The sequence below is a fragment of the Nostoc sp. 'Peltigera membranacea cyanobiont' 213 genome (genome assembly GCF_002245975.1).
GTDB lineage: Bacteria > Cyanobacteriota > Cyanobacteriia > Cyanobacteriales > Nostocaceae > Nostoc.
Genome location: NZ_NOLI01000008.1, coordinates 1 through 57,671 on the forward strand (window position 1 = coordinate 1; position 57,671 = coordinate 57,671).

Below are 57,671 nucleotides of genomic sequence, written 5' to 3' on the forward strand. Positions count from 1 at the left end.
GGACTGGGGACTGGGGAATTGACAAATGACTTTACAGCACGATCGCCTAACACCTAAGCTTGATTTAGGATTCATCCAGAGGATTTACACAGGCGATCGCTCGATGTCTATTCCCCAAATTACTGAATTTACTATCCGCCGTCATGCTAACGCCAAATCTTTCCAACGTGGCGAGGCATACTATGAAGCTGGTGCTGTTAATGCTGTTACCCAACGCGGTCATCTGCTTCAGGCTGAAGTTGCAGGCACTGAAGCTAGACCTTATCATGTTAATCTGAGCTTCGATGACAGTGGGTTAACCTCAGCAAACTGCACCTGTGCCTACAACTTTGACGGATGGTGCAAACACATTGTCGCGACGATGCTTGTCTGTGCCCGTGAGTCGGAAAATATTGAGCAGCGCCCCACCCTAGAACAACTACTCGATCGCTTGGATCGTAGCCAAACTCAAAGGCTGCTGCAAGAGTTGGTAAAAGAATACCCACCACTAATTGAGGCGATTGACCGTCATGTAGGTTGGATGACGAATCCGATGGTTGAGCAAACAACCATAAGACTTGTGCGCCGCCTTACTATCGATCCGGCTCCCATTCGGCGGCAAGTCCGGCAAATTATTCGGGATGCTGTGCGCTTCTTTGAGGAGGGGTGTGAAGAAGATCCGATTGCCGAAGATTTACTGAGTGTGGTGCAAACTGCGGTAGATTTTAGCGAACGGGGAGAAGGTGAAAATGCGATCGCTATTTTAGAAGCGATTACCTTTACCTGTGTGGAAAATTGGGACGATATTGCAGATTATGGCGCTGAAAATGATGAAATTGTTAGCGAATTAAATCAGGCTTGGTGTGAAGCAATTCTTACTGCTGAACTCACCCCCGAAGAAAAAGTTGATATTCAAATAAATTTGGAAGCTTGGCAAGATGAGTGGAACGCTGATTTTGGCTTAGTTATGGAAGCTTTACGCCAAGGTTGGGATTATCCACCATTGCTACAAGTTCTCCAAGGTAATATTACCGAAAGGGGAGCTTGGGAAGAAGATGTGCCAGACTATGCAGATGATTTGGCACTAATTCGGCTAAAAATCCTTGAAGGTCAGGAACGTTACCAAGAATACTTGTATTTAGCAAAAGCAGAAGGGCAAACCCAGCAATATCTGACAATGTTGGGGCGTTTGGGCAGGGTGGAAGAAGCAATTGATGCTGCTCAAACCCAGATGAACTCAATGGAAGAGGCTTTTGCCCTAGCAAAAACATTAAGCGAACAGGGAGCATTACAGCAAGCACTAGATATAGCCCAGAGTGGCTTAAATTTACCAGGTAATTGTCAGTATGAATTAGGAATTTGGACAAGTGATTTAGCTGTTGAGTTGGGTAATAGTGAAGCTGCTTTATTAGCAATCAAGGCGGCTTTTCAAGTTAAGCCCTCTTTTGTTGACTACGAAAGGATGGCAGAATTGGCTGGGGAAAACTGGGAAAGTGTCAAAACAGACCTGCTGAGAATTGTCCGTACTTGTAGTGGTTGGGGAACAGAATCAGCCAAGGTGGATATATTCTTGCATGAGGGGCTAATTGATGATGCAATTGCGATCGCTAACGAACTCAGTTCAAATTATTCAGAATTGATTCATCGCGTCATGAATGCTGCTATCCCTCACAATCCTAGTTGGGTGATTGCTAATGCGCGTCGCCGTGCTGAAAAGATTATGGATGCGGGTAAAGCCGAATACTACTACTACGCAGTTGAATGGTTGAAAAAGGCACGTACCGCCTATTTGGAATCTGGGAAGAAAGCTGACTGGTTAAGTTATCGGCAAAACTTGATGCAAACCCACGCTCGTAAACGTAAATTAATGGGAATGTTCCAGCAAAGGGATATGGATTGACACTCTGCGGTCTGAATAATTGATGCTTTGAAGTCTGCAATCACCAGATTAGGGATTTCCAAGTAAAAAAATATTCCGTCGCAGAGGGACAAGGGGGACAAGGAAGACAAGGGAGACAAGGAAGAAAGAAGTCTAGTTGAGTAGACAAATTGAATAATTTATTTTTTGGAGTTCCCTTATTTCGTTTTTAAATTGAGATTTGCCCAAGATATCAACTTTAGCGGCAAAAGATGAAGTAAGATTCACATCTGAGGCAGTTTCCGTATAATCCCATAGTTACTGACAAAAAATAGTCCAGTGTGATGATTAATAAATATCCTCAGAATCTTATAACGTCCCAGTTACCACTGCTTATATTACTCAGCAGCATATCTTCTAGTCCACTGAAAGCTCAGGCTGTTGATACAACACAATTACCAACTAGTAATTTTATCCTGTCACAACAACTCCCACCACCACGAGATTTACAACCACCCATACCTTCGCCACGTCCTTCACCAGAACTACCACAGCAACTTCCCCCACCAGCAGAACTATTTCCCCCCTCTGTCCCCACTCCCACACCTGATGAACCACCACTGGGCAACTTTCCTCAAACTATTGTTGTAGAACGGTTTGAAGTTCTTGGTAGCACAGTCTTCAGTCCCAAAGAGTTAGCCAAAGCCACTGCTGAATTTACCAAACGACCGATCTCGCTGACTGAAGTGTATCAAGCGCGTTCTAAAATTACCGATCTATATGTCAGAAATGGTTACATTACGTCTGGTGCATATATCCCACCCCAAACAATCCAATCCGGTGTTGTCAAAATTCAGGTGGTTGAAGGTAAATTAGAAGATATTCAGGTAACTGGGACTCGGCGATTGAATCCAAATTATGTCCGTAGCCGCCTAGCAATAGCGACATCAGCACCTCTGAATCGCCAACGTCTACTAGAAGCACTGCAACTATTGCAACTGAATCCTTTAATTCAAAACGTGTCTGCTGAACTATCAGCAGGATCGCGGACAGGTTCGAGTCTTTTAGAAGTCAAGGTTAGTGAGGCAAAAACCTTTAGTAGCCAAATAGTTCTTGATAATGGGCGATCGCCTAGTGTTGGCAGTTTTCGCCGCCGATTACAATTGAGTGAAGCCAACTTATTGGGATTAGGGGATTCTCTAGGTGTTGCTTACACTAATACCGATGGTAGCAATTCCTTTGACGCAAGCTACACATTACCACTCAATCCCCGCAATGGGACACTTACCTTCAACTATGGCACTACCTCAAGTAATGTCATTGAACCTCCTTTCAACGTTTTAGATATCGAATCGGCTTCTCGCTATTACGAAGTAACATTCCGCCAGCCCATAGTTCAAACTCCTACCCAAGAATTTGCTCTGGGATTGACAGCCTCTCGCCGGGAAAGTGAAGCCTCTTATAGCCCTTTGGGAGAACAACTACCTTTCCCCGGTTTAGGTGCTGATGAACAGGGACGCACAAAGGTATCTGCATTCCGATTTTTTCAAGAGTGGACGAGTCGTAACAGTCGCCAAGTCATCGCCCTCCGTTCTCAATTTAGCTTGGGCATAGATGTATTGAATCCCACGATTAATCAAAATGCTCCCGATGGGCGTTTTTTTGCTTGGCAAGGACAAGCACAGTGGATACGCCTTTTAGCTCCTCAAACCTTACTGTTACTTCGTTTAAACACACAACTTGCATCTAGAACACTTTTGCCTTTAGAGCAATTTGGCTTAGGTGGGCAAGATAGCATTCGGGGCTATCGTCAAGATTACCTGCTAACGGATAACGGCACTTTTGTCTCTGCGGAAGTTCAAGTACCAATTCTGCGCTTACCTCAAATAGATAGTACCTTACAGGTTGTTCCCTTTGCAGATTTTGGTATTGGCTGGAATAGTTCGGGTAGAGAGAATCCCAACCATAATACTTTAGCTGCTGTTGGTTTGGGGTTGCGTTGGACACAGGGCGATCGCTTCACGGTTCGTCTTGACTGGGGCGTTCCTTTAATATCTGTTGACTCAAATGACAGAACATTACAAGAAAACGGTCTGTATTTCAGTTTACTCTATAATCCTTTTTAAACTTTCGGTGTTAGAAATAGTTTATTCTCCTTCTTTGATATCCGATAGGCTTCACCAATGGCGGATTCCAGCCATTAAAAAATAAAAACAAGACGGTTATTTATATAATTTGGAGTTTCCCCACTCCAAATAAAAATCCGTAAATACACTATGTATTATATTCAGTGTTTGATCTGATTCTGGGTATCCTAAAAAAGAGAAGGTTGGGTTAGATAGACGAAGGGACAAAGTTTATAACTTATCTCTGGGATTTCAATTTAAAAATATTCCAACCAATAGTCATACTTGTAGGGTGTGTTACCGCGATAGCGTAACTCACTATTTGTAGGTGATGCGTTAGGCTTAACACCATAACACACCCTGCTGAATAATTTATTTATTTTTGGAAAGTCCAAATGAGTCGAGAAAATAGCTAGAACTTCTACCGCAAAAACTGATTCAACAATTAGTCATATTATTCAATAATGTCAATCATGAATAGAAGGGCTGGTTTGCAATTCACACCAATTTTGTGATCGCAGGTGGTGACAACTTTGATTAAACAAGTTTTCCTAGAAGTTAAGACTTTCAGAACACCTTCTGAAAGTGTTATTTTTCAGACTAAAACATAAATATATGAGAAATTGAGGAACAGCCATGCTAGGAAATGAGCGGGAAAAAATACGCCATCTGTTGGTCATCAAAGACCTGCGAGGGCGGCGAACTGTCCCCTTGCGAGAGACTACTTATTCTCTGGGGCGGCATCCTGCAAACACTATTATCTTGGCTTCTCGGTCAGTATCAATGCAACATGCAATTTTATTACGAGTAACTGTTCCAGAGACTGACCAATATGGCTTCCAGATTATTGATGGCAACTATAAGGGGAAAGGAAGTACTAATGGCTTATTTATAAATGGTGCTAAATGCTTTTCTCATAATCTTAGAAATGGAGATACTATTGCCTTTGGCAGTAATCAAGCTCAGGCTAAATATTATGCTATTTCTAACATTTCAGAACAAGCATTCTCTGAATCTTTTGATGTTGAAGACTTATCTGGTTTCTTATCAGAGCAAGCCAGTCCTGCCAATCCTTTTCAAACCCTAGCTATCGATCCTGGTTTTGAAGCAGCTAGTGAGTCTGCCTTAGCTCGCCTAGCATCATTCCCTGAACTCATCCCCAATCCAATTATTGAGATGGACTTTGAGGGAATAGTGACTTATCTCAATCCAGCCGCAGCCCTCAAGTTTCCTAACCTCAGAAAAGTTGGGACGCAACACCCAATATTAGCAGGACTTCTGAATACAGTTAAGAATCTAGAAAAAAATTCTTTTGTGCGCGAAGTGGAAGTAGGTACAGAAGTTTTTGAGCAATCCGTTCTCTACCTGCCTGAAAGTGATTTAATTAGAACTTTTATTATTAGAGATATTACGGAGCAAAAACAAGCTACAGCCGAATTGCGTCAGCGCGATCGCTTGCTACAAGCTGTTGCAGAAGCTGCCAATTATTTGCTAGGGGAAATGAATTATGAAACTGGTATCGATCGCGCTCTAGCTCTACTGGGTGAAGCTGCCCAGGCAGATCGGGCTTATCTCTTTCAGAACCATCTCCATCCGGCTACAGGAGAAATAGCTGTCAGCCTCCGGTTTGAATGGACGCAATCTTTGATTGAATCTACCCACCACCATTGGCAGAATCAACCTTATCAAGCTTCTGGATTAGCCCGTTGGCACGCTGTTCTCTCTAGCGGCCAGTCGATTAGCGGACTCACCTCAGAATTTTCTGTCGCCGAACAAGAATTTCTGATCAGAGATGGCATTCAATCCCTTCTCCTAGTGCCTCTCCGCTTAGAGAACGAGTGCTGGGGGTATCTTGGCTTGGCAGATTGCAACTTTGAGCGTCATTGGTCAAAGCATGAAGAATCTACCCTGTTGACAATGGCCGCCAGTATCATTGGTGCGCGGCAGCGTCAGCAAGTAGAAGAGAAAATTCGCTATCAAGCCCTCCATGACTTGCTGACAGGGTTGCCCAATCGCTTACTATTTAGCGAACTGCTCAGTAAAACTCTGCCCAATGCCACTCGAAATGGCGAAAGTTTAGCTGTGATCTTCCTCGATCTGGATCGCTTCAAGGTCATTAATGACACCCTGGGGCACACTTTGGGAGACCAATTGTTAAAAAGCCTCGCTCAAAGATTACAAGACTTACTCAGAGGCGGAGACACTATAGCCCGTTGGGGAGGCGATGAGTTCACTATCTTACTGCCGCGAGTCCTAGATATTGAAGAAGTAACGCAGGTGGCGTACAGAATCTTACAAACCTTAGAAGATCCTTTCCATCTTCAAGGGCATGAACTTTATGTGACTGCCAGCCTCGGTATTGCGTTGCTTGATAACAACAGTCCTGATGCCGAAACCCTAATTCAGCACGCAGATGCCGCTTTATATTATGCCAAAGATAAAGGGCGGAATAACTACCAATTTTATAGTGTTTCTCTAAGTGCCAAAAATCCCGAACTTCTGACTTTAGAAAAGAGTTTGCGCTATGCCCTAGAACGTAAAGAATTTGCGCTGTTCTATCAGCCTCGGATAAACATTGCCACAGGAGAAATTACTGGTATGGAGGCTCTGTTACGCTGGCAACACCCAGAAATGGGATTGGTTGCACCCAGTGTCTTCATTCCCCTGGTCGAAGAAAGTGGATTAATTATCTCCATTGGCGAATGGGTGTTGCGGACAGCCTGTATCCAAAACAAAATCTGGCAAGATGCAGGATTACCACCCATAACGATCGCTGTTAATCTTTCTCTAAAGCAGTTTCGCCAACCCAAATTAGTGGAGATTATAGCCACAGTTTTAGAGCAAACGGGTCTAGAGCCGCGCTTTTTAGAATTAGAAATTATGGAAACCACAGCCATTGAGGATTTAAATTTTACCAGAACGGTGTTAGAGAATCTAAAACAGATGGGTGTTTACATCTCCATTGATGACTTTGGTACGGGACATTCCTCGCTTTCGCGCTTACAGCTTTTGCCACTCCACAATCTGAAAATAGATCAGTCTTTCGTTAAAGATTTTAAGCCGGATTCCAAAGTAGCTCATATTATCCAGGCCATAGTTACCTTGGGACACAGTTTGGGATTGAAGTTGACAGCCGAAGGGGTAGAAACAGAAGAGCAATTGGAGTTCTTAAAATCTATCAAATGTGAGGAGGTACAGGGCTATTTATTCTACCGGCCACTTTCTGTTCTGAAGGCTACAGAAATCCTCGAAAGTAAACGACCAACGCTCTAGAACATCGATTCAGTATTGATGATTTAGTAGATTAGGTATGTATTGGACTCAATTAAGAAGCGCTATGTAGCGCTTCTTATCTCCAACGGCGATTTAGCCGCAGTAAACTTTTTATCCCTTCACAAACTCTTTGTAGCAGAGGTCTAGGCTTTGATATAGGTTTAGGCGATCGCACTTTCCGTACAGCACCTGGATTTCTTAACTCTTGTTCTATAAGTGCCGCTTTATTTAAATCGGAAGCGGCTCTATATTCGTATCCAAGTTGAGAGCAAACTAGCCCCCGATATTTATATGCGTCAACATAGTGAGGATTGAGACGAATTGCATGGGTAAAATCTGCGATCGCATCTTCATATCTTCCTTCTGTAGCATTTTCTACTCCTAAAGTATAGAAAGTTTCTGCATCCCAACGATTGACAGATATTTTTGGGGATTTTTTAGGCGAAGATGAAGATGGATTTTCAGGAATGGGAGGCTCGGATGGACTTTCTGATTTGAGCTTGTTGTAAGCTACGTTGATTGATTTGATTTTTTCCTCAGCTTCCTGTTTTTGCTTTTGATCGACAAAGCGATCGGGATGCCAAATTTTCACCAATTGACGGTAAGCTCGCTTCACCTGTGCTTTTGATGCACCGGGTTCTAGCCCAAGAATTTCATAAGCATCATTGATATCGAGGTCATCGCGCATACTGAAAAAATCGGCAACTATATACTATGTTAACTATTCCCCTAAATTTCCTCCAATCAACCCAAACACCCCATTCTGGTTATCACTGGGATGGTAGTAGTCGCCGCTTCTTTGAAGGCTGGTATTACCGCGTCACTTTACCGGAAATTGGGCAAACCTTCGCCTTTATGTACTCCATTGAAGACCCCATTGGCGGTAAACCTTACAGTGGCGGTGCAGCCCAAGTCCTGGGCCCAGATGATGAATATTTATGCCGGACTTTTCCTGATGTGAAGAAATTTTGGGGTAGTCGGGATGTTTTAGGTTTAGGTCATTGGGGTAAAACAGATTTGCAAATTGCTCCTCTATATCTTTTACCAGCAGAGTTTGAGCATCATGTTCAAGAAGGATATCAAGCCACAGCCACCTTGAATCAGGGAATTATCCGTGACTACGCTACTAATAATTATTGCCGTTGGGAGTATGAAATTCAACCCATATATGGCTGGGGCAATAAAAATAGCATTCAGCAATCAACCGCCGGCTGGCTCTCATTCTCGCAGATTTTTGAACCCGGATGGCAGATTTTAATGGCTCACGGTTTAGCTAGTGGGAAGATTGACTGGAATGGCAAAATCTACGAATTTACCAACGCCCCAGCCTATGGCGAGAAAAATTGGGGTGGTGCTTTTCCTCAAAAATGGTTTTGGATAAATTGTAATTGCTTTGAAGGCGAACCCGACTTAGCATTAACTGCTGGCGGTGGACGGCGGGGGGTGCTGTGGTGGATGGAATCTGTAGCGATGATTGGGTTGCACTATCAAGGCAAGTTTTATGAATTTGTTCCCTGGAATTCACAAGTAGATTGGCAAATTCAGCCTTGGGGTAGATGGCAAATGAAAGCTACCAATTCTAATTATGAAATTGAATTGACAGGAACCACAGATTTACCTGGTACACCTCTGCGTGCGCCGACAGCAGAAGGTTTAAGATACTGTTGCCGAGACACCATGCAAGGAAAGTTAAATTTAGAGTTACGAGAACTAAATGGGAGAAAATCTCAAATCATTCTCAAAGCAGAAAGTTTTCTTTGTGGTTTAGAAGTAGGCGGTGGCTCTTGGGATAATGTTTGGCAGTCTCGCTAAAACTACTGCTATAATCATATATGCTTCCTAGTTGGGGTTGTAGCTCAGTTGGATAGAGCGGACGCCTCCTAAGCGTCAGGTCGTGCGTTCGAGCCGCACCAGTCCCGTCAAAAAATCCCTAAGACCTTGACTAATAGCAGGTCATAGGAATTCTTGTGATTGTTAATATATAACGCGATACGCCGTTCGCACACGGGACATTTTATGCTGTTGTCTAACTTATTTTATAGGAAATTTCATATAAAATGGACTATGACGAGGATATTATAGAAATTCCTTTACGACCTCTGGTTTGGATGGGAGACTCTCTCAAAAATATCCGCTCATTTCCTGAAGATGTGCGTGCATCAGTAGGCTATGCGCTGCAATTGGTGCAAGCAGGGGAAACACCAATGGATGCCAAACCTTTAAAAGGGGTTGGAAGCGGCGTGTATGAAATCGTCAAACGCTACGATACCGATACTTACAGGGCAGTCTATGCGGTAAAGATTGGAGAGAAAATCTATGTTCTGCACGCTTTTCAGAAGAAATCAAAGCAGGGGATTAAAACCCCACAGACTGATGTTGATCTGATTAAACAACGCTATAAGGACGCAGTGATAAGGGAGAAACAACAATGACACAGGAACCCGTTTTTGAAGAAAGCAGTGGTAACGTATTCACCGATATCGGTTTAGAGAATGCTTCGGAACTTTTTATGCGAGGCAAGATAGGGATTCAGGTACTGCGCCTCCTTTCTCAACGCAACCTGAAACAGCGCGAAATCAGCGAACTTCTTGGCATTCCCCAGCCAGAAGTATCTCATTTGATGAAAGGAGAGTTTCAACGCTTTGGCGAGGGCAAACTCCTCATTTTCCTCAAGCGGCTCGATACGGAAATCACCCTACATCTTCGCCCTCGTCATGCGTCGGGTCAATCTGCTGAAACTGTTATATCGCTATAGTACTTTACTCATGCAAAAAGTCTATTGAGTTAAGCCAGCGATCGCTACCTCCAATGATAAGGGCGATCGCGCATCAAACTAGTGGCAAGCAATAAATCGTGTTGATATCAACATACGTGCAATTATAAAAATTTTAAACACTTTAATAGTTAATTACGTAAAATTACGTAAGCAATCCAGTTTGTTTCCGATTATAAAGAAATAGCGAAAATACTAAAATCGAGCTACACATTAACTAAATAAAACTGAATTTTATTGGAAGTGTACAGAAAGTAAAAATTCTGTAGTTATAAAAAATTAGCAATAGGTTTTAAAATGAGCAATAAGTTATACAAAGTATTTGAAGATGTAGAACAAAATGCCCAGCTTCTCTCTAAATATTGGCATAATTTTTCTACCGAAATATCTGAGCATTTGCCAGATACATATCACGCCGAATTAGAAGAACTTTCTAACAAGTTAGAGATAGCTATTAATAATTTAGTAGATGAGCTTCAAAATCCTACTCTCACCCTTGCGACAACGGGAACTACTAGTAGTGGTAAAAGCACTTTAGTAAATTTATTATGTGGAGCAGAAATTGTTCCTGTCGCTGTTAGCGAAATGAGCGCCGGAGCAGTAACCATAGAATACAGCGAAACAAAATCTTTAATAATCCATGAAACTCCAGGGGCATTATGGGAGTGTGGAGAATGGACAGGTATCAGTGATGAGCGAATTTATCAACGTTTATATGATGTAATGATAAGTTACATCGATAACAGAGAGAAACAAGCTAATTTAGCTTGCCCTCAATCGACTATATCTTACCCTTTCAGACTCATCAAAGAATCGAAACTGGAATTACCCAGAGGTGTAAAGGTAAGAATTTTGGATTTGCCTGGTTTAGCGTATGTAGGGGATGAAGGTAATACAAATGTCATTAAACAGTGTCGTGAGGCATTGTGCTTAGTCACATATAACAGTGCAGAAACCGACAAAGAAAAAGTTAGAAGCTTACTGCAAGAAGTAGTTGAGCAGGTAAAAGATTTAGGTGGCTCTCCTGCACGTATGCTGTTTATTCTCAATCGTATTGACGTTTTCCGAGCAGATAGAAACTGGCCAGCAACAGAGACTCGCTTTGTTGAAGATGCAATAAGTAAAATCAAGTATGAACTCTCCGAACATTTAAAAGAGTATACAGAAGACATTGAGAACTTACAGGTTATCAGACTGAGTACATGGGCTGCTTTATTAGCCCTTCAAATAAGCAATCTTGATGAAATATATAGTGCAGAAGCTTGTAAAAAAGCGGACAAACATTTTAATGGTTTAATTGATGAAAATATATTAGAAGACCTACCGCGTAAAACAGAAAAATGGTCTAGACATGACCGAAATAGGGTTATTGATGAATTATGGAAAAAGTCTTATGCAGAACAATTTGAGCAATGTTTAAGAGAGCATATTAGTCAACATTTTCCCCGTTTAGTAATTCCCCAAGCAATAGAACGTTTTAATATTGCTGCTGGAAACGCTATTACAGAGTGGGCTATTCAAACAACAACAGCTATCCTTAACAGTTCAGAAGAACGCTATCAACAAGAATGTGAAAAAATATCTTGGATTAAGTCAACACTTAATAATTTTTTGCGAATTAGCGACGGGAATTTAAGAGAACCTTTTGAAAAAATAGATAAGAAAATTAAGGAAGTTTTAGCAGACGAGTCAGAAGATGATCTAGTACTGTATTTAGAGAATACTATAAAAAGTCTTAATAAGGTTGAACCATATAATGAATTGGGAGACAAATTATGTTCACTTTATGAATGGCGACGAGGAATTGGTAAAGGAATAAACCAGGTATTAGAATCAGTAGCCAAGTCTCTAGAAAATGGAAGAGTACTTTTAGATACTCCAAATTTGAAAAAAGCGAATGCTTTAAATGTTAATTTGTTGGGTAACTGTTTAAAAAGACTGGTTAACTTGGGCTATACATCTTCAGTTGCCAAATCTGGTAAAAAGATGGAAGCAAGAACAGAGGATGAGAAGAAGAAACTTAAGCAATTGAATGAAGAACTAAATGAATTGGCAATTCATTTAAATCTCGTCATGGAAGACGTATTAAAGCAAATTTGCAGTCAAGAGATAGATAGAATGTACCAGGCCGTCGTTGAGCTTTTCAAATGTCATTTATCGCATATAGAAAAAGGTACAAACGATATTGCACCTAATATTGCAATTAGATTTCCTGATTCCCAACTTATCAGAGTGGATAATAAACTCACATTTAATTTACGTTTTAAAGCAGGTTTTGCAATTACGTCAGGAAATTGGCAAGAGGCTGTACAAGTAGAGAAAAGTAAAAGAACTTGGTATACCTTATGGCTTGCTAAAAAAACGTATTACGAAACAGAATATAAAACTCGTTCTAGCGATAATGCAGAAATTCCCAGCATAGAACAGTTACTTGAGAATTGGCAATTTCAGGTTAAAGCAGAAGATAAAGAAATAGTCAAAAAAATCTCACGCTGGTTAATAGAACAAATTGATTGTTTAAAAAAAAATGTAGAGAAAGTCCAGAATGATGTTGTCAATCGTTATGAAGACAGACTCTATACTGCAAACAAAGAAATTACTACAGATTATGAAATGCAAAAAAATGTCTGGCAACCTATGCAACAAAAAGCTATAAGTCTTATGGAAGATTTTAAAAGTTTAGGAAAATCCTTAAAAGAGGAGCTTTAGATTAAAAGTGGCAAAGAATCATTTAGATATTTTATACAGTGAAGTATTTAATTATGTATATCCTGATATAAAAGATTTACCATTTGGTGTTCTAAAGAAAGTTTTGTTCATAATACTTGAAACCGAACACCAAAAATTTGAAAATATTTGTAATACTTTCGGTATTACCGAGTCAGGATCAAAAGATGATGATGAAGAAATTATTGATAGTTTCATAGGTAAAACAGCTAGAGCAATGTCTAATCCAATCAGCATTTTCGATGCTCACAAAAGAGAAATATTTTGGATTGTAGTGGTGGCTTGTCTACTCGTTGGAGCAATTGGGTGTATTCAGTTTATTCACAGGCGAAGAAATCAAGTAAAGGCAGGTAATATTAGAAATGTACAACAACCCGTAGCTGTACCTTTAGAACCTTTAGCACCTCCTGTACAAGCGATTACGGTGGCTTTATGTCTTGTTGTACCCGCCTATGTAGCACAGAATTTAAAAGAACAATCTCCAATAAATGTTGATGAAATAGAAAAACTCATAGATAATACATCATATTTTCTATGTGCGAAAGTTGCTGATACCGAATTAGTACAACAGCGTCTTGATTTGACAGATGAAAATATTTTAAGTGTTAGCGAACGAAGAGAAGTTTACGTCAGAATTCATATAGCTGATGGACAAGAAATGCTTGATAAGACAGTTCCATATATTTTAAAGAGAAATCTACCATCTCACGGTCAAGGAGTTGTTAAAAAATTAGCTTCTCTTGGAGATTTATCTGGTTTAGAAGCATTTAACCGTATTTAAGGAGCCTTAAAATGGATTGGAAAACAGCATCTTCTTATTATGAGGCTCGTTTAAGTGAAGCTCTAAACGTACAGAGACACGCGGTTAATTTAGCTAATTTACCTCAAGCCGAAGTTCCCTCTCAATTAAAAGCAATACTGTTACAAGAAGCAGAACCAGCCCGTCGTCAACTTGAAAGGCTGAAAAAGCGAGAGTTTCGTATTGCAGTTGTCGGTTTAGAAAAAGCGGGAAAAAGTACTTTTATTAATGCCTGGTTAGAATGCGATTTACTTCCAGCCAAAGGAGGAAGGTGTACATTTACAACAACGCAAATTTATTCAGTTGAAAATGACACCGAGCAAAAGCTTGAAGTACAAGCCAAAACAGAAGAACAATTTATCAATTTATTAAATGAGCTTGAAACAGCAAAAGCCCAAGAAGATATCAAAACTATCCGAGAAAATGAAATCACTTTGCAGCAAGTAAGAAGAGAAGGTAATCGTACTTTTCCATTTACTCGTTTAGACGATATTAGAGAATCACTCAAAAAGTATGTAGCAGATGAAAAGTATGCTCATGCTGTTTTAGAAGCGAGACTTTATACTAACAAACTTGCCCAAGCTGAAGGTATTGTATTTTATGATGTTCCTGGTTTAGATTCAGGTTTAGCAAAGCACGTTGATGAAGCCAAGGAAATGCTGTCAGATTGCGATGCAGTAATATTAGTACAGCGTTTTACTAGCCTAAGAGAGAAGGAACTAGAAATCATCAAATTCACAGAACTTGGTGACAAAAATATTACCGTTGCTGATAAACTTTTTGTATTTTTAAGTCGTATTGACTCGTTAGCTACTCCAGAAGCACTTAAAACTCATATTGAAGAAGCATCTCAAGATTGGTTTAAACGTGCCAAACTTCCACAGGAACGTATTATATATGGTTCTGCTGGAGCATATCTAGTTTTGAATGGATTAGCTGGAGAACAGACAAGGTTAGAGGTTGGTGAAGCAAGTCATATCCAAGCCCAGTTAAAAAAATTAACTGGAATTATTGATGAGGAAATTTTAAATAAGAAAGGTACTGGAATTCCAGAAATAAAAGAGAAAATATTTAATTATATTAATACTGAACGTGTATTTATCTTAAAAAAGAGATGCGAGGCTTCCATAAATACAATCTTAACTACCTCGAAAGAAATTTATCAATTAGTTAGCAAACGTTATCCTGAAAATCCTGAAGAAGCAAAAAGATTTGAAGAAGATCGCAGACGAGTTTTGTTTAGCGAATGGTGGAATTATAGATGGGAAGAGAAGAAAGCCGATCTCCAAAAGTTTTATGACTCTTCTGTTGCTAAAAATTCTCTCGATAATTTAACCGGAAATTCTGCAACCAGCCTCGCCAAATTTAAAGAGAGATATCTACAAATAGTCGCTAGTGAAATCCAAAAACTGAAAGAAGAAGCATTTAGAAAAAAAGCTATTATTTTTGCTGCCAATTCATTCCCACAGTTTGACCGCATGAAAGCTAATTTCGCTTGGCGTGAAGATTTATATGGCGACATTAGCAAGCTTTTATCTTCCATAGCCCGACAACTCGCTCTGGAATTGAAAGATGAGGCATTAAATTTAGTCGAATACATGACAAGCTTATTATGGGGCAGTAAGCAAGTAAAAGAAAGATTAATTGATAAATCGGAAGAATACTTTTTATCTAAGCTAGAAAATAGCTTAAGTGTCCTATTTTTACGTTTTGCTCGTCCAGTTGCAGAAGTATTAATTCGCGCTCCACTTAATAGCGATGCCCGCGATAAAATTGCTAAGAGCCTTGGTGTAGACATTGAAATAGTTGATAACTATTACACGGGAGAAGAAGCCGCTTTTCAAGTTCTCAAAAGATACGCAAAATATGGTTATAAATTACTCTATAATCCTGAGACAAGGCAACAAGTTTTAGGAATAAAAGGAATCGTAGCACCGATTATTAATGTTGTCACACAAATTACTATAGATGTTTCCAGCGAATTGAAATCTTCCCAAGACGATGTAACATTTGAAGTTGAAAATGATATTAATGCTTTTGAAGAATACTTGCGTGCTGCAATTTTTGAAGCAGCAGGTTTTCAATCGTACTGTATTCAAGAACTCAAGGGCTTGATTGATAGTTTTAGAGAAAAGCAAGGCACATGGATGGGGGTTGCACTTAACGAATGGTTGCAAGAAAATCCACTTTTATTGGCAGAAATACCACCAGAATTACGATCGCAAGAGTCTAACTTAGAAGTTAGCGATCGCTTACGCCAATTATCTACTGCATTAAAGAAGTAGCATAATAACACTCGCGAATCCATCCCCAATCAAATATTAAACTTCATCAGGATTGATTCCAAGTTGTCTCAAGCGTTCTTCTAAACGCTGGTTTTTTTGCTGTTCTTGTTCTAATTGGGATGTTAATAACTGCGATTTTTCTTGTTCTTGTTCTAATTGAGGTGTTAATAACTGCGATTTTTCCTCACCAGTTAGTAATAAATTTCCTTGTGCATCCCACCAACGCAACCAAGGCGCTGTAGTATTTCCATACTTTCCTTGCCAAATACCCAATTCGACACCCATCAAGGAAATCTCATAGTGTCCACGTTCGTTAGCTGTGAGTTGCTGATACCTACCATCAACTAAGTGATAAACCTCAATCGCAGCTTTGCTAAATTCGTAAATGCCATAAAAAGGTACGCGGATTGCTTGCTCGTATACCCAGAATTTACCAGTAATTGGAGTATTATCTCTTTCTTGTGAACCATCCCCAGAAGCGAATTCCAGTACAATTAGGGGAGCAACATATTCTTGCCACAACACATACGAACGCCGAAATTGACCATTTAACATAGGTGCAACATTAGGGACGTAAAACCAATCGGGTGCTTCAGCACCGCGCTCAGGTGGTTCGGTCAAACGCCAGTAGATGCCACAATCTTGACCAATACAATACTGATTATCTGGGTGAATTTGCTGTAATATACCTTGAACGCAGTCAGTTAGAAGTATGCTTTGTGGGTGTTCTTGAAAATTTTTCACAAAAGTTCCATCCGACTCTGGTAACTCAGTATGGTCGGGAAGGTGAGTAATGCCTAGTTCGGACAGTTTAGCAATAGTCATTGAACTTTGGCGCGAGTTAATTAGCTTATTTATCTTAGCACCGCTCCTAATACTGTTCGGTTAAGGCAAGAGACGCGATAAATCGCCGTCTTTACAATAATCAGTCCTTCGTCTTGACGGCGATTTATCGCGGATTTGGGATCTCAATATCGCCTCTTATAATTCTTCGGCATTACCTACCAGAACACAAGGAGCGATCGCTCTTCATGACTTTCTGATTAGTCTGCAAATAATCATGCAGCAAATTGCAACCCCGTGCCAGTAACTTTTCCAGTTGGATATCTGCCAAATTTTGGAAGATTACTGTGCCGTTACCACTACCCGCAGCCAGAGTCTTACCATCATGACTGAAACTGACGCTGGTTAACTCAGCTTCATAGCCTTTCAAAGCAATCAGCAATGTCCCTTCTCGGTTCCAAATCCTCACTTTGTCATCACTGCTGGCGGCTAAAGTCTTACCATCGGGGCTAAAACTCACACTGATGAAACTGTCGCCATCTCCCGCGAGAGTATTTAGCAAATCACCGTCCCGACTCCAAAGTTTGACGGTGCTATCAATACTAACTGAAGCAATTACTTGACTATCTGGCGACCAAGCAACTCCATTTACCCGGCGGCTATGACCAGTTAAATTGTATAGTAATTTACCCTCTATACTCCATATTTTTACGGTTCTGTCATCACTAGCTGAGGCTAGCAATTTACCATCGGGGCTAAAACTTACCCAATTTACCGCATCTTGATGTCCTTGCAAGGTGTTGAGTAGTTTACCGTCTCGACTCCAAAGCTTTACTGTTTTATCTTTACTAGCCGAGGCAATTATTTGACTATTAGGCGACCAAGCTACACCTAAAACGGTATCATTATGACCCTGTAAGGTGTTGAGCAGTTGACCTTCAACACTCCAAAGCTTCACTGTTTGATCTTTACTAGCCGAGGCGATCGCTTTACCATCGGGGCTGAAACTAACTCCCCAAACTTGACCTTGATGCCCTGTGAATGTACGGAGTAGTTTACCGTCTCGACTGAAGAGTTTTACAGTTTTGTCTCGACTTGCTGCTGCTAAGGTGCGATCGCTTGGACTGAAACTGATGCTAGTTATCCAGTCATCATTATCGGCTTTGGGCTTTCGCAGTAACACATCATCCCAATGCCAGAGTTTAATAGTTTTGTCCCGACTTGCAGAAGCTAGGGTGCGACCATCTGGGCTAAAACTGACGCTGTTAACCCAATTATTATGTCCCTTCAGGGTTCCTAATAGTACACCTTCAAAACTCCAAAGTTTGATTGTCTCGTCGGTACTTGCGGAAGCGATGGTGTTACCATCACGGCTAAAACTAACGCTGGTAACTCCAGCACTATGACCTGATAAGGTTCGCAGTAGTTTACCCTCCAGATTCCATAGTTTGATTGTCTGGTCTAAACTAGTAGAAGCGATCGCTCGACCATCGGGCGACCAAGCGACACTCAAAACCGCATCATTATGTCCCTGTAAGGTTTTGAGCAGTTTACCATCTCGACTCCACAATTTCACCGTCTTGTCAGAACTCCCGGAAGCAATGGTTTGACCATCGGTTGACCAAGCGACACTCAAAACTGCACTGTTATGTCCCTGCAAGGTTTTGAGTAATTTACCATCCCGACTCCACAGTTTTAATGTCTTGTCTGTACTCGCTGAGGCAATAATCTGTCCATCTGGGCTAAAACTGACACTATTCACTACACCCTGATGCCCTAAGAGAGTAACAAGCAGTTGACCCTCTCGACTCCAAAGCTTCACCGTTTTGTCTTGACTGGCGGAAGCGATAATTTGACCATCTGGACTGAAACTGACGCTATTAACGACATCTTCATGTCCCGACAAGGTTTTAACCAAGCTACCATCAGGATGCCAAAGTTTAATTGTAGTGTCGGCGCTGGCTGAGGCAATTAAAGAGGTGTCAGGACTAAATGTAACACTATTTACTCCCGATATATGCCCTTCTAAGCGGTTATATTCTCTCAACCCAGAAACTGCTTGATAAAGTGCCGTTTGTACTTCTTCTTTTGTATAGGAATCTACCCAGACTGTCTGTTGTAATTTTTTCCCTGCCTTTAAACCTTCTTTTAAAGCATCAATACCTTTTTGCGAGGCAAAGAGGGCTTCACTCGATGCACTAAGAGTTTTAATTTCGCTATCTACTGCTGTCACTATGGAAATACTTAATCCTAATATAGCGAGAACAGAAGCAGTCAGGGCAATTTTCAAGGAACGATTTAATTGAGCTTCACTAAGTCTTTGTCTCTTTTGACTTTCTGCAAGTTTAGCTGTTAATTCTTTTTCTTTTAGTTCCGCTCGTAATTGCTCAATTTGTAACTGACTCAATTCTTCCCGCTTGTGTAATTCTCGCAGTTCTGTTAATAAGTCTAATCCTTGTTGGGGATGAGTATCTGCCAATTTGAAGCGCTGCTTTTTTTGGCTAAGTTCGCTTTTAAGTCGCTCAATTTCAGCCTTACTTTGTTCTACTTTATAGCGCAACTGATTTAGTTGTACCTGTAAACTCGATTCCTGTTGTTGCAGGTAGCGAATCAAGTCTACTAAATAATCGTGAATCAGTTGATAGCGTTCGGGTACATCAGGGAATAGTACCACCAAACCAGAGCTAACTAAAATATCTAATACTAACTCTAATTTACCAGCATCTTCTAACTCTGCTAGCTGCGCCGCCAATTCAGCACGAGTTTTAAACGGTCGATTGTTACCTTCATCTGTTAATAAATATAAAACGAGTAATGCGGCTCGTTCATTTTCCGGCCCGCAGTCTTTAATCAGTTCCTTAAGATATCGTTCAATAAGTTTGTTGGGTCTATATGGCTGATATTCTTCTAATGTAGTAATGCGCTCATCTTGAATTTGCGCTCCCACAACTTGCAATTCAATAGGGCGGACTTCACCAAATTCTGTGGATAAATCTTCGACTAAGGCATCAATTAAAGCAGGTTCTAAATTAAACTGCGATCGCTCGGTCAATTTTCGGATAATTGCTTTGGCATATTCTGGCGAAAAGTTATTTAACTGGTAGCGAATATGCTTATCGAGAATATTATTATTAATCGCTTCCAGTGCCGAAAGATGTTTAAAATCTAATAACCGATGTAAATAATCTTCTCGCAAGGAAAGGATAACTTTGACAAAGGGGATATTTAGGCAATCACTAATAAATTTATCAAATTCTTGCTTCTGCTTGCGATCGCTATAACCAAAGAAAAACTCTTCAAATTGGTCAAAAATTAAAACTGTGATCAGATGATTGTCAGCATTTTGTTTGAGTTGTTGTAAAATTGTCACAATTGCGATGGGTGTGCCAGAGTAAGGCAGAGCCTCCAGTTCAATAGCTGCTTCTGGCTTAATATCAGCGTAGATGGCAAGGGATGCGTCACTAGACATCGCCTCACTTAAAGATTTCCCTAATTCCCGCGCCCAATCGGTATAAACTTGCAATACCACAGGTATAGCTATTTGGTCGCCAATGGCTCGATTTTGCAGGGCTGGAACTAAACCCGCCGTCACGGTGGAACTCTTACCCACACCCGATTGACCGTGAATCACTGTCAGCTTTTGATCGGCGCGGCTAATTCTGCCAATTAAGTTATTAATATCACGTTCCCGACCAGAAGCTGCAATTTCTAAAGCAACGCTACTACTCCCAGATGGTGCCATCAATGCTGGGTTTGTCGCCTGTCTTTGCGGTTGCAAACGCCCCGCACCAATAAAAGCCCGAAAACCATACTGCTGCTCGACAGAACGCCGTTTTTGGCGAATGTAATAGGCTTCTAAATAGCGACCTTCTTCAAAATATAGCGATCGCAGTTTCCGCAATAAGCGAATATAACGATGGGCATCGTATTGATGGGAACTGTTTTCTAAGGCTGCTGGTAGTTCTTTTGTTGCCTTTTCTAAATATTCACGAGCAATTACTAGTTCACTTAAATTTCGCTGTGCTTTCGCCAACACTAAATAGTAAACTTGCCCCAGCAATAATGGAAATAAGCAGTTATAAGGGTCATTTTGCTTTTGGGCTTCAGCTAATTTTAGCAGTGATACGTGTGCTAAAATACTCGCCTGTACCCACCGCGACTGCTGCACAGCGACTTGCGCCAGAAAACCGTAGTCACAAGCTAATTGAATTTGACTACCATAAGTTTGATGCAACTCCAAAGACTTTTGAGCAACTGTCTGCAACTCTTCCCAGTCTTGCAGATATTGCAAAACCTCAGCAAGTTGACCAATAAATCCCGCAACTATATCTAAACGCCCAGCCACCTGCAAGATATTCAAGCATTGCTGAAAATAAGATTTTGCTGTGAACCAATGACGACGGCTTTCTGTTTGATTTTGCTCTGCTAAACGGCAATAACATAGCCCAATATAAAACAGCAAAATTCCCTGTCGCAACAGTAGCAAAGATGGGGGAGATGGAGGCGTAGACGAAGAAAATACCCCCTCATCCCCCTCATCGCCCCCTGCTCTCCTCGCTCCCCCGGCTTCTTCATTCTCTTTTTTGGCCAGATTTTGCCAAACTAGCAAGCTTTGCTGAAAATGCCTTAAAGCTGCATTGATGCGATCGCTAATATAATTATCTAGACCGAAAATAAATTCTAAACTAGCGTATAATTCTGGCTCTAAGGTAATACCACGCTCGTGCAACTCTCTGATGGCAAAGTGGAGTTCATAGCTATGTTTCCAGACTTGCTCGACAGTAGAATAATGCTCTATAACTTGAGGGATTTGTTGTTGTCCAGCATCGGTTGTTAACACCGTGGCAAACAAAGAGTTAGTTTCCTGTTGCAAAAATTGCAACAGTGATTGAGTTGTCATCTCAAACTGAATCGGTGTAGCCGCCCAGCTAGCAAAATCTGGTGCTAAACGGACTACCTTTTGCAACACTTCCTCATTCACCCACAAAATCATTGGGAATGGGTGGCGTTTGCGAAATTCATCCCGAATATGATTGATAGACCTCAGTAGATCGTCGATGCCATCTACTGATTCTAAACCCAAAATCATCAACGCCGATGGCGGATTATCTTGGGTTAGCAGTTGTAAATGAATACTTGTGTAAAGGCTTCTAGCATTATGGGGCAGAATTACCTTTTGGATTTGGTGTACTCCTGAAGAGAGTTTTTCGAGTCGTTGCAGCATAAGTTCTTGCAAAACCCGATAATTGCAGCACACCAAAACCAGGGAAAATTGACCGCTAGAAAGGGCAATTGCTCTCCCCAAACTCCGTAAAGCCCGCTCATTAGCTGCTCTTATATCTGCTTGTGGGTGTCGTTCAACCATGATTTAAATTTTTCCGTCTCTGCTAAAACTGGGTTGACGGCAAACCAAGCTCCCTGATGATCGCGATATTCAAATACAAATAAACTTCGCAATAGGGTGTGGTACTCTATATCACCTCTCACCCGTTGCTGTTGCACCACCTGGAAGATTAGTTCCCACTCATGAGGATCGATCGCATTAGCTCGGTAATCTCGCTGTCTTTGAATCACCAAATCGACACACTCCCGATCAAAAGGTGGATCTTGTTCTCGCAGACAGTCAAACAGTAACCCTAGCAAGTCGCGGACATGACCACCACTAATTAAGCACAAGCGATCTAAGGTTTCCAGACTATCAAACACTTCTGTAATTAAGCCTAACCGATCGCTAGGTAAAATGTCTGGAAAAGCTCTAGCTAGTACCATTTGCCGTAATAATGTTAGCCCTTGAGGAAAAATCTCGCCAGAGCGCAGACGTACAGGGATCATTGGTAAGACTTTTGGTGCGACTCCTCCCCCCAAACGATGTTGAAGTTCGGCGCTATCGTTGGAGAAAGTCAGGGCTAAGGGGATAGTGTAGACTACGTGACAATTTAGTTTGCGTAACTGTTCGCCCCGTTCAATAAATAAATATTCTGGCAGCGATCGCCCCGATGGTAAAGGTCGAATTGCGACTCTATCCAAGTTATCAACAATAACCACCAGACCTTTTTTACCTCTGGTTTTCAGTTGCTTGTTAGCAGGTTCTAGCAATTCTTGATTAATTGACTGTAAAATATTTGCTGTTCGCGGTTCTAGATAATCCCTTAAGCGCCGCCGTAATTGTGGGCTTTCTTTAGCTTTAGCTGTAATTTTGCCAATCCCCACAGATAACTCTGCTTCTACCCCAAGTTCAATTGGGGTGTGCAAGAAATCCACAAGTTCTGCAAACAATTTGGTAAAATAAGCAGGTTTGAGCCTGATTTTCATGGCTTCTAGGCTTTCACTCACCTGACCGGCGATCGCCAATAAAATATCAGTCACATCCACATCTGCCATTTCTAAGACATGGGTAGACTCAAAATAAACTACATGAAATTGCTGCACTTCTAACTCAGCTTGGAGCCGCAACAACTCTGTTGATTTTCCACAGCCGAGATGTCCAGTAAATAGCTGACAGGTGGGAATATCTGGCGAGATTCGAGCGATCGTGCGCTGCAAAGCTTCGATGATTTTACCACCCCGCACCGCAGCAAAATCGATATAGTACCTGCGATCGCCGGGGTTTCCTATAATTAGAGGTCTGCTCGGATTGCAAGCCTGATAAAATCTTTCTAAATCTAGGAGCATGACTAATCAAGTTCACTCAAGAATGGGGATAGCAAAATTTACTAAATAAATATATTGATTTTAGGGAATTTATGCTTTACTTTCATCTAACTACTAACTAAACTAGCAGCATTTCGGATAATTGTTTATATCCACGTTAGATGTAGAACATAGTAATGATTTTATTTAAAGTAAGCAGAAATACTCCTATAAGTACAAATAGCAAAAATCTCTAACCTTAAATAAGGTACTCTTATGAATATTAAAAATATCCAACACAAAAAAAGGTACTGTTAGGTACAATTTTGTCGCTCTCTTGAACCTATCATCAGCTTGAGTTATTAACGAGCTTCTGTTAATTTTGCGATCGAATAATCTCCAATCCTTACATAATCAGACTTTTAACAAAAATGTTGCTTAAGTCAACTTCCCTTCGGAGTTAATTTTTGACTAGATTCTGCTTTTCTTGACAAAAATCATGATTTTGTTGATAAAAATCATGATTTTGTTCGCAACAGCCTTTGTATTCAGAGTAACGACCCCTGAAGTATTGACAATCGGGAATCTACAACCCCATTGAGTATAAAATTATCTTGTCATGTAACCGATCGGGCAAAATATGCTTTAGCACCGCTCCGAGTTTGGCATCTTGTCCAACAAGATAGCGCGTCTTGGGTTGCTTTGCAGTCAGCGCATGAACAACAGTCTGAGCGACAATATCCGCAGAAATTCCCTTAGATGCGAGAACCTGCATTTTTTTGCGGACAATATTCATCGCTTGACCGTAGAGATTCTGTGCCGATTGTGGTAGGTCGTATTGTGCTACTTCAGATTGACTTAAAGACTTTTCCCAGATTGGAGTAGCAATAGAACCAGGTTCAATAATTGAAACCGAGATTCCCCAAGGTCGTAACTCCATCCGCATCACATCAGAGAGTGCTTCTAAGGCAAATTTGGAAGCATTGTAAGCTCCTAGAAACGGTGTAGGACTCCTACCTGCAATGGAACCCATATTGATAATTCGACCCCGACTTTGGCGTAAAAGACCAAGAAATGCTTGTGTTACGGCTAATTGTCCGGTGACATTAACCTGCATCTGGTATTGAAATTCTGCGATCGCTAATAATTCTAAAGGCCCAGGCACAGCAATTCCCGCATTATTCACCAAACCTAAAATTCCAGTACCACCGACTGCATTTGTTACCCGATCGACAGCAGCTGCGATCGATTCAGCGTCAGTAACATCTAAAAAAATCGGAATGAGTCTTGGCGATCCTTTCTGTTTTAGTGTTTGAGCATCAATCTCTTGACGCACCCCAGCAAAAACAGAGAAGCCCAACTGGTCTAAAAGCAAAGCACACGCTTGACCAATTCCTGTTGATGCTCCCGTAACCACGACTGTACCTTGATTTGCTACAACCATTAATTTTCTTTTTTTATGATGGGACTGCCGTAATTACAAATTACCAATTAGTATCAAAGCCGCCTTTGGCAGCAAAGCATGAGGGAAGTCTCTCCCGTGAAGTCAACAGGTTTGATTAAACAAGGACGTATCTTTATCTCCTGCCTCCTTGCGATCAATCTTTGCAAGTACCAAACCGAAGACAATCTTCAGTTTGGTCATCTCTAGCCGATATTTGCCACGGCAATATGCGTGAGTCGGCATTTGTCCTGTAAGCAATTAGAGCAGCTATTACGGGAAACTGGTCTTTGACAATTGTCACGTCACTACTATAAGTATTGCCTAGCTCAACATTGTATAAATAAACAGGCAATGCCATTAAGGCAATGCAAATTCTCCGGTTCATACCCAACCTCAGCTAAAAATTTCCGATTGCGCTATGTATGTATAGATGCCACCTTGATGAACCGGATTTTTAAAGCTGAGTATTATTTATGTTGATGTTGTGTGAATTTACTCAGCGTTACTAGTAGTGTATCAATTTCAAATTGATAGTTAGACAATCTCGTAGTAAGGATTTTAGCCCTTGTTTTTTAAACACCAAAGTGCTTACTACAAACCATCAAAACTAGTTAGACAGACTACTAGCCGCAGAGACGTGATTTATAAATTATCGGTTCCACCCTTTTTTAGGTTAGGCATTGCCTACAAGATGGCTTCCTACTAACTTATGCAGATGCAACCCCAAAAAACAGGACAAAAAACCCACAGCACCCAAAAACATATCTTGGTAGCTGCATTCCCCGGATAAAATAATGAAGAGTGCCGAGTTTAAAATTCTGAGTAAAAAATTTTGCTCATTATTCAGCACTCAGTTACAAATGTTGCCTACTAGCTGACTCATGCCGCCTTCACAAGACGTAGATACTATAAACGTTCCCAACATCGACCCAGAAGGATATGGCAACTCAGACACAGATCCTCTTGATGAGTTGCCAGGTGAAATCGAAATGTCCCTTTTCGACCACCTAGAAGAGTTGCGACAGCGCATTTTCTATTCACTGATTGCCGTAGCGGTAGGTATTAGTGCCTGTTTCTTTGCCGTTAAGCCAATTGTCCAGCTACTTGAGGTTCCAGCCCAAGGAGTAAAATTTCTCCAACTTGCACCCGGAGAATATTTCTTTGTCTCCATCAAGGTTGCAGCTTACACTGGCTTTGTACTTACTAGTCCTTTCATTCTTTACCAGATTATCCAATTTGTGCTTCCAGGATTGACTCGCCGCGAACGCCGTTTACTGGGGCCTGTGGTTTTGGGTTCGAGTGTGCTGTTTGGCGCTGGGTTAGTATTCGCCTATTTACTGCTTATCCCCGCAGCTTTGAAGTTTTTCATCAGCTACGGAGCAGATGTAGTCGAACAACTATGGTCAATTGATAAATATTTTGAATTTGTGCTGTTACTGCTATTCAGCACTGGTTTAGCATTTCAAATTCCCATCATCCAATTGTTGCTCGGTAATTTGAATATTGTCTCATCTGAACAGATGGTTTCTGGTTGGCGTTACGTGATTATGGGAGCAGTGGTTTTAGGAGCCGTGCTTACACCTTCTACTGACCCCCTAACTCAAAGTCTTTTAGCAGGAGCAGTTTTAGGGCTTTATTTCGGTGGTGTTGGACTGGTGAAGCTCACAGGTAAATAACATAGGGAATAGGGAAAAAGATTTTCACGCTGAGTTTTTGACCAAATGTTTATTAGCTATAGTGATTTTGAAAAAATCGAAATACATGTTGGCAAAGTCATCAAAGTTGAAGAGTTTCCTAATGCAAAAAAACCAGCTTATAAATTGTGGATAGATTTTGGCGATTTGGGCATTAAAAAATCTAGTGCCCAAATAACTAAACTTTATGACCAAGAGAAATTAATCAACAGATTAATATTAGCTGTTACTAACTTTCCACCTCGTCAAATAGCCAATTTTATCTCGGAAGTTTTAGTCCTGGGAGTCGTTTTAGACGATGGAGAAGTTGTATTAATTCAGCCAGATAGAGATGTAGCGGTGGGGAAAAGAGTTATGTAGCACATTATGGTATTTTTGGATAAAAGTACTGTAAATACTTCAGAAATTTAATTTATTAACATTAATGCAAGAGTAGGTCATAATATCCATTCCGAAGAGCGTTCGCCCAAATCGAGAGGAATGCTAACAGCTTTACCGAGCCGGGGGCGATCGCGTGTTTGAGTAATGAATGTTTGTACCTGTATTGACCCACCCAAGGCATGAAGATAATTAGCAATGCTGTCAAGATGCTCTTGGTACTCCGCCTCAGTCAAGGGAAAAGAAGCTTGCTCCACGTATTTCCACATGACTTGCAAAAATATCTTTCCCTGTGCCCGCCGGAACTGGACATCATAAGAATATCCCCACTTATCAAGCAACATCTGACGTAATTCCTGTCCTGTCATAGCTTTTCTCAATCAGATTTTACATTTAGTTATGATGTTAAGTTCCGTGACTCCAGTATGATAAGGATATAAAGAAATGTAATGCTAACAGAAAAGATGCTTGATATATCTTGGAACAAAGAAGTATGGCATCCTTGCGAGCGCTAGCATTTCGACTTAGACAAGAGTTCCTCAAGTACAAGTACTTTTGTCAAAATGCTTAACAAAATACACAAAGAGCGCGTAGATTATGGCTCAATTTTCTGAATCAGCAGACGTGCCCGATATGGGTCGTCGTCAGTTCATGAATCTGCTCACTTTTGGGACTGTCACTGGAGTAGCTCTGGGTGCATTGTATCCCGTTGTCAACTACTTTATTCCACCGGCTGCGGGTGGTGCAGGTGGCGGTGTAACAGCAAAAGATGAGCTAGGTAACAATGTTAGCGTCGCAAAATTTCTAGAAAACCGGAATGCAGGCGATCGCAACCTAGTCCAAGGACTTAAGGGAGATCCTACCTATATTGTGGTAGACAGCAAAGAGGCGATCAAAGATTACGGCATTAACGCCATCTGCACCCACTTAGGTTGTGTTGTCCCCTGGAACGTTGCCGAGAACAAATTTAAATGTCCTTGTCATGGTTCCCAGTATGACGAAACTGGTAAGGTTGTTCGGGGTCCTGCGCCTCTGTCTCTGCCTTTGGCCCATGCCAATGTAAGCGACGACAAAATCGTTTTGACCCCTTGGACTGAAACCGACTTCCGCACCGGTGATGCACCTTGGTGGGGTTAATAATTTTGTCCTTAGTCCTTAGTCACTCGTCCTTTGTTCAGGGCTTAATGACTAATGACTAATGACCAATGACTAATGACTAAATTCAATCGTTGCCCTTACTAGAGATGAGAAATGTTTTCTTAAGAGCGAGGTTAACTCGCAGTGCTAGAGCGATCGTCAAAACATTGCTCATTGCGATCGCTACCGTAACATTTTACTTGACCAGCGATCTAGCCCTTCCCCAATCAGCTGCTGCTTATCCTTTTTGGGCACAGCAAACCTATCCCGAAACCCCCCGCGAACCAACCGGGCGGATTGTTTGTGCCAACTGTCACTTAGCAGCCAAGCCAACAGAAGTGGAAGTTCCGCAATCGGTGCTACCTGACACTGTATTCAAAGCCGTGGTGAAAATCCCTTACGATCTTAGCGCCCAGCAAGTTGGTGCCGATGGTTCTAAGGTTGGCTTGAACGTCGGTGCTGTACTGATGCTACCTGAAGGCTTTAAGATTGCCCCCGAAGACCGTCTTTCCGAGGAACTTAAAGAAGAAATTGGCGACACTGCCTTCCAACCCTACAGCGAAGACAAAGAAAATATCGTCATCGTCGGTCCTTTACCTGGTGAACAGTATCAGGAAATCATCTTCCCAGTTCTTTCTCCCAACCCCGCAACCGACAAAAACATCCACTTCGGTAAATATTCAGTTCACGTAGGTGGTAATCGGGGACGCGGACAAGTTTATCCGACTGGCGAAAAAAGTAACAATGGTGTTTACAACGCTTCCGCTACTGGCACAATTACCAAGATTGCCAAAGAGGAAGATGGAGATGGTAACGTCAAATATCTAGTTAACATCCAACCTGAATCTGGTGATGTTGTCGTTGATACAGTTCCTTTAGGGCCAGACTTGCTTGTTTCTGAAGGGCAAGCAGTTAAGACTGGTGATGCTTTGACTAGCAACCCGAACGTTGGTGGATTCGGTCAAATAGATGCAGAAATCGTACTGCAAGATTCCTCTAGAGTCAAATGGATGATTGCATTCACCGCTCTTGTAATGTTGGCTCAAGTTATGCTTGTGCTGAAGAAGAAGCAGGTTGAGAAAGTTCAAGCTGCCGAGATGAATTTCTAAATTCTTTGCTAAATCATTACTTGTAGGACAGGCATCTTGCCTGTCTTTTTTAACAAGAGAGGCAGTTTAATACAGAGGAATACCGCTCTCTATTGAACTGCCGCGATCGTAGGCGAAGCTCAAGGTTTAATATCATGTCCGCTTGATTGCTTATTAAACCCGAAGAACCCTATACCTAATTTTTTGGTAAACTTTATGAACTCAATCATGGTTATTCATCCCTATAAGTTTGGCGAGATGTGGGTGTTTGACGATGACAAGGTAGGTCTAGTTCGAGAGCCTTTCGTGGCAGGGGCAGACGAAATTATCGAAAGAATGGTGGCACAGATTCCAGATGCAGAGTCAGGGTTCAGTTTGGTATTTGCAGCATCTCCATTTCCTGGCTATCAGATCGAGTTTGACTGGCGGCGTGAAGAATACGGAGGTAACTGGTATTACAGTGCAGATTTAGATCGGGAAGGATGGCTCTGCCCTGCTCTATTTAAGTATTTCGATGAAGCTCCCAAAAATTTTTACGCTCAGTTCAAAGCGAAAATAATTTATTGAAGAATTAAGTGTTTAAAAAATTTCCGTACTAGAATCTGGAGACACGACATGCATGGAACAGCCTTAGTTGTGGGCGCAAGTGGCATCATAGGCAGCTATCTTGCGCGGGAACTGATCGGTAATGGATGGACGACCTACGGGTTAGCCCGAAATATTAGAAACGAGGTGCAAGGGTTACGCCCTGTTGCTGCCGATCTGCTCGATCTAGCTAGCCTGAAAACTGCACTGTCAGCGATCGCCCCGACGCACATCTTCATCACAACGTGGATGCGTAATGCGACCGAGGCCGAGAATGTCAAGGTCAACGGCACGATGGTTCGCAATCTGCTAGATGTTCTGTCACCGAAAGACTCAGTGCAGCACGTCGCCCTCGTCACAGGACTCAAGCACTATCTCGGGCCATTCGATGCATACGCCAGGGGCGGAGCGCTGCCAGAAACTCCATTGCGTGAGGAGCATCCGCGGCTCAATGTCGAAAATTTCTATTATGCTCAGGAAGATGAGGTCTATGCAGCAGCCGCCCGTGACGGTTTCACCTGGAGCATTCATCGCCCTCACACTGTCATTGGAAAGGCGGTCGGCAATGCAATGAACCTCGGCACGACGCTGGCCGTGTATGCCGCGATTTGCAAGGAGACCGGACACCCGTTTCGCTGGCCAGGTTCTGAAGCGCAGTGGAAGGGCATCTCCGACATGACTGACGCACGGGTGCTAGCGAAGCACCTAGTCTGGGCGGCGATGACCGAAGCAGCCCACAACGAAGCGTTTAACGTCGTCAATGGCGACATCTTTCGCTGGATATGGTTGTGGGGGCGGCTGGCTGACTGGTTCGGCATCGAGCCTATCGGGTTTGACGGTACAACCCACCCGCTCGAAGCTGAAATGGCGAATAAAGATGCTCTCTGGCGCGAGATCGCAAAGCAGCATAGCCTCGCCGAGCCGGATATGAGCCGTCTGTCGTCTGCGTGGCACACCGATCTCGATCTTGGGCGTCCGATTGAGGTCATGACCGACATGTCGAAGAGCCGCAAACTCGGCTTCTCCATATACCAGAAAACAGACGAGTCGTTTTTCGACCTGTTCGAGCAACTACGTGCAGATCGGTTGATCCCGTAGAACCTCCGTAGGTGGCACTGGTAGCGTTTTATGGGTCTTCATCTGATCTGGAAAGGCAACTTTAGAAATTGATGGTTCCTGCTAAGTGCTTTCTCAACGAAGAGGAACTGAGTAAAGCAGCAATTAATTATGGATTTGAACTAACACCACGAATTACAACAATTTCTGTAATGCCAGTCAGTATCCAGGAAACACACGAATTTCTCAAAAAGATAATTCCTAAAACTAATGTTGCTCTTGATAAAGGCGCAAAGGGTCGAGCAGAGGGAATTGTTGCTAGAACAATTTCTAGAAGTGCGATCGCAAAGCTAAGATTTGAAGATTATGAACGCCATGTTGCCAAATATCGAAGTTACTGAAATGTCAGTTTGGCTAAAGAATTCAGATGCTAAATTTAATCTAGCCGTAATTGAGTTGAGGTACTACCCATGACAGCCTCAGTAGAGTATATCCCTGTTACCCCGATTGAGTACCCAGATGAGGACGGTAAGCCGATGGCTGAAGGTGATTTACAGCGCAAGTGTCTTGTATACGCTACCACTGTGCTGGAAATTTATTTTCAAAATCATCCAGATGTATACGTCGCTGGTAATCTATTTATTTACTACGAAAAAGGTTATCCAGAATCGGTTGTCGCACCAGATGTATTTGTGGTGTTTGGAGTAAAAAACCGTGACAGACGCTCTTACAAAACCTGGGAAGAAAATAATCAAACCCCAGATTTTGTTCTAGAGATTACTTCAAAAAGTACCCGCAGTAAAGACCAAGGTGCAAAAAAAGGAATTTACGCCTTTTTGGGAGTGCGTGAATATTTCCAATATGACCCCACAGGTGATTATCTTAATCCCCAACTCCAGGGTTTACACTTGGTCGATGGGAATTATTTCCCCGTGGCAGCCAATACCCTGCCAGATGGTACAGTATCCTTAGCTAGTCAAGTTTTGGGGCTAGAGTTGCGCCTAGAAGCAGGAAAACTGCGTTTTTACAATCCAGTTACGAGTCAAACACTCTTAACTCATGAAGAGGAAACAGCCGCACGACAAGCCGCAGAAGAAAAAGCGCAAAGATTAGCTGCTAAACTTCGAGAATTAAATATTGATCCAGATAGCCTTTAAGGTGGATAAATAACACCCACTTTACTCTTGCTTACTAAAGTTGGACAATAATCTTAAAGCTCTCCGTTAATCTTACGCCTGATGATTTCCATCTAGGCTTGCATATCAGCTTCGGTAACAGGCATAGGATACTTTGGAGAATTAGGATCGCGTTTGCTCATCAGAAAACGTAGAGCTTCAATATCTTCGCGGTTTTCCACGACATAAGCTCTCAATTCTGTAAAACTCATTTGCTCATAATTCGGGTTCATTGACAAACTCCCATTCGCCATTGGGATAAACAATAATTTGAACTTCATCTCCAGCCAGGACATAAACCTACCCGGTTATGTGGTCAAATCGAAATAACCGGATGTCTTTATAAAGATTTGACAGCATTTGACAAACCCTTACACAGGCTAAGGCTTGATCTGTTGTTGGTAAAATAAACGCTCCTTACTACTAATATAGGGTAGGCAATGCCCACCCTAATACTGTTGATTACTTTGTGTGAGACGATAGCGGACGGTAGACGCGATAGTTGATTTCGGGGAAGATATTATCCATTAACTCGACTTTTTCCAACCAACCACTGTCAACTTTGCCGACTTTCACATCTTCGTAGAGCTTATTGAACCGCATCAGGTGCGATCGCGTCCGTCTAATTGCATAAGGTACCATTGTTCCTGTCCGCATAATAAATGCCCAGTCAGAAGATTGTGCTAATAGCAGTTCCCGCGCCGCTTGGTTGAGCGCTTTCCACTGCAATTCATCCTCTGGTTCCAAATGCGAGATTTCAATCATCCGTTCCGCAGCTTTGTGCAAATGCGGATAAATCCAAGCATTTGTTTCGTTCAACCAATATTCATGGAAACCCTTAAAACCCCAACTCGACTGCGAAGGACGACAGACTTGCTGCGTTGGCTGATCTCGCAAATAGTCTGCTAAATGAGTCATTTGATATGTTTTTTGGTCATACCACGACTTACGGAATAAGTAATCGATGAACCAGGGGCCTTCATACCACCAATGTCCAAATAATTCTGCGTCATAAGGCGAAACGATAATTGGCGGGCGCTGCATCATACCATAGAGATGCTCAGATTGCCGCTCTCGATTATACATAAAGTTATCAGCGTGTTCTGCTGCCTTTTCTCTAGCCCAATAAGGATCGTAGAGTGCTTTATCTGATAGACCTAAGCCACGCCCCGTAATTTTATGATACTTAATGCCCGTATTTTTCCGTTGACCATTGGGCATGATGTAGGGCTTGATGTACTCATATTCTGCTTCCCAGCCCAAATCTTTGTAAAATTCTCGATATTCTGCCGCCCCAGGATAGCCTACCTCAGAAGACCATACTTGTTGGGACGATTCATGATCTCGACCAAAGACAGCAACACCTGTTTCTGTATAAATTGGCGCATAAGTGCCAAAGCGCGGACGGGGACGGGCGTAAAGGATGCCATGCCCATCGGTGAGGAAGTAGCGTAACCCAGCATCGGCTAGCATCCGATCTAATCCTTCATAGTAGGCGCATTCTGGCAACCAAATGCCTCTGGGTGCTTTTCCAAAAGTTTGCTCGTAATGTTCGCAGGCTACCTGAATTTGCGCCCACACCGCCTCTGGATACATCTTCATCAACGGCAAATAGCCGTGAGTAGCGCCGCAAGTGATGATTTCCAGATTGTTACTGTCTTGGAACTTCTTAAAAGCTGTCACCAAGTCACCGTTATAGCTTTCCCATAGCTGACGGGCTTCCTTAAACTCAGTAGCGTAATGTTCTGCTAAATAACGAAGATGTCCGTTATTGACATTGTGTTCAGCTTCTAGTTGTATAAGTTCTTCTAGTTGGGCTAAGTGTGCTTCATAACGTTCTTGAAGCAGAGGATCGCGGAGCATCGACACGAGAGGAGGTGTCATACTCATCGTGATTTTAAAGTCGATACCGTCTCGCTTTAAGCCTTCAAATACTTTCAATAATGGAATATAAGTTTCTGTAATGGCTTCATAGAGCCATTCTTCCTCCAGCACGTAGTCACTTTCAGGGTGACGAACGAAGGGCAGATGTGCGTGGAGTACAAGCGCGACGTAGCCGATAGACATAGTGATTTTGGGGTGATACTTGTAAGTTGAAGGTTGAGAGGTTTGGCTGAAATTAACAATATTTTAAGACTTTATGGGGATCGTAAGAATAGTTTTCAATATGAGTTAAATACAGTGTTTGTAGGGGTACAGCCAACATTGTTGTGCCTCCACTGTGTGTTTTTACTGTCACGTAAAAACGTAAACTCAGTATTCCCCAAAATTTTGTGATTTGAACATTACACAGATGGTAAGCGTTCAGGGGGCCTACCGAGATCAACCGAAGAGTACAGTACATACTGTTTGCTAAGACTGTATAATAATGAGTTTTTATTATGTCCTTCTCTAACACGATCTATCGCATAGTTGATGGCGTAACCATTCCTGGCGTACTTCTGCAAGCCTTTATCAAGAATGGAGACCACTATTTTGTTACTGAAATTAAGGTCTACAAAGACGGCAGAATTGATTGCTGGGGCATGGTTGACTTTAATGGTTTCAAAGAAAAGGTAAGCAAAGGTTGGGTTAGAACTCATCTGCCTGAAGGAGCAAGAGTCTCAATGATGGTGTCTGGTCTTTATTTCACCGCCCATCAAGTGAAGTCAAGAGTTGAGGAGCAGGAGTTTGTTAAAGAAGTTGAAGACGAGATCCGACGACTCAATGGCCAGCTAACAACAGGAGAGATTTGCCGACAGGCATTAACACAATATAAGCATGAGCCAAACGAGGCAAATAAGGAGTATTTGCGCCAAGCCTATGATGCTGTTCCTAAACACTGTCGCATATATTTAGGTGATATGGACGACAAAGATTCGGAATATCGCTCAATTCTAAACAGATGGAGCGACTAGAAGGAACCAACATCGGTACAACATTTCGTTGGAACGGCGGGACAGGGGTAATCGGATACGAGGCAGAGGTTATCTCCACTCTTCAACTGTTTCTATACAAAAAAATGCTTAACTCGAACGCCAAAACCTGGTAACAGTGGTGATGTGATTTCGTCATCAGCCAGCAACGTTGCGATCAGTTTTAATTGGGCATTTTCTCTGCGATAAACTTCTAGCTGCTGTAATTGCCAATTTGCAATCCAATACTCTTGGACTCCTGTGGATGAGTATAGTTTCAGCTTGGCTTCTCTGTCTCGACGTTCGTTGGTTGTCCCAGCAGAAAGCACTTCCGCTATGAGTTCTGGCGCTCCTCTCAAATGCCCTTCCTCATCGAGCAATAGTGCTAAACGCTTATGACTAATCCAAACTACATCGGGTATGACATTATCAGCATCTGTAAAAATTATACCGGGAGCTTGACGGGTTTCCCCCAGATCGCTAGAGCGAGACCAAATTTGTAATTCTAAGCATATATTACCCGCAGTCCCTTGATGTCTCCAGTGAGGCGCTCTAGTCACAAATAGTTCTCCGTCAATAATTTCATAGCGCTTCCATTCGTCAGTTTGGAGTAATTCTAAGTCTGAGGTTGTCCAACGAACCCGATCGGATATTGTTTGGTTCATAGCAATATTTTTCCATGCCTAAATAAAATTCTCTTTTCAGAATATTTGCTCAGGGTTAATACCTGCGGCTCGCAAGCGTTCTGCCAATATTGCAGCCCGTTGACGTTCTTGTTCTAGTTGTTGGTTTGCTTGCTGTAACTCTTGATTTGCTTGCTGTAACTCTTGATTAACTTGCTCTAACTGTTGATTTGATTCTTCCTCTGGCAACATCACCAGCTGTCTATCTGGTGTAAAAAAGCGTAATTTACCGTCCTCAACTCCCAAATACAGCCCTAATTGCTGACTCCACAAGCAACCCGACTCAGTGGGAGCAAGTTCTTGATATTGCCCATCAACTATGTGAAATCCCTGTAACTCTAAGTTATTTGGATCAAACAAAAAGTAATCTGGAGTGCGAAATGTATTCTGATATATTTGTTTTTTCAACCCTTTATCAACCGAGGCAGTGGAATCAGATAACATCTCAATAATCACATTGGGATATTTGCCGTCTTCTTGCCACACAACCCAGCTTTTACGGTCTTTTTTTTCTGTATCTAAAACTACAAAAAAATCAGGGCCTCGAAATTCTTCTGATTTTTTTTGGTTGGGACTGAAATAGATAGTCAGGTTGCCGGTAGCATAAAAATCCTGGCGATCGCGCCACCACCATTTAATCAGGCGGATAAGTAAATCGATTTGTTCGCGGTGTAAATCAGATTCCAAGGGGGGTTCGTCACTATAGATATCGCCTGGTGGGAAAATTATACTATTAGTGACATCTTGTAAACTAGGTGTGGCAGCAAGGGACTGAGACATACAAGATAGTTTTTCTATTTGTATCCATGCTATCGTGACAAACCTTTATATAATCGCACTCCTTATTCCTCATCCCGATATAATTCTTGCAAGTCTTGTAACTGAGTCTTGCGGGAAATTCGGCGATATTTTTTACTTTCTAACTTGGGTTCGTATTGACTTTGACCTTTGCCTTTACTTTTGCTTTTTAACTTCATGCTAGATTCAGGATCGGCTTGTTGGTGTAGCTGTGTTTGATGAGCGATCGCAGCATCCAAAAATTCTAAATAATGTTCGTATCGTTCCCAATCTCCCCGCACCGCGCATTCCGGCTCGTCTCGATGCAGACAATCACTAAACCGACAGCTAGCAACTGCTAACCGCTTTCTGGCTTCTGGGAAATAATGGATTAATTCTTCTGGGACACAATCCATGTCTGGCTGATTAAAGCCGGGAGTGTCTGCCAGTAAACCACCGTTAGGTAACTCAAATAATTCTATATGGCGAGTGGTATGACGACCGCGAGCTAGTTTGCCAGAAACTTCTCCGACTCGCAGCTTGGCCGAATCAATCAGCGTATTAATCAGGCTGGATTTGCCAACCCCGGAAGGCCCAGCAATTACAGTAATTTTATTGCTCAAATATTTGCCTGCTTGGTCGGTATTTATGCCATCTTTGACGCTAATAAATATTGGTTGATAGCCCCAAGCAAGTAAGCGATCGCTAACTTTTTGCTGTTCTAGCTCTGAAATTAAATCACTTTTATTCAAGCATAAAAGCACATCCAAGCTAGTAGACTCAGCTTTAATTAAAAATCGACTCAGTTGATAAGGTTCCAAAGGTGGATCGGCTACGGCAAATACCAAGAGGATTTGGTTGACATTAGCGATCGCGGGACGATCTAATTCGCTGTGACGGGGTAAGACATCAGCGATCGCTCCCCGTCCCCCAGCCCAATCTGGTTCTTCAACCACAACGCGATCGCCTACCATCACCTGTTGACCGATTTTTTTCAGCCTGGTTCGGCGAGTACAGAGGAGGAGAGGGGGATAAGGAAGATGAGAATCTCGATCCCCCATCTCCCCGATCTCCCCCTGTTTTTGATCCAGTTGTACTCGGTAAAAATTAGCCTGTACAGCGACGACTGTACCCAATAACTGTCCAGTTGCGGCAAAATCTGTCATTGGCTAGCAACTGGACGGCGCACTAACAGAGAAAAATAACTAGTGCAGTCTGTAATTTCTTCAACCTGATAACCTGCCATTGTCAGACTATCAGGAACCTGCTCAATCGGTTCACCAGGGTCTAGCCAGACTTCTAGCAAACCTCCCAATGGCATTTTCTCCAAATGTAATTTTGTCCGCACAAAATTAATCGGGCAAGGGGTGCCGCGTAAATCAAGTTGAGCATCGGGAGTTAAAAGAGAAGAGGGCATCATTACTTAAATAAATTTCCCAAGAATCCTTCTAGACCGCCTTTACCAGTGCGATCGCCCTTAATTTTAGCCAGCTTCTCTAACAGTTCCCTCTCCTCTGGGGTGACTTTGTTGGGAATATCAATTAATACGTTCAGCATGTGATCCCCACGACTGACGGGATTACCTAAGCGAGGTACGCCGCGATTTTCCAACTTCATCACCGTATTTGGCTGAGTTCCGGCTGGAATAATCAATTCTACAGGGCCATCTACCGTATCTACCTCTAACCGACAACCTAAAATCGCTTGCAGGTAGCTAACTTTGATTTCCGAAAGAATATTAATGCCGTCCCGTTGGAATTCTTCGTCCTCATTTACGAACAAGTAAACGTATAAATCTCCAGGAGGGCCACTGCGCTGACCGGCATCTCCTTCACTAGAAATCCGCAAACGAGTACCATTATCTACCCCAGCCGGAATGGTAATTTTGAGTTTCTTGGTGACTTGATTTGCGCCCTTGCCATCACAAGCATCACATTTATCTTCTATTACCATCCCTGTCCCATTGCAGGTGGGACAAGTCGAGACTTGAGTGAAACTGCCAAAAGGGGTTCTCGTGACACGGCGGACTTGACCAGATCCGCTACAAGTCGAACAAGTGCGGGGGCGAGTTCCAGGTTTAGCACCAGAACCGCTACAGACTTCACAATTTTCTAAATGTGAGATGCGAATTTCTTTTTCGCCGCCAAATACTGCTTCCCGAAAGTCTAACTTCAGGTCTAGCCGTAGATCGTCGCCTCTTGCAGGCCCACTGCGCCGTCTTTGTTGCGTGGGACTACCCATACCGCCACCAAAGCCACTAAAAATGCTTTCAAAGATATCGGCAAAACCGCCCATATCACCGACATCTTGGAAGCCCCCGCCAGCAGCACCTGAGACACCCTCTGGCCCAAAGCGATCGTAACGAGCGCGGGTTTCGGGTTCTGAGAGTACCTCATAAGCACGGTTAATCTCTTTAAAGCGATCCTCCGCCCCCGGTTCTTTGTTCACATCTGGGTGAAACTTTCGGGCTAAACGGCGATAGGCTTGTTTGAGTTCTTCTTTGTCGGTGTCACGAGAGACACCCAGGATTTCATAATAGTCGCGGGCCATATAGCAAAGGTAAAAGTTAGAAGGAAGAAAGCAGAAGTCAGCAGAACGTCACGGTCACTTGCTACCCTACAGAAAAGCATTTTGCCTATAACTCTTGAAGAGCAACGCAGTGTCCTTCAGAGGGTGGCTTGCCGGAGGTGAGGCAGAAGATAAAATTAATTTTTGTTAATAACTGATTTTACCCTTTACCTTTTACAAAAATCACCGACAAATTTCGAGCAACAGGTGCTTTCCTCGTGGAAGACGACAAAAGCCACAGAAGTTATGAGCAGGGGAAGCCTTTGCTCCGACTTCTCACTGCCGAGTCGGCTGTCTCTTTTACAATTGTGCTACGTAGGAGAGGAAAACCCCGCCCATCAACCAGAGGGGCTAGCCGCACCATTAGGTGTGGAAAACCACCCTTATGCTTTGGATCGTATCTGAACCGCCATACTTCCTAGCAGTAATTTGCTTCTACAATCTAGCAAACCCCAGGGGTCTTGTGAAACTTCGCTAAATCCATAATAAATATTAAATATATTAAAATACCTTAATAAAAATCTGCAACTTAGGGGACTGGGGACTGGGCACAGTATCTGGAGATTAGAGGTTTAGTGGAGAAGGGTTCAGAGGGATTTTCGCTCTGCTTTCCTGCTTCTTTCCCAATCCCCAATCCCCAATCCCTAATCTATTGCCTCATAATCAGCCTGTGCGGTACTTTCTTCGTCAAAATCAAAGTTGAATTGTGGTATTAATGTACCGTTCATTGGTGAGTCTCCTTCTGGAGTAAAAGCACTAGCTGAAGCCTCCTCAATCTCATCACTTTGGCTGTTGGCTCGATTGTAGACATCAGCACCAATGGCAAACAAAGTTTGTTGGAAGTCGTCTAAACGCTGCTTAAATTCCACCGTGGAGATGTTGGAGTCAATCATTGCAGCTTGAAGTTGTGAAACTTTTTCACTAGCCAAAGTCTTCATCTGGTCGCCGATAAAGTTGCCATTATCCTTGATGGTGGATTCGTAACTGAACAACAGATTATCTGCTTGGTTTCTGAGTTCAACCAGTTCTTTACGTCTTCTATCTTCTTCGGAAAACAGTTCGGCTTCTTGGCGCATCCGTTCGACTTCGTTGGTACTCAAACCACCTGTATTTGTAATCCTGATACTCTGTTCTCTACCTGTACCTTTGTCTTGGGCAGAAACCTTCAGGATGCCATTGACATCGATTTCAAAGGATACTTCGATTTGCGGTACACCACGGGGCGAAGGGGGAATTCCTGCTAGCAAAAACTTGCCGAGACTCTTGTTATCTCGTGACATTGCCCGTTCACCTTGGAGAATGTGAATTTCTACCGAGGTTTGCCCATCAACGGCTGTGGAAAAAATTTGTGACTTACTGGTGGGAATTGTGGTGTTGCGTTCAATAATTTTGGTGAACACTTCACCCAAGGTTTCAATTCCCAAAGATAGGGGGGTGACATCCAATAGTAAGAGATTATCGACTTCGCCACCCAATACCCCTGCTTGGATTGCTGCTCCCAATGCTACCGCTTCATCAGGGTTGATCGAGCGATCGGGAGCTTTGCCATTGAAAAATTTAATCAGCGCGTTTTGGACTGCGGGAATACGGGTAGAACCACCTACCAAAATAATCCGATCTATCGCTTCTGGTTTGAGATCCGCATCTTTGAGCGCTTGGATCATTGGTTCAATAGTACCTTCAATTAATTTCCCTGCCAGTTCCTCAAATTTAGAGCGGCTGAGTTCCATCTCTAAATGCTTTGGGCCGGTTTCATCAGCTGTGATGAATGGCAGATTGATGGAGGTATTGACCATGTTAGAGAGTTCAATTTTGGCCTTTTCTGCTGCTTCCCGTAGGCGTTGCAGTGCCATCTTATCTTTGGAAAGGTCGATTTTCTCCTCTTGCTGGAAGTGTTCCATCATCCAAAGCACGATCGCATTATCAAAGTCGTCTCCACCCAAGTGGTTATTACCACAAGTTGCCTTAACTTCAAAAACGCCATCCCCAAGTTGCAGGATCGATACGTCGAAAGTCCCGCCTCCTAAGTCGAATACTAAAATTAGCTGCTCTTGGTCTTGCTTGTCTAATCCGAAAGCTAAAGCCGCAGCTGTTGGTTCATTGATGATTCGCAGGACTTCTAATCCGGCGATCGTGCCAGCATCTTTAGTGGCTTGTCTTTGAGCATCTGTAAAATATGCGGGTACGGTGATCACTGCTTGCGTGACTTCTTCACCCAAGAAGTTTTCTGCATCCTGCTTGAGCTTTTGCAGGATCATCGCGGATAATTCTTGTGGCGTGTAATTTTTTGAGCGAATTTGAACATCAACGGTATCGTCTCGACCTTTGATGCAGTTGTAGGGGACGCGATCGCGTTCTATTTCAGTGTCTTCCCAACGTCGCCCGATAAATCGTTTAATACTGTAAATTGTGTTTTCCGCATTGGTTACGGCTTGGCGCTTTGCCAATTGACCAACCAAGCGATCGCCACTCTTCCCAAATCCCACAATACTTGGAGTAGTTCGTCCGCCTTCAGAATTGGAGATCACCAGTGGTTGACCGCCCTCCAGAACTGCGACGCAACTGTTGGTAGTGCCTAAATCGATTCCAATAACTTTTCCCATAATTGGCAGTATTTTTACTGATTTTTTATGCTGTAATATGTCGCAGACTAACTTTTTTGCTCCGAATCAAGGCTAGCGGATAACGTCTGTGGAACCCATATTGCTGGTAGCAAGAGAGAAGTTGAAACACAGAGAGTTATCCAAAGCCTTGTCCAAGTTTTAGGTACGCGATGCTCGTCCTTGCTAGAAGCCAGGCACTTTTGGTCAGCGAGACGAGCGACTACAGCTTAACTGAAGGCTTGACTCGACTGATCTTCCTCCGTAGAAGGTGTATCTTCCTTTGGAGCAGCTACTTTGACCATTGCATGGCGTAGCACGCGCTCGCCCAAGTAATATCCGCGCACTAACTCTTCTAACACTGTTCCTTCAGGATGTTCATCCGTAGGTTCCCGCATTACTGCTTCATGGAGGTTAGGATCGAATTCTTGGCCTTCAGGACGCATTGGTGATACACCCAAGCGTTTGAGGCTATCGACTAATTGTTTGTAAACCCCTTGGTAGCTTTTGTGCATGGTCATTTCGCCATCAGATTGCGGTTTGAGGTGCGATCGCGCCCGCTCAAAATTATCGACCACTGGTAGCAATTCTAGAATCGTATTCCGCTTCATCAGCGTCTCTAGCTCTTCTTTTTCTTTGCTAGTGCGTTTCCGATAATTCTCAAAATCAGCGGCAATCCGCATATATTGAGTACTACGTTCTTCTAGTTGTGTTTTGAGAGACTCAATTTGTTGAGTCAGTTCTGCCAAAGCTGCCGTTTCTACTCCAGTGTTATCGGTTGCAGGAACGCCAGTTTCTGCATTGATAGTAGCTGCATCTCCCGATACATTAGCTTGGGATGCCACTTGCTCTGTCACCTCGCTACCAGATTCATTGAAATTAATTTGGGCTGGGGAGTCACTCTTCATTGCTTGCTTTACCTCTGTTGGTTCACCCAATTGCTGGCTAGTATTGTTTATCTGTTTATTTTCATCCATCATTGTCCACTCATTCCAGATGCTTGCTATTTATGGCAGTGTATCTCCATAGCTTGCAACCGTCGTCATCCACGACTTGCAACTAAGGCTGATTTTGTTGCCGACAAGTTTCTGGAAGTGATGTAACCGTTTTCTTATTGTGACAAATGGCGAACACCTTAGCGTAGACACCATCAAGGCGGGAACCCGAACGAGTAGTGTACCTCTAGGAGTAAGTAATTTGAAAGAGTGGCGCTTAATCTCATTCGCCCCTGTGACTAAAAATTTGTTGCTTGAGTGATTCAGGAATTGATATTTTCTCTACTATTACTTATTTTTCACTCACCATTTAGCGAGAACTCCGAACAACAGTTTTCGTTACTTAGAAGTTCAATGACTTTTTTGGCAAATGAGAATTCTATCTCACCGACTGGGAATACTTTAAGCAGAGGTTCCCCTACTCATTCGCTCATTTATGACTTACTCGTCACCACAACGGCGCAGTACCGCTCTAACTACCAGAACAGAGTTTTCGCCCTTCGGCAACAAGCTAGTCCAATCTGGCTATGTCAATACCGAACAGATGAGGCAGGCACTAATTGAAAGCCGCAAATCTGGCAGACCCTTAACGGAAGTACTAGAGTCAATTACTGGACAACAACTATCACCTGAGTTGCTCAGGCAATACAAAAAACAGCAGCTATTTGAACTTAAAATACTATACGGTGTTGAATTCCTCGATCCGGAAGTCAGTTCCGTTGCTAACACGATGATGGGGAACCTGATTGAAACCCTCATCCCAGTGGATATTTGCCGTCGCCATCGTTTAGTACCACTGTCGAAACACGAAGACCAAACCCCGCCCTCAGTTTTAGTGGCGATGGTTGCTCCAGATAACCTAGAGGCTTCTGATGACCTAAATCGCATCTTGCGCCCCCAAGGACTGGCATTGCAGCGCATGGTGATTACCCAGGAAGACTACCAACAGCTAATCAACCAATATTTGGATGAAATGGCTGTTAAGCAAAAGCACCTAGACCAAGAAAAGTTTACAGATATTAATCAGGATTTAGAAAACCTCGGAAATCTCGATATTTCCGATGCTCCTGAAGAAATGGAGGCCGATCTTGGGGCAGCGATGAAGGGTGCAGAGGATGCCCCAGTCATCAACCTAGTGAACAGAATCCTGGCTAAAGCCTTGCATGAGGGCGTTTCTGACATTCATATCGAACCGCAAGAAGAAAACTTACGCATTCGCTTTCGGAAGGATGGCGTACTGAAGGAAGCTTTCGATCCCCTACCGAAAAAAATCATCCCGGCGGTGACAGCCCGATTTAAAATCATCTCGAATCTAGATATTGCCGAACGCCGTATGCCCCAAGATGGACGCATCCGGCGGCTATTTGAGGGACGTAAGGTGGATTTCCGCGTGAATACCTTGCCCAGTCGCTACGGGGAAAAGGTGGTACTGCGGATTTTGGATAACTCCTCTACCCAACTGGGATTAGATAAGTTAATTACCGATCCAGAGACTTTACATATTGTCCAGGATATGGTTAGCCGTCCCTTTGGACTAATTTTGGTAACTGGGCCAACTGGTTCTGGGAAAACAACCTCGCTCTATTCTGCACTATCAGAAAAGAACGATCCCGGAATTAATATCAGTACTGTGGAAGACCCAATTGAGTACAGTCTTCCAGGGATTACTCAAGTACAGGTGATTCGAGAAAAAGGGTTAGATTTTGCTACCGCTCTGCGGGCTTTCTTGCGGCAAGATCCAGATGTGCTACTGGTGGGTGAAACGCGGGATAAGGAAACGGCAAAAACAGCAATTGAGGCTGCCTTGACCGGTCACTTAGTATTAACTACCTTACATACCAATGATGCCCCAGGAGCGATCGCTCGTTTGGGAGAAATGGGCATTGAACCTTTCATGGTTTCTAGTTCTCTAATTGGCGTTCTAGCTCAACGTTTGGTGCGGCGCGTATGTTCTGAATGTCGGATTCCCTACACTCCCACAACCGAGGAACTAGCTCGTTATGGTCTATCAGCTTCTTCTGATGTGGAAGTCACCTTCTATAAAGCTAACACTTTGACATTAGATGCGATCGCAGATGCCAAAGCCAAAAATCACCTTTGCCCAAAATGTAATGGCAACGGCTATAAAGGGCGTTGTGGTGTTTATGAAGTTATGCGAGTCACCGAAAATCTGCAAACTCTCATTAACGAAGATGCACCCACAGAACGCATCAAGGAAGTGGCAATAGAAGAGGGGATGAAAACCTTGCTGGCTTATAGTTTGGACTTAGTGCGCGAAGGTTCCACGACTTTAGAAGAAGTAGAACGAGTGACGTTTACTGATACTGGCTTGGAAGCAGAGTTAAAAGCCAAACGCAAGACTGGTCTTACCTGTCGGAGTTGCGATGCCACATTGAAACAAGAATGGCTGGATTGTCCCTACTGTATGACATCTCGGTTTTAAGACTAGTCATTAGTCATTGGTTAGTAACTTTGAACAAATGACAAACATAAAAAACATAAAAAAGGAGCAGAACTATGGAAATGATGATTGAAGACTTGATGGAACAGTTGATTGAAATGGGTGGCTCGGATTTGCATTTATCCGCAGGTTTGCCTCCCTACTTCCGCATCAGTGGCAAACTTACCCCCATAGGTGAGCATGTATTGACAGCCGATCAATGTCAAAGGCTGATTTTTAGTATGCTCAACAACACCCAGCGTAAAACCTTAGAGCAGAACTGGGAATTGGATTGTTCTTATGGCGTTAAAGGTTTAGCACGTTTCCGGGTCAATGTCTATAAAGAACGTGGTTCTTATGCTGCTTGCTTACGGGCATTAAGTTCTAAGATTCCTAACTTTGAAAAATTAGGTTTGCCAGATATTGTACGGGAAATGACAGATAAGCCTAGAGGACTAATTCTGGTGACAGGCCCTACAGGTTCCGGCAAGACAACCACCCTAGCGGCGATGATCGACTTGATTAACCGCACCAAGGCAGAGCATATTTTAACGGTGGAAGACCCAATTGAATTTGTCTATGAACCCATTAAAAGCTTGGTTCACCAACGACAACTGGGTGAAGATACTAAGAGCTTTGCTAATGCTTTGAAAGCAGCTTTGCGGGAAGATCCAGATATTGTTCTGGTGGGAGAAATGCGCGATTTGGAAACGATTTCTTTGGCGATTTCCGCAGCAGAAACAGGACACTTGGTATTTGGTACTCTCCACACCAGTTCCGCCGCCCAGACAGTTGACCGGATTATTGACGTTTTCCCCCATGAAAGACAAACCCAGGTGCGGGTGCAGTTATCTAACTCATTAGTGGCGGTATTTAGCCAAACCTTGGTGTCCAAGAAAAGCCCTAAACCCGGTGAATATGGTCGGGTGATGGCACAAGAAATTCTAATTGTCACTCCCGCTATTTCTAACTTGATTAGAGAAGGTAAAACAGCCCAAATTTACTCAGCTATTCAAACTGGCGGCAAGTTGGGGATGCAAACTCTGGAGAAGGTTTTAGCTGATTTTTACAAAGCAGGAACGATTTCTTTTGAAGCGGCGATGTCTAAGACTTCTAAGCCAGATGAAATCCAACGTCTTATCGGTACTTCTGTACCACCCCAGGCAGCAGGTGCGAAACCCGGTATGGCTGCCAAAGCCCATTAAAGTAACTGGGGAAGGGGGATGAGGGAGACAACAAGAATCAGCAATGCCCAATGCCCCATACCCCATAAATAACAACTATTTTGAATTTATTTATGCCAAACTTTGTTGCTCGTGTTCGGGATTCTCAAGGAAAATCCCGAACAGAAAAAATTACTGCTGAATCTTTGGTACAAGCTCGGACTAATCTCAGAGATCAAGGTTTTGTAATCCAAGAACTCAAACAATCTCAAGGATTTCAGCCAGATGTTGCCTTAAAAAAATTCCAGAATTCCTTAGTTAAGGTTTCTGTGAAAGACAAAGCCGTTTTTTCCCGTCAATTTGCCGTTTTGATGAATGCGGGGGTTGCGATCGTTAGAAGTCTGGGGGTACTTTCCGAACAGTGTAGTAATACTAAACTCAAACAAGCCCTAGTTGAGATTAGTACTGATGTTCAAAGTGGAATGAACCTTTCAGAAGCAATGCGGAAACATCCTGACTGCTTTGATGGGTTATATGTGAGTATGATTCAAGCCGGTGAAGTGGGTGGTGTTCTAGACGAAGTATTGAATCGTTTAGCTAAGTTGCTAGAAGATGTTGCTCGTCTACAAAACCAAATTAAATCAGCATTGTCTTATCCAACTGTTGTGGGTTTTATCGCAGTTGCAATCTTTCTCGGCATGACCATTTTTCTCATTCCGATTTTTGCCACGATTTTTACACAAATTGGAATCTCATTACCACCTCTAACGCAATTCTTGATGGATGCTAGTAAATTTCTGAGAAGTCCTGGTGCTTTCGTACTTCTAGGTATTCTCATAGCATTGAAATTTGCCTATGGACAATATGCTAAAACTCCTGTTGGTCGGATAACAATCGATCGTCTTTCCCTCAAAATGCCGTTATTTGGTGACTTAATTCAAAAATCTTCAGTCGCCCGCTTTAGCCGGACTTTTGGTTCTTTGACTCGTTCAGGCGTACCAATTTTAACTTGCTTAGAAATTGTCCGAGATACATCAGGAAACCAAGTAATTGCTAATGCCATAGACGCAGCCCGGATGGAGATTCAACAGGGAGGTATGATTAGTATTGCTTTACAAAAAGATGCTGTTTTTCCAGCTATGGCAATTCAGATGATTAGTATCGGCGAAGAAACTGGAGAATTAGATGGAATGTTGATGAAAGTTGCTGATTTCTATGAAGATGAAGTCGAGCAAGCAGTAAAAGCAATGACCAGTATTTTGGAACCAGTGATGATTGTAGTTTTAGGGGGGATGGTTGGAACCATTTTGCTGGCAATGTATTTGCCGATGTTTGCGGTATTTGAAAAGCTGGGATAAGGGATAAAGAGTTAAGAGTTAGGAATTAAGAGTTTAAACTTTTTACTTTTCATGCTCATTTTTAACTCTTGACTACTTAAATTTTTTTCTAACTCCTAACTATTTAATCAACTATGACTGTGCAAAAATCTGACTACGAAGCGAGTTTGGCAGAGTACAGCAATCATCTAGCTGCGATCGCCTTACTAAAACAATATCGGCCATACTTAGAGATGATTCCCAGTTTGCGCCGTCCCGATGAAAGTGTCATTACTATCCCTTTGCCGATTGTCCGTCTTCGCAACACAGCAACAACAACGCCACAAACGATTTGCTTACCCTGTGATGTGGCAATTTTGATGTGCGATCCAGAGTGGAAAATCAAAACCGGAGCCGAAATCTTAGTCTTTATTCATCGCGCTCACGAAGACTTTTCTGATTTGTTAGGACGTTGGCGACAAACCCAAGTTTTCTTGGACAATGATTATGAGTGGTTGATGCCTCTGCGCCACAGTCATATTTTGAGTGAGGGAGCTAATACTATATATCCTCTGTTTGTCGTTTTCAGTAATACCTTAGAACGCATCCAACGAGGACTCGTAGGAGCCGAACTTCCATTTATTATCCAAACACCAGATTTGCTACTTGAGGAAAATTTCACAGACACTTTTTGTCCAGAAATCCCACCAGCTTAATCAAGGCAAAAGGTAAAAGTAAAAAGGCAAAAGAATTTGCCTGTTTCTTTTGCCTTTTTACTTTTTACTTTTTACTTTACAAATTGCGGCATAATTTCGGCAGCAGTGAATATTCCATAGATGCCGCGTTGGTGCAATTGCTTACCAGCTTTGAGATAGCCAAAGGCAGGCCCGCAGACATTGGCTGCCATACTGGTTTCATCTCCCAAAGTAAAGGTATGGGTGGAAATCTTCCCTTCAAAAGTGCGCCCTGTTACCTTAACGTTAGTGCTGAGGGGCTTTTTAGGATTGCGAGTATCGACTACACCACCAACTGTAACGCGATCGCGATCGCAAATTCCTGCGACCTCTAGCATCACATCATCAGCGTGTTCCATATTCTTCAAGGTAAGCACGCCATTAGTTTTATCTAGTAGTGCTTCTACTTCTGCGTCAGTCATCGCCCTAGCAGTTTCCACTGTATAACCAGGGATATGGCCAATATCTTCCCGAACAGTGGCGCGGTAAGCTTCCCAGTTGGCAATTCCTACCCCAAAGGTAATTTCGACTTGATGAATTTCGGCGTAGCTTTGGGCGGCTAATGCGGCGGCGGCGGTTAACAGTCCGGGTGTAGCACCACAACCTGTCATGTAAGTAATCCCGGCGGCTTGCAGTTCTTCTTTCATCGCCAGTAGTTGTTCTACAGCAGAGGTGCGCTTAATTGCATCCACTAGCACCCCCTGCCAACCAGATTTAATAAACTCTTTGGCTACAGAAGGGATAAAATCGTTTGGTAAGTTGGGTAAAGCCAGAAAATACCCATCCACAGGTTGAGCTATTGCAATTACATCCTGAATACTTTGATTTGTTAACGTACCAACTGGTTCTAAATAACCTACAGAACCTTGGGACTGGTAAGTTGCAATGCATTCTTGAGTATTTAAACCTTCAGCAGCGTAAGCGTAACCTTTTTGATCTGCGGCTGCGACTAAAATCATTTCCTGTTTAGCAGCAAGTACTTTGGCGGCGGCTTGTCCGAGTCCGCCGAAACCTAGTACTCCTATGCGTATCGCTGACGAAATATTTGCTGTACTCATAATCAATTACTTAAGTTTAATCACAAGCTTTCAAACTTTACCATCTCAGCTTGTGGCTGATGGCTGACAGCTTTTAGCTATAAAGGTTAATTATGCTTCATTATCCTGGTTTCTTCGCCGACCAAATCAGTTTTTTCACCAGAAATTCTTGTTGAGTGATTTCGGCTTGAGCAAATTTTCACGCGAGATAGCAGCAAAAATCCAAAGGACTGCGAACACTCCGACAACCACGATTAAGAAAATGAGAGAAGAACCATAAACAGAAAAGCGGTTTTTTATCCGCTTTTCTGTTATTTTTTAAACTATGAAAGTATGTCCACAAGAAGGACATTGAGTCAATTTAGTAACTCCAAGTCCTGCAAGAGCAGCTCCAATAACCGCCCCTGGTATAGTTCCAGCAATTGCTCCCAAAGGCCCCATTGCGATTCCAATACCGGAACCAAGCCAAGCGCCAGTTGCAGCACCGGCGGCGGTAGCTCCAGCAGTTACTAAATGATTAGTTGCTTCAAACTGATGGTTGCATTTTTCACAAACGACTTTAGCCATAAGCAGTTCCTCTCGGTTTATCTATTATTAGAATGCCCAAAAACAGCTACTGATTAAGATGAACGGTATAAATTAACTTTTTTTCAGATTAAAATTACTGATACATAAATTACATTTTATTGTAATAACGTAATCACGGCAAACAGTGATGTTTTTTAGAAATATTTGGCGTAAATAAAGTTACAGAAGGTTCAGTATGGGGAACCCTAGTATTAAGAGAATGTTTGAAAAGTCCTATTGTCGGTAACAAAACGTTTTAGATCCCCCTAAATCCCCCGGTAAATTGGGTGACTTTGATTCCGGTTCCCCCCTTTTTTAAGGGGGGTTAGGGGGGATCTTTATACAACTTGATACTTTTCAAACAACCTCTAAGGCAGACAAAGCACAAGTCGCTTTTTAATTTATTTAAACTGCTGTAACTGTTTTTACGAGCTATGCAATTATCAATTAAGTCTCTTCTTTCATGGCTGGAACGACTGCTGCGTTTGGATTTTCAAGCCATTCTGTTAGTTTTTCTGTTGATATGGACTCCTTTACTTGCAAATACTACTTTGCAGGTTCAGCACTCTTGCGACCCTATGATTCATTGGTCTGGTGAATTTCCAGCAGAATGCAAACAAATAGCAACTGAATCAAAATCTTCCATTAATCAGCAAAACAAGACTACTAAAATTAAACCGGACAGTAAACCTAAAAGTGAAGTCTACAAGCCTCTAAATATAATTACGGAACATAGAAATAATCCTAAATTAGAAGAAGAAAGAGCAATCTTGGAAGCTATAAAAGAACAGCCTGATCTTACTGCTGGTGCAATCGGTATAGCTGTTGCAACAGGTGTTGCTTTAATTGGAGCCGCTCCAGCATTTATTGTTGTTGGCTCTGGATTTCTAACTTGGTTAGCTATTAGAATAGCTTTATCAATTTGATTAAATTGAATTATCTAATTTCAAATAGTCAGACACTTCTTTTAGGAATAACTAAAAATGCAATCTCCATCTCAAGATAATAATTATTCAGGCAATAGCCCACAACAACCATCAAATTCTTCTATCGATACAACAAGTCCTAATAATCAACTTGGTAATAATGCAGGAATACCGTTAGAAACTGTACAAGCTACGAATAACAACTCCAATTTGCCTCTTGATTTAAGCAAACTAATCGTAGTGGCAATCTTCCTTATTGTCTTAGCTACTACTTTTTTTATTATCAACCGAGGAAGCGATGTCTGCATTTTTAGTTTCTGTAGCGAGACTGAGAGACATTCTTCTACAGTAACATCTGATTTTTGGGCTTTTGCTGGAGGTACAGCGACAGTTTTTGTTCTTACAACATTCTTAGGACTTTCAATAGTACCCGCAGTACTTATATCAAGTGTTGTTTGGTTCATTATATATTCCTCGTTTCATTTATCTTAGTTATAGGAGAATAACAGAGTATGAACTTGATTGAAGTCCGCAAAGTTTCTAAAACCTTTCGGAAAGGCTTTAATGAATATCCGATTATTCAAAACATGGATTTTTTTGTTGAAAAAGGAGAATTTGTAGTACTGCTAGGAAACAATGGTGCAGGCAAAAGTACATTACTTAATTTGATTTTAGGGCTTGTCCAACCCAGTGAAGGAGAAGTAAAACTTATGGGTCTTTCTCCTCAGCAATCTTCTGCAAAAAAAGCTGTGGGTGCCGTTTTACAAGAAACAACAGTTCCTAAAAATTTAAAAGTTAAAGAACTTGTGCAGCTTGTACGAAGTTACTATCCTCAGTCATACACAGTTCAAGATATTTTGAAAAGGGTCGGTCTTGAAGATAAATCTGAAGCATGGGTTAGTGAGTTAGCCGGTGGGGAAAAACAACGTTTGTATTTTGCTCTTGCTTTAGTGGGTAATCCAGAACTGCTTATACTTGATGAACCTACACAAAAGTTGGATAAGGAAGGCTATGAAATGTTTTGGCAAGAAATAAGACTCTGCCAAAAGCAGGGAATCACAATTTTAATGGTGATACACCCTGATGAGCAGGATTTGGATAAACTTAGCCAACTTGCCACTCGTTATGTCACTCTCCATGCACTTGCTGAAGCACCATCAGAAGGTCAACTTATTGAAGATACGAGTAAAGAGATAATTCAAATAGAGAATCAACAAATATCACAAAATATACCTGTAATTCAACCACAAGGTGCTGCATTTATCTTTTTGCAGCAAATGTGGGTAGAAATAATTCAGCTATTTCGTACACCTCTGTTTTTATTAGGTATTATTCTGTTTGCCTGTTTCAGCAGTGTTCTTCCATTTCATGGTGAATTAGCAAAACAAGCACTAACATCATTTAGTGTATTAATCTTATTGACGATTGCTATTGATAGGTTAGGTAAGAGAGTCTCAGTTGAACGCGCTGAAGGTTGGTTAAAATTGCTCCGTATAACTCCATTACCACCAGTTATCTATATCGCTGCAAAAGTTGTAACAACTCTGCTATTATCCACCATAATTATTACCTTAATTATGATATTAGGGATTTGGCGCTTAAAAATAGATATTAATCCTGAACAACTATTGCTTCTTGTCTTCAGCTTAGTGTTGGGAGTGATACCTTTTGCTGTTTTTGGTCTAGCACTAAGTTATTTAACAGAACCTAAAAGTTATGACTCTATTGCTGGATTATCTATTCCGCTTGGGTTAGCAAGTTGTGGTGCTTTACCTCTAACTAATCCACGTTATTTACAGGATTTAGTTGCTTTCTCTCCTTTTTACCACTATAGAGAACTAACGCTATGGGCAGCAGGTTTAGATTATGACGAACATCTGTTATTGCATTTACTATGGCTATTGTGGGCTGGAGGTATATTTGGATTGATAGCTGTATGGGCGTATAAACGCGATTCAGTAATTCAATAGCGTTTTCTCGTCTATGCATAATACACATAGAACATAATGCGATCGCCTATTGTACTGATGAGTGCGATCGCATTAAAAATTATTGAAAATTTGAACGTTTGTTGACAAAATCCTGATGTGTAATCACAATGTAATTACATGCCAGGATAAATATCGTCATGGGAACAGCAATTAGAACCCGTATTATTAAAATTGGGAACTCTCAAGGTATTCGCATTCCTAAACTTCTCCTAGAACAAAGTGGTATTGATGAAGAGGTGGAAATTGAAATTCAAGATTGTCACCTAATTGTCCGTGCTGCCTCTAAATCGCGTCAAGGGTGGGAGGAAGCATTTGCAACAATGGCGAAACAACACGACGATGCACTGCTTGATGATGCCGTAACTACAGAGTGGGAGCATCTAAAGTGGGAGTGGTAGTCAATCGATTTGATGTATTTTTGGTTAACCTCGACCCGACGATTGGCAGTGAGATTCAGAAGACAAGACCCTGTGTAGTAATTTCACCAGATGAGATGAACAAATATATTGCCACTGTCATTGTTGCTCCGATGACAACTAAAGGACAGTCTTATCCGACTCGTGTGGCTTGTCAGTTTCAGGGCAAGGATGGGCAAATCGTTCTCGATCAAATTCGTACAGTTGACAAAACTCGATTAGTCAAAAAGCTAGGTCAAATTGATTCTGATGAACAAAAAGCAGTTTTAGATACTTTGGCTGAAATGTTTGCTGAATAATCTGTCTAAGAATCGCACACACCGGATGGTTATGAGATTGTAATCGTAAGCAAAGTTTCCGTGTTGGATCAATACAGTTCAGTTAAGGCTTGATCCTCCCTAACCCTCCTTAAAAAGGAGGGAACTAAGCCCCCCTTTTTAAGAGGGCTTGGGGGGATCTTCCGAGGTTAAACATCACTAACTGAACCGTATTGCGTGTTGGATGCGATCGCCTATTGTAGTACCCACGATAGTTTAAATCTACAACGATAATCCGCCTACGCTTCTAGTAGAAGTAATTCCGAGTTAGGATCGTAGCTAAATATTGCCAAATAAATGTCTAGAGTTATTATGATGCCAACATCGCGTATTGTTCATAGTGACCCTGATATATTAGGGGGAACTACTGTCTTTGTTGGAACTCGCGTACCAATTAAGACCTTGCTTGATTATCTAGAAGCAGGTGATTCGCTAAATGAGTTTTTAGATCATTTTCCCAGTGTTAGCCGTGAGCAAGCGATCGCAGCACTGGAATGTACAAAAATTGCTAAATGCCATCCTTCCTGGTGAGGTAATTGAAGTAGGACTTTCCTAATTAGGCTACGCCTACGCATATTACAAATCTACCATCAAGCGATCGCCTACTCATAGGTTGGGTTGATGCAAGAAAACCCAAGGTTTGATTATATTTATTTTTTATATTCTGGCGATCGCAGTCTAAAAATCCGTTGATACACGATTCTAAATAAAGTTATTCCTACGTATAACTCATCATCTGGCTCTAAGTTGACACTGCACTGCAACCGACTTACTTAGAAAGCATTAATGAAATAAGGTAAATCTAAATAATAATGATAAAGATTTTCAATAATTTTTATATTTTTGTAACCATCTAGCTGGCTATAACTACGTCTAATGCCTATTTTTAGTACTTTTGCAGCTTACTTGGCAAACTCAGTTTTTACCTTGACTAATCAATGAGGTTAAGAGAAACTAACTAAATACTGATGTGTATGCTTATAATACTAATAAGTTTTGTAAAGATTCTGAGATATATATGTTGAAACATGGAACATTAGTTAACAAATGGGGAGTTTGTATCTAAATATGTTCCTACGGCTATATTTATAGCCTTCTGCTAAGGCAGTAAAATTTAAGCGTACTTATCGTGGTTGGCCAAGAGCATGGAGACATTAGAGTTCATAATCTATCCAGACGGTCGGGTACAAGAGAAAGTCACTGGCATTGTGGGTAATTCATGCGCTGAGGTTACAGCAGCAATAGAGGCACAGCTAGGGCAAGTACTTAATCATGAGCCAACCTCAGAATATTTCGCCGCGAAGGTGCAGCAATCTAATGTGGCGAATACACACACCACTTACAGCGATTGGTAAGTTTTCACAGTAGTTTAGTGTTATTAATTCACAACCACCATGTCACACTTTAGCCAAATTAAGACTCAAATCCGTAACCTTGATTCTTTGAAAGATGCTTTGACTGAATTGGGCGTAGACTGGAAACCCGGCCCGCGCGAAGTCCGTGGCTATCGCGGTCAAACCCATCCTGCGGAAGTTAGTATTGAGCAGGAAAATGGCTATGACATCGGTTTTAGATGGAATGGCAAGGAATATGAATTGGTGGCTGACTTGCAATATTGGCAGCAAAACCTGTCTGTGGACGGATTCTTGCGCCAGGTAACACAGCGCTATGCTTATCAAACAGTTGTGAAAGAAACCGCTCGTGTTGGTTTTCAAGTCTCTGAACAACAAAAAAATGAAGATGGTTCAATTCGCCTGGTAGTACAGCGCTGGAGTGCGTAATGGCTGATTTTCTGCCGTCGCCGGAAGAAGAAGATAACCGTTCCGGTTTGGAACCAGAATTAGGGGGTTTTTTACGCGATGCCCCAGAACGTTCTGGTTTGGAACCGGAATTGGGTGGTTTGCTGCGCCAAAATGGTGTTTATGTTGATGAAATCACCTGTATTGGTTGCAAGCATTGCGCTCATGTTGCGCGTAACACTTTTTACATTGAACCAGATTACGGGCGATCGCGCGTGGTTCGCCAAGATGGGGACGCTGAAGAAATTATCCAAGAAGCAATTGACACTTGTCCGGTTGATTGCATTCACTGGGTTGATTACACTGAACTGAAAAAGTTAGAAGACGAGCGCAAATATCAGGTAATTCCTATAGTGGGTTATCCTGTAGAACATGCAGTTGCTGCTAGCGAAAGTCGGCGTAAAAAGCAAAAGTTAAAAACCAAAAAATCCCGTTATTAAGATAAAAACGTTAAATCAATATAATAAAGGACTGGTATATCCAGTCCTTTTGTTTTTCGTAATATAGTTAATTTTTGACAGCTTTTCGGTAAAGTCTTTTAATCCAAAATTTGGATGGCTACCTTCATTTGAAATTTAGAGGATCGTGTTGTGAAAGCAATTTTTCTACTTTTGCCTCGTCTAACCTAGCGGTTAATCTTCTATTTTCATGCAAATCTCTAGTAGTTTTCGCCAAAGTAAAAGTTGAGCCAACAGAAAAAGCCATACCCATACCCATAAAGCCCTTCACCCAGCCATTTACAGGTAAGTTTACAATGCCGAAGGTGGTCATAGAAATAGAAATAACAAAAGCTGCCCAAGTTTGAATAACCCAAGCCGGACTGTCTTTTTGAGTACCAATTGTTTGCATATTTTCTACCTTTGATTATGAGTGATTTATACTAATTCGTAATTAAGAGGCATCAGATTTAATCTGGGTTTCCAGACTTGTATCTGTAGTTTAATTTGGGAAAAGTGGTGTTAAAAGTAATTGTAGTTATTGGTAGGTTTACTGGTATCAACATTAAGACCAGTTTGGGAACTGGACTCTAAAAAGTAAGCTTAAGAGCAATTGAAGCAAATAGAAACTGGCACAAAGTTTGTACCAGTTTTATAAGTGGCATTAAACGGATTAATTTACTTATTCATCTGGAAAAGTCTGTACCTTACCATCAGGACTGAGAACAACTCGAATTCTGACATTTTGTCCGCGTGTATTAGCGGAAACAAAAGGTTTGCCAACTTCGGGCATCCCAGCGTTATCAACGAATTCTCTTGCTGCCTTATTGAGAGGAAAAATTCGTTCAACTGTGCCGTCAACACTGACTATTAAACTGTACTCTAATGTTTGTCCTAGTCCAGTAGGTGGTTGCCAACGCTTTTTGAGGTATTCTCTAGCTTCTGCTACTTGAGGTGTATCAAATAACGTACCAGTAGCCACTTCTCTGGATTTAGGGGTTTTGGGTGTGTCCCCTAATTGATCGATGAATGGATTATTATCCGCAGTTCTAGAGGAGGGAAGTTGTGAAACAGGTTTTTCGCCGGGAGAAGATTGCTGTAGGGAATTGATTCTTTCGTCTAGCTGTTGTGAAGTTAGTGGCGAGGCTTGGGTACGAGTATTGCCACCATTATTGGGAATAGTGCTAAGAGACGGGGGGGAAATTGGTGAAATATTAGTTGGTAAGCTGCCTGCGTTAGAAGATAGTCTGGGTGGCAAATTCCGCAGTTGAGGGAGATTGCCAGCTTGGGGATTTGACCCTGTAGAGTTCTGTCCCAAATTTGGTATTATGGCAATCTCCTGGCCTGGGTTCTTGCTAGATGGTGCGATCGCTCGATTGGTGGGAAGGGTTGAAGTCCTGCCCTGGGTTGTTGTTACTGCACTATTTGGAAATAGAGGTGGCGGTGCAGCAAAACTAGAACTAGGGGCTGGGGCTGTTAGAGGTGCTTGGGGCAAAGTCGATGTGGGAAGTGGAGGAGTGGAACCTAACAAATTATCTGATGGAGTGGTGAGTCCAGGTTCAGGTGTAGGGAAGTTTAGTGAAGTTGAAGGTTCTAAAGCAGTCTTTACTGCTGCTGAATCTGATGTTTTCGCTGTCTGCTGTTCCTTTTCTCTAATGCTATTAGCATATTGCCAAGTAACTGGTAAGAAACCTACACCTAAGACTAATACTGCGGCAACAGGTGCCCAAGCAGGGAACCTCAGAGTCGAACTCGTGCTGTTGAGAGTTGGGAGTGCCATGACATCAGTTGAGTATTCATCTAAAGCACTGGCCAAATCGAATAATTGCAGCAGAGTGAGTTGAATTACAGGGCCGGATGAGTGGTTGGCGAGAGAACCGAGAACTAAGTTGTGAGTTAAATAGCTGCTTGGTTCTAAGCGGATATTTGCCCCAGGAAGTTGGGTATTAAAAGAATTTAATGTTTGTATTGAGGACTTTAATTCCGGCTCACCCAATGCTGTGTTTGACTGTTGAGTACCGGAGAAACTGACCCAAAAGCTCTCTGGAGACTGTTGGAGAAATTGCTGTACGTAATTTGTGACTGCATCACACAAAGCTTCAAGTTGATCGCGATCGCCCCGAATTGGGATTCTGTGTTCTTCTGGTAGTCGGGGATCGTCAAAACGTAGCTCAAAGCTTAGGTGTTTGAGGACAGTTTTCCCCATCCAACGGGACAGTGG

General features: G+C 42.2%; 52 protein-coding genes, 1 tRNA gene and 1 pseudogene (1 of these 54 running past the window's edge). 32 read left to right on the top strand and 22 right to left on the bottom strand.

What is annotated here, in order from left to right:
- Nucleotides 1-103: 103 nt before the first annotated feature.
- The 3 genes from CDG77_RS03780 to CDG77_RS03790 all read left to right on the top strand — a co-directional run bounded on the left by CDG77_RS03780 (nt 104) and on the right by CDG77_RS03790 (nt 7,236).
- Complete coding sequence (locus CDG77_RS03780; protein WP_190233904.1) at nt 104-1,879, top strand: SWIM zinc finger family protein; 1,776 nt, start codon at nt 104-106, stop codon at nt 1,877-1,879.
- Nucleotides 1,880-2,181: 302 nt separating this feature from the next.
- Nucleotides 2,182-3,963: a ShlB/FhaC/HecB family hemolysin secretion/activation protein gene (locus tag CDG77_RS03785; protein WP_190233905.1), complete on the top strand. Its 1,782-nt coding sequence runs from the start codon at nt 2,182-2,184 to the stop codon at nt 3,961-3,963.
- A 636-nt stretch (nt 3,964-4,599) separates the two neighbouring features.
- Entirely contained in the window at nt 4,600-7,236 is a 2,637-nt protein-coding gene (locus CDG77_RS03790) for an EAL domain-containing protein (RefSeq protein WP_094328087.1), read from the top strand.
- 76 nt (nt 7,237-7,312) lie between these two features.
- Here CDG77_RS03790 and CDG77_RS03795 read toward each other — a convergent pair whose 3' ends face one another.
- Nucleotides 7,313-7,924 (bottom strand): J domain-containing protein, encoded by a 612-nt coding sequence (locus tag CDG77_RS03795; protein ID WP_094328088.1) that lies wholly within the window; start codon nt 7,922-7,924, stop codon nt 7,313-7,315.
- Between the two features lie 26 nt (nt 7,925-7,950).
- On the opposite strand from CDG77_RS03795, the gene CDG77_RS03800 reads away from it, so the two are divergent.
- The 7 genes from CDG77_RS03800 (at nt 7,951) to CDG77_RS03830 (ending at nt 15,820) form a co-directional block, all read left to right on the top strand.
- The gene (locus CDG77_RS03800; RefSeq protein ID WP_094328089.1) at nt 7,951-9,048 is read left to right on the top strand and encodes a tocopherol cyclase family protein; all 1,098 of its coding nucleotides are present in this window, start codon (nt 7,951-7,953) and stop codon (nt 9,046-9,048) included.
- 33 nt (nt 9,049-9,081) lie between these two features.
- A tRNA-Arg gene (locus CDG77_RS03805) sits at nt 9,082-9,155 on the top strand.
- A gap of 138 nt (nt 9,156-9,293) precedes the next feature.
- A complete protein-coding gene (locus tag CDG77_RS03810; protein ID WP_094328090.1) occupies nt 9,294-9,668 on the top strand; it encodes a type II toxin-antitoxin system RelE/ParE family toxin in 375 nt (124 codons plus the stop codon).
- Nucleotides 9,665-9,991 (top strand): helix-turn-helix domain-containing protein, encoded by a 327-nt coding sequence (locus CDG77_RS03815; protein ID WP_094328091.1) that lies wholly within the window; start codon nt 9,665-9,667, stop codon nt 9,989-9,991. Before CDG77_RS03810 ends, CDG77_RS03815 begins: the two co-directional genes overlap by 4 nt.
- Before the next feature lie 315 nt (nt 9,992-10,306).
- A complete protein-coding gene (locus tag CDG77_RS03820) occupies nt 10,307-12,718 on the top strand; it encodes a dynamin family protein (RefSeq protein WP_094328092.1) in 2,412 nt (803 codons plus the stop codon).
- A 7-nt stretch (nt 12,719-12,725) separates the two neighbouring features.
- Nucleotides 12,726-13,517 carry a hypothetical protein gene (locus tag CDG77_RS03825; protein WP_094328093.1) on the top strand — a complete coding sequence of 264 codons (792 nt, stop codon included), beginning with the start codon at nt 12,726-12,728 and terminating at the stop codon, nt 13,515-13,517.
- A gap of 11 nt (nt 13,518-13,528) precedes the next feature.
- Nucleotides 13,529-15,820, top strand: a complete 2,292-nt coding sequence (locus tag CDG77_RS03830) for a dynamin family protein (protein ID WP_094328094.1) — start codon at nt 13,529-13,531, stop codon at nt 15,818-15,820.
- 36 nt (nt 15,821-15,856) lie between these two features.
- Here CDG77_RS03830 and CDG77_RS03835 read toward each other — a convergent pair whose 3' ends face one another.
- From CDG77_RS03835 to CDG77_RS03855, 5 genes are all read right to left on the bottom strand, one after another.
- Complete coding sequence (locus CDG77_RS03835) at nt 15,857-16,645, bottom strand: Uma2 family endonuclease (RefSeq protein ID WP_094328095.1); 789 nt, start codon at nt 16,643-16,645, stop codon at nt 15,857-15,859.
- A 172-nt stretch (nt 16,646-16,817) separates the two neighbouring features.
- Nucleotides 16,818-21,968, bottom strand: a complete 5,151-nt coding sequence (locus CDG77_RS03840; RefSeq protein WP_094328096.1) for an nSTAND1 domain-containing NTPase — start codon at nt 21,966-21,968, stop codon at nt 16,818-16,820.
- Nucleotides 21,938-23,275 (bottom strand): P-loop NTPase fold protein, encoded by a 1,338-nt coding sequence (locus CDG77_RS03845; protein ID WP_094328097.1) that lies wholly within the window; start codon nt 23,273-23,275, stop codon nt 21,938-21,940. Before CDG77_RS03845 ends, CDG77_RS03840 begins: the two co-directional genes overlap by 31 nt.
- 544 nt (nt 23,276-23,819) lie before the next feature.
- Entirely contained in the window at nt 23,820-24,677 is an 858-nt protein-coding gene (locus tag CDG77_RS03850; protein ID WP_094328098.1) for an SDR family NAD(P)-dependent oxidoreductase, read from the bottom strand.
- Between the two features lie 154 nt (nt 24,678-24,831).
- Nucleotides 24,832-25,062 carry a hypothetical protein gene (locus tag CDG77_RS03855; RefSeq protein WP_094328099.1) on the bottom strand — a complete coding sequence of 77 codons (231 nt, stop codon included), beginning with the start codon at nt 25,060-25,062 and terminating at the stop codon, nt 24,832-24,834.
- 496 nt (nt 25,063-25,558) lie between these two features.
- On the opposite strand from CDG77_RS03855, the gene tatC reads away from it, so the two are divergent.
- Nucleotides 25,559-26,353: a twin-arginine translocase subunit TatC gene (gene tatC / locus CDG77_RS03860; RefSeq protein ID WP_094328100.1), complete on the top strand. Its 795-nt coding sequence runs from the start codon at nt 25,559-25,561 to the stop codon at nt 26,351-26,353.
- Nucleotides 26,354-26,398: 45 nt separating this feature from the next.
- The gene (locus CDG77_RS03865) at nt 26,399-26,731 is read left to right on the top strand and encodes a tRNA-binding protein (protein WP_094328101.1); all 333 of its coding nucleotides are present in this window, start codon (nt 26,399-26,401) and stop codon (nt 26,729-26,731) included.
- 77 nt (nt 26,732-26,808) lie between these two features.
- Here CDG77_RS03865 and CDG77_RS03870 read toward each other — a convergent pair whose 3' ends face one another.
- Nucleotides 26,809-27,117 (bottom strand): DUF3067 family protein, encoded by a 309-nt coding sequence (locus CDG77_RS03870; protein WP_094328102.1) that lies wholly within the window; start codon nt 27,115-27,117, stop codon nt 26,809-26,811.
- 229 nt (nt 27,118-27,346) lie between these two features.
- On the opposite strand from CDG77_RS03870, the gene petC reads away from it, so the two are divergent.
- The 6 genes from petC to CDG77_RS03900 all read left to right on the top strand — a co-directional run bounded on the left by petC (nt 27,347) and on the right by CDG77_RS03900 (nt 31,772).
- Nucleotides 27,347-27,886: a cytochrome b6-f complex iron-sulfur subunit gene (petC, locus tag CDG77_RS03875; protein ID WP_094328103.1), complete on the top strand. Its 540-nt coding sequence runs from the start codon at nt 27,347-27,349 to the stop codon at nt 27,884-27,886.
- A gap of 107 nt (nt 27,887-27,993) precedes the next feature.
- A complete protein-coding gene (gene petA, locus CDG77_RS03880) occupies nt 27,994-28,995 on the top strand; it encodes a cytochrome f (RefSeq protein ID WP_094328104.1) in 1,002 nt (333 codons plus the stop codon).
- A 195-nt stretch (nt 28,996-29,190) separates the two neighbouring features.
- Nucleotides 29,191-29,541 carry a DUF6717 family protein gene (locus tag CDG77_RS03885; RefSeq protein ID WP_094328105.1) on the top strand — a complete coding sequence of 117 codons (351 nt, stop codon included), beginning with the start codon at nt 29,191-29,193 and terminating at the stop codon, nt 29,539-29,541.
- Between the two features lie 48 nt (nt 29,542-29,589).
- Complete coding sequence (locus CDG77_RS03890; protein WP_094328106.1) at nt 29,590-30,657, top strand: SDR family oxidoreductase; 1,068 nt, start codon at nt 29,590-29,592, stop codon at nt 30,655-30,657.
- Nucleotides 30,658-30,728: 71 nt separating this feature from the next.
- A complete protein-coding gene (locus tag CDG77_RS03895) occupies nt 30,729-31,016 on the top strand; it encodes a hypothetical protein (RefSeq protein ID WP_190233900.1) in 288 nt (95 codons plus the stop codon).
- Between the two features lie 69 nt (nt 31,017-31,085).
- Nucleotides 31,086-31,772, top strand: a complete 687-nt coding sequence (locus CDG77_RS03900; RefSeq protein ID WP_094328107.1) for a Uma2 family endonuclease — start codon at nt 31,086-31,088, stop codon at nt 31,770-31,772.
- Between the two features lie 92 nt (nt 31,773-31,864).
- Here CDG77_RS03900 and CDG77_RS36230 read toward each other — a convergent pair whose 3' ends face one another.
- From CDG77_RS36230 to CDG77_RS03905, 3 genes and pseudogenes are all read right to left on the bottom strand, one after another.
- Entirely contained in the window at nt 31,865-32,023 is a 159-nt protein-coding gene (locus CDG77_RS36230) for a DUF6887 family protein (protein ID WP_190233901.1), read from the bottom strand.
- Nucleotides 32,007-32,198, bottom strand: a pseudogene (locus CDG77_RS39035) (DUF6888 family protein). The gene CDG77_RS36230 and the pseudogene CDG77_RS39035 overlap by 17 nt, the downstream one beginning before the upstream one ends.
- A gap of 54 nt (nt 32,199-32,252) precedes the next feature.
- Nucleotides 32,253-33,857, bottom strand: coding sequence for a glycoside hydrolase family 57 protein (locus tag CDG77_RS03905; RefSeq protein ID WP_094328108.1), 1,605 nt, complete (start codon nt 33,855-33,857; stop codon nt 32,253-32,255).
- 314 nt (nt 33,858-34,171) lie between these two features.
- On the opposite strand from CDG77_RS03905, the gene CDG77_RS03910 reads away from it, so the two are divergent.
- Complete coding sequence (locus tag CDG77_RS03910) at nt 34,172-34,687, top strand: DUF7638 domain-containing protein (RefSeq protein ID WP_094328109.1); 516 nt, start codon at nt 34,172-34,174, stop codon at nt 34,685-34,687.
- Between the two features lie 92 nt (nt 34,688-34,779).
- On the opposite strand, the gene CDG77_RS03915 is transcribed toward CDG77_RS03910, so the two are convergent.
- From CDG77_RS03915 to dnaJ, 5 genes are all read right to left on the bottom strand, one after another.
- The gene (locus tag CDG77_RS03915; protein ID WP_094328110.1) at nt 34,780-35,349 is read right to left on the bottom strand and encodes a Uma2 family endonuclease; all 570 of its coding nucleotides are present in this window, start codon (nt 35,347-35,349) and stop codon (nt 34,780-34,782) included.
- Nucleotides 35,350-35,385: 36 nt separating this feature from the next.
- On the bottom strand, nt 35,386-36,147 hold the full coding sequence (locus CDG77_RS03920; protein WP_094328111.1) for a Uma2 family endonuclease: 762 nt from the start codon (nt 36,145-36,147) through the stop codon (nt 35,386-35,388).
- A 62-nt stretch (nt 36,148-36,209) separates the two neighbouring features.
- A complete protein-coding gene (gene rsgA, locus CDG77_RS03925) occupies nt 36,210-37,310 on the bottom strand; it encodes a small ribosomal subunit biogenesis GTPase RsgA (RefSeq protein ID WP_094328112.1) in 1,101 nt (366 codons plus the stop codon).
- A complete protein-coding gene (locus CDG77_RS03930) occupies nt 37,307-37,564 on the bottom strand; it encodes a sulfurtransferase TusA family protein (RefSeq protein WP_094328113.1) in 258 nt (85 codons plus the stop codon). Before CDG77_RS03930 ends, rsgA begins: the two co-directional genes overlap by 4 nt.
- The gene (dnaJ, locus tag CDG77_RS03935) at nt 37,564-38,694 is read right to left on the bottom strand and encodes a molecular chaperone DnaJ (RefSeq protein ID WP_094328114.1); all 1,131 of its coding nucleotides are present in this window, start codon (nt 38,692-38,694) and stop codon (nt 37,564-37,566) included. The genes CDG77_RS03930 and dnaJ overlap by 1 nt, the downstream gene beginning before the upstream one ends.
- Before the next feature lie 162 nt (nt 38,695-38,856).
- Here dnaJ and CDG77_RS35165 point away from each other — a divergent pair, with 162 nt between their 5' ends.
- Nucleotides 38,857-39,117: a hypothetical protein gene (locus tag CDG77_RS35165; RefSeq protein WP_143855454.1), complete on the top strand. Its 261-nt coding sequence runs from the start codon at nt 38,857-38,859 to the stop codon at nt 39,115-39,117.
- Between the two features lie 239 nt (nt 39,118-39,356).
- On the opposite strand, the gene dnaK is transcribed toward CDG77_RS35165, so the two are convergent.
- Together dnaK and grpE are read right to left on the bottom strand one after the other, a co-directional pair.
- On the bottom strand, nt 39,357-41,315 hold the full coding sequence (dnaK, locus tag CDG77_RS03940) for a molecular chaperone DnaK (RefSeq protein ID WP_094328115.1): 1,959 nt from the start codon (nt 41,313-41,315) through the stop codon (nt 39,357-39,359).
- 227 nt (nt 41,316-41,542) lie between these two features.
- The gene (gene grpE, locus CDG77_RS03945) at nt 41,543-42,292 is read right to left on the bottom strand and encodes a nucleotide exchange factor GrpE (protein WP_094328116.1); all 750 of its coding nucleotides are present in this window, start codon (nt 42,290-42,292) and stop codon (nt 41,543-41,545) included.
- A 451-nt stretch (nt 42,293-42,743) separates the two neighbouring features.
- On the opposite strand from grpE, the gene CDG77_RS03950 reads away from it, so the two are divergent.
- The 4 genes from CDG77_RS03950 to CDG77_RS03965 all read left to right on the top strand — a co-directional run bounded on the left by CDG77_RS03950 (nt 42,744) and on the right by CDG77_RS03965 (nt 47,942).
- Nucleotides 42,744-44,750, top strand: a complete 2,007-nt coding sequence (locus tag CDG77_RS03950) for a GspE/PulE family protein (protein WP_094328117.1) — start codon at nt 42,744-42,746, stop codon at nt 44,748-44,750.
- A gap of 74 nt (nt 44,751-44,824) precedes the next feature.
- Complete coding sequence (locus tag CDG77_RS03955; protein WP_094328118.1) at nt 44,825-45,952, top strand: type IV pilus twitching motility protein PilT; 1,128 nt, start codon at nt 44,825-44,827, stop codon at nt 45,950-45,952.
- 92 nt (nt 45,953-46,044) lie between these two features.
- The gene (locus CDG77_RS03960; protein ID WP_094328119.1) at nt 46,045-47,268 is read left to right on the top strand and encodes a type II secretion system F family protein; all 1,224 of its coding nucleotides are present in this window, start codon (nt 46,045-46,047) and stop codon (nt 47,266-47,268) included.
- Nucleotides 47,269-47,381: 113 nt separating this feature from the next.
- Nucleotides 47,382-47,942, top strand: a complete 561-nt coding sequence (locus tag CDG77_RS03965) for a hypothetical protein (protein WP_094328120.1) — start codon at nt 47,382-47,384, stop codon at nt 47,940-47,942.
- Between the two features lie 71 nt (nt 47,943-48,013).
- Here the strand turns inward: CDG77_RS03965 and bioU are convergent, their stop codons facing one another.
- Both bioU and CDG77_RS03975 read right to left on the bottom strand, forming a co-directional pair.
- Nucleotides 48,014-49,018 (bottom strand): (S)-8-amino-7-oxononanoate synthase BioU, encoded by a 1,005-nt coding sequence (gene bioU, locus CDG77_RS03970; protein ID WP_094328121.1) that lies wholly within the window; start codon nt 49,016-49,018, stop codon nt 48,014-48,016.
- A 297-nt stretch (nt 49,019-49,315) separates the two neighbouring features.
- Entirely contained in the window at nt 49,316-49,564 is a 249-nt protein-coding gene (locus tag CDG77_RS03975; RefSeq protein ID WP_094328122.1) for a hypothetical protein, read from the bottom strand.
- Nucleotides 49,565-49,998: 434 nt separating this feature from the next.
- Here CDG77_RS03975 and CDG77_RS03980 point away from each other — a divergent pair, with 434 nt between their 5' ends.
- Nucleotides 49,999-50,490 carry a hypothetical protein gene (locus CDG77_RS03980; RefSeq protein WP_094328123.1) on the top strand — a complete coding sequence of 164 codons (492 nt, stop codon included), beginning with the start codon at nt 49,999-50,001 and terminating at the stop codon, nt 50,488-50,490.
- Nucleotides 50,491-50,636: 146 nt separating this feature from the next.
- On the opposite strand, the gene CDG77_RS03985 is transcribed toward CDG77_RS03980, so the two are convergent.
- A complete protein-coding gene (locus CDG77_RS03985) occupies nt 50,637-50,954 on the bottom strand; it encodes a hypothetical protein (RefSeq protein WP_094328124.1) in 318 nt (105 codons plus the stop codon).
- A 48-nt stretch (nt 50,955-51,002) separates the two neighbouring features.
- Here CDG77_RS03985 and CDG77_RS03990 point away from each other — a divergent pair, with 48 nt between their 5' ends.
- From CDG77_RS03990 to CDG77_RS04020, 7 genes are all read left to right on the top strand, one after another.
- Complete coding sequence (locus tag CDG77_RS03990) at nt 51,003-52,460, top strand: ABC transporter ATP-binding protein (RefSeq protein ID WP_094328125.1); 1,458 nt, start codon at nt 51,003-51,005, stop codon at nt 52,458-52,460.
- A gap of 158 nt (nt 52,461-52,618) precedes the next feature.
- Nucleotides 52,619-52,879: an AbrB/MazE/SpoVT family DNA-binding domain-containing protein gene (locus tag CDG77_RS03995; RefSeq protein WP_094328126.1), complete on the top strand. Its 261-nt coding sequence runs from the start codon at nt 52,619-52,621 to the stop codon at nt 52,877-52,879.
- Complete coding sequence (locus CDG77_RS04000) at nt 52,852-53,196, top strand: type II toxin-antitoxin system PemK/MazF family toxin (protein WP_223269706.1); 345 nt, start codon at nt 52,852-52,854, stop codon at nt 53,194-53,196. Before CDG77_RS03995 ends, CDG77_RS04000 begins: the two co-directional genes overlap by 28 nt.
- A gap of 330 nt (nt 53,197-53,526) precedes the next feature.
- Entirely contained in the window at nt 53,527-53,745 is a 219-nt protein-coding gene (locus CDG77_RS04005) for a DUF433 domain-containing protein (RefSeq protein ID WP_094328128.1), read from the top strand.
- 614 nt (nt 53,746-54,359) lie between these two features.
- The gene (locus CDG77_RS04010; protein WP_094328129.1) at nt 54,360-54,569 is read left to right on the top strand and encodes a DUF2997 domain-containing protein; all 210 of its coding nucleotides are present in this window, start codon (nt 54,360-54,362) and stop codon (nt 54,567-54,569) included.
- A 39-nt stretch (nt 54,570-54,608) separates the two neighbouring features.
- Nucleotides 54,609-54,995: a DUF1257 domain-containing protein gene (locus CDG77_RS04015; protein WP_094328130.1), complete on the top strand. Its 387-nt coding sequence runs from the start codon at nt 54,609-54,611 to the stop codon at nt 54,993-54,995.
- Nucleotides 54,995-55,453 (top strand): ferredoxin, encoded by a 459-nt coding sequence (locus tag CDG77_RS04020; RefSeq protein WP_094328131.1) that lies wholly within the window; start codon nt 54,995-54,997, stop codon nt 55,451-55,453. Before CDG77_RS04015 ends, CDG77_RS04020 begins: the two co-directional genes overlap by 1 nt.
- A 124-nt stretch (nt 55,454-55,577) precedes the next feature.
- On the opposite strand, the gene CDG77_RS04025 is transcribed toward CDG77_RS04020, so the two are convergent.
- Together CDG77_RS04025 and CDG77_RS04030 are read right to left on the bottom strand one after the other, a co-directional pair.
- A complete protein-coding gene (locus CDG77_RS04025) occupies nt 55,578-55,862 on the bottom strand; it encodes a YiaA/YiaB family inner membrane protein (RefSeq protein ID WP_094328132.1) in 285 nt (94 codons plus the stop codon).
- A 270-nt stretch (nt 55,863-56,132) separates the two neighbouring features.
- Nucleotides 56,133-57,671, bottom strand: partial view of a DUF4335 domain-containing protein gene (locus CDG77_RS04030; protein ID WP_094328133.1) — the 3' portion only. 75 nt of this gene lie beyond the right edge of the window; the window shows 1,539 of its 1,614 coding nt (coding positions 76-1,614); its start codon lies beyond the right edge, outside the window; it ends in the stop codon at nt 56,133-56,135.

What these genes read in the sequence shown, in the direction of transcription:
- CDG77_RS04025 (WP_094328132.1), bottom strand. Translation starts at nt 55,862, where the DNA reads ATGCAAACAATTGGTACTCAAAAAGACAGTCCGGCTTGGGTTATTCAA.
- tatC (WP_094328100.1), top strand. Translation starts at nt 25,559, where the DNA reads ATGCCGCCTTCACAAGACGTAGATACTATAAACGTTCCCAACATCGAC.
- CDG77_RS03885 (WP_094328105.1), top strand. Translation starts at nt 29,191, where the DNA reads ATGAACTCAATCATGGTTATTCATCCCTATAAGTTTGGCGAGATGTGG.
- CDG77_RS03790 (WP_094328087.1), top strand. Translation starts at nt 4,600, where the DNA reads ATGCTAGGAAATGAGCGGGAAAAAATACGCCATCTGTTGGTCATCAAA.
- CDG77_RS03955 (WP_094328118.1), top strand. Translation starts at nt 44,825, where the DNA reads ATGGAAATGATGATTGAAGACTTGATGGAACAGTTGATTGAAATGGGT.
- CDG77_RS03960 (WP_094328119.1), top strand. Translation starts at nt 46,045, where the DNA reads ATGCCAAACTTTGTTGCTCGTGTTCGGGATTCTCAAGGAAAATCCCGA.
- CDG77_RS04020 (WP_094328131.1), top strand. Translation starts at nt 54,995, where the DNA reads ATGGCTGATTTTCTGCCGTCGCCGGAAGAAGAAGATAACCGTTCCGGT.
- rsgA (WP_094328112.1), bottom strand. Translation starts at nt 37,310, where the DNA reads ATGACAGATTTTGCCGCAACTGGACAGTTATTGGGTACAGTCGTCGCT.
- CDG77_RS03865 (WP_094328101.1), top strand. Translation starts at nt 26,399, where the DNA reads ATGTTTATTAGCTATAGTGATTTTGAAAAAATCGAAATACATGTTGGC.
- petC (WP_094328103.1), top strand. Translation starts at nt 27,347, where the DNA reads ATGGCTCAATTTTCTGAATCAGCAGACGTGCCCGATATGGGTCGTCGT.
- CDG77_RS03895 (WP_190233900.1), top strand. Translation starts at nt 30,729, where the DNA reads ATGGTTCCTGCTAAGTGCTTTCTCAACGAAGAGGAACTGAGTAAAGCA.
- CDG77_RS03900 (WP_094328107.1), top strand. Translation starts at nt 31,086, where the DNA reads ATGACAGCCTCAGTAGAGTATATCCCTGTTACCCCGATTGAGTACCCA.
- CDG77_RS04010 (WP_094328129.1), top strand. Translation starts at nt 54,360, where the DNA reads ATGGAGACATTAGAGTTCATAATCTATCCAGACGGTCGGGTACAAGAG.
- CDG77_RS04005 (WP_094328128.1), top strand. Translation starts at nt 53,527, where the DNA reads ATGATGCCAACATCGCGTATTGTTCATAGTGACCCTGATATATTAGGG.
- CDG77_RS03870 (WP_094328102.1), bottom strand. Translation starts at nt 27,117, where the DNA reads ATGACAGGACAGGAATTACGTCAGATGTTGCTTGATAAGTGGGGATAT.
- petA (WP_094328104.1), top strand. Translation starts at nt 27,994, where the DNA reads ATGAGAAATGTTTTCTTAAGAGCGAGGTTAACTCGCAGTGCTAGAGCG.
- CDG77_RS03905 (WP_094328108.1), bottom strand. Translation starts at nt 33,857, where the DNA reads ATGTCTATCGGCTACGTCGCGCTTGTACTCCACGCACATCTGCCCTTC.
- dnaK (WP_094328115.1), bottom strand. Translation starts at nt 41,315, where the DNA reads ATGGGAAAAGTTATTGGAATCGATTTAGGCACTACCAACAGTTGCGTC.
- CDG77_RS03975 (WP_094328122.1), bottom strand. Translation starts at nt 49,564, where the DNA reads ATGGCTAAAGTCGTTTGTGAAAAATGCAACCATCAGTTTGAAGCAACT.
- CDG77_RS03850 (WP_094328098.1), bottom strand. Translation starts at nt 24,677, where the DNA reads ATGGTTGTAGCAAATCAAGGTACAGTCGTGGTTACGGGAGCATCAACA.
- CDG77_RS04015 (WP_094328130.1), top strand. Translation starts at nt 54,609, where the DNA reads ATGTCACACTTTAGCCAAATTAAGACTCAAATCCGTAACCTTGATTCT.
- CDG77_RS03835 (WP_094328095.1), bottom strand. Translation starts at nt 16,645, where the DNA reads ATGACTATTGCTAAACTGTCCGAACTAGGCATTACTCACCTTCCCGAC.
- CDG77_RS03910 (WP_094328109.1), top strand. Translation starts at nt 34,172, where the DNA reads ATGTCCTTCTCTAACACGATCTATCGCATAGTTGATGGCGTAACCATT.
- CDG77_RS03980 (WP_094328123.1), top strand. Translation starts at nt 49,999, where the DNA reads ATGCAATTATCAATTAAGTCTCTTCTTTCATGGCTGGAACGACTGCTG.
- CDG77_RS03855 (WP_094328099.1), bottom strand. Translation starts at nt 25,062, where the DNA reads ATGAACCGGAGAATTTGCATTGCCTTAATGGCATTGCCTGTTTATTTA.
- CDG77_RS03800 (WP_094328089.1), top strand. Translation starts at nt 7,951, where the DNA reads ATGTTAACTATTCCCCTAAATTTCCTCCAATCAACCCAAACACCCCAT.
- CDG77_RS36230 (WP_190233901.1), bottom strand. Translation starts at nt 32,023, where the DNA reads ATGAACCCGAATTATGAGCAAATGAGTTTTACAGAATTGAGAGCTTAT.
- CDG77_RS03780 (WP_190233904.1), top strand. Translation starts at nt 104, where the DNA reads ATGTCTATTCCCCAAATTACTGAATTTACTATCCGCCGTCATGCTAAC.
- CDG77_RS03920 (WP_094328111.1), bottom strand. Translation starts at nt 36,147, where the DNA reads ATGTCTCAGTCCCTTGCTGCCACACCTAGTTTACAAGATGTCACTAAT.
- CDG77_RS03795 (WP_094328088.1), bottom strand. Translation starts at nt 7,924, where the DNA reads ATGCGCGATGACCTCGATATCAATGATGCTTATGAAATTCTTGGGCTA.
- CDG77_RS03820 (WP_094328092.1), top strand. Translation starts at nt 10,307, where the DNA reads ATGAGCAATAAGTTATACAAAGTATTTGAAGATGTAGAACAAAATGCC.
- CDG77_RS03995 (WP_094328126.1), top strand. Translation starts at nt 52,619, where the DNA reads ATGGGAACAGCAATTAGAACCCGTATTATTAAAATTGGGAACTCTCAA.
- CDG77_RS03810 (WP_094328090.1), top strand. Translation starts at nt 9,294, where the DNA reads ATGGACTATGACGAGGATATTATAGAAATTCCTTTACGACCTCTGGTT.
- CDG77_RS03930 (WP_094328113.1), bottom strand. Translation starts at nt 37,564, where the DNA reads ATGATGCCCTCTTCTCTTTTAACTCCCGATGCTCAACTTGATTTACGC.
- CDG77_RS03815 (WP_094328091.1), top strand. Translation starts at nt 9,665, where the DNA reads ATGACACAGGAACCCGTTTTTGAAGAAAGCAGTGGTAACGTATTCACC.
- bioU (WP_094328121.1), bottom strand. Translation starts at nt 49,018, where the DNA reads ATGAGTACAGCAAATATTTCGTCAGCGATACGCATAGGAGTACTAGGT.
- CDG77_RS03915 (WP_094328110.1), bottom strand. Translation starts at nt 35,349, where the DNA reads ATGAACCAAACAATATCCGATCGGGTTCGTTGGACAACCTCAGACTTA.
- CDG77_RS03965 (WP_094328120.1), top strand. Translation starts at nt 47,382, where the DNA reads ATGACTGTGCAAAAATCTGACTACGAAGCGAGTTTGGCAGAGTACAGC.
- CDG77_RS03985 (WP_094328124.1), bottom strand. Translation starts at nt 50,954, where the DNA reads ATGAACCAAACAACACTTGATATAAGTACTGCGGGTACTATTGAAAGT.
- CDG77_RS03845 (WP_094328097.1), bottom strand. Translation starts at nt 23,275, where the DNA reads ATGCTCCTAGATTTAGAAAGATTTTATCAGGCTTGCAATCCGAGCAGA.
- CDG77_RS03890 (WP_094328106.1), top strand. Translation starts at nt 29,590, where the DNA reads ATGCATGGAACAGCCTTAGTTGTGGGCGCAAGTGGCATCATAGGCAGC.
- CDG77_RS03840 (WP_094328096.1), bottom strand. Translation starts at nt 21,968, where the DNA reads ATGGTTGAACGACACCCACAAGCAGATATAAGAGCAGCTAATGAGCGG.
- CDG77_RS03830 (WP_094328094.1), top strand. Translation starts at nt 13,529, where the DNA reads ATGGATTGGAAAACAGCATCTTCTTATTATGAGGCTCGTTTAAGTGAA.
- CDG77_RS03990 (WP_094328125.1), top strand. Translation starts at nt 51,003, where the DNA reads ATGAACTTGATTGAAGTCCGCAAAGTTTCTAAAACCTTTCGGAAAGGC.
- CDG77_RS03950 (WP_094328117.1), top strand. Translation starts at nt 42,744, where the DNA reads ATGACTTACTCGTCACCACAACGGCGCAGTACCGCTCTAACTACCAGA.
- grpE (WP_094328116.1), bottom strand. Translation starts at nt 42,292, where the DNA reads ATGATGGATGAAAATAAACAGATAAACAATACTAGCCAGCAATTGGGT.
- dnaJ (WP_094328114.1), bottom strand. Translation starts at nt 38,694, where the DNA reads ATGGCCCGCGACTATTATGAAATCCTGGGTGTCTCTCGTGACACCGAC.
- CDG77_RS03785 (WP_190233905.1), top strand. Translation starts at nt 2,182, where the DNA reads ATGATTAATAAATATCCTCAGAATCTTATAACGTCCCAGTTACCACTG.